Genomic DNA, 57,268 nt, shown 5'->3' with positions numbered 1-57,268 from the left:
GCCGACCGGCCGGAAGGCGCGGGCAGGGTTCTCCAGATGGAGGTCCCACTTCTTGCTGGCGAGTGCCGTGAAACGCTCGGACACATCGGTGTCGAGGTGTCGCAACAGCCGCCCGCTCCGCCCGATCACCGACACCTTGGTGCCGAGCGCGGAGAAGACGTGAGCGAACTCCATTGCGATGAAGCCGGTTCCGAGGATGACCATCGACTCGGGGAGCTTGGGGAGACGCATGATGTTGTTGCTCGTGTAGTAGGTCACCCCGCCGTCGAGCACTTCCTGCGGGATCTCGGCGCGCGCGCCGGCCGCGACCACGATCTGATCCGCGGTGATCGTCTCGCCCGTCCCGGTGTCGAGTGTGCGCTCACCGACGAAACGCGCACGACCGCGGTACACCGTGACGTTCGGGCAGTCCTCGCGCCGGTACTTCTCGCCGCCCTCGGAGATCGGATCGATGCGGCCGAAGACCCGGTCGACGATCTCGTTCCACCGCACTCCGTCGATCGTGGCGTCGATTCCGTACTTGGATGCCGATCGGATGGTGCTCGCGACGTCGGCCGCGTACACGTACATCTTGGTGGGGATGCAGCCCACGTTCAGGCAGGTGCCGCCGAAGGTGCCCTCCTCCAGCAAGGCGACGCGCATGCCGTCGTAGCGCTCGTCGATGATCGAGTTACCCGATCCGGTGCCGATGATCGCGAGGTCGTAGTGGGTCACGCGTGTTCTCCCGTGGGTCGTGGCGGTGCGGAAACATCCCCGGTGCCGGCGGGCTCACCCGCGGCACCGGTTCCGTTCAACCATCCCAGCCACAGGTCCAATTCCCGGAATGCCGTGGCAAGAGGGCCGGGTGTGGAGAGAAACACATCGTGGCGTGCACCGGTGATGGGCACGATCGTGGTGCGGTTTCCGAGGCATCCCGCCCACCGGGCGATCTGATGCACGTCGAGGACCGCGTCGACGGTGTCGATGGTCGCGTCGTACCTGGGGGAGAAGCGCGAGGCTCCGGACCGCAGGATCAGCGACGGGACCCCGACGTCGAGACCGCGGTGCAGACGCGCCTGCCCGATTCGCACGGCGCGCAGCCAACCGAATCTGACGGGGAAGCCGGTCAGCGGCTTCAGATCGAGATCGTAGGACCAGCCACCGTGTTGCAGGCTCACGCCGTAGGTGTCGAATTTCCGGCCGGGCACGGCAGCCCGGGGACGGAGACGTCCGAGGACGTCGATCGCGGCTGTACCGACGTTGCGCAGGTACGACGGTCCTTGCAGGTCGAACCATGGACTGTTGAGGACGAGCCCCCGTACCCCGGCGGCGCCCGACCCTCCGGGGCGGCGGTTGAGGCGGTCCAGCCACAGCGGGAGCACGAGGCCACCCGTCGAGTGCGCGGCGAGCACCACGTCCCCGCCGGATACCTCGGCGACGACGATCCGCAGGGCTTCCTCGAGTTCCTGGTCGTAGTCCTCGAGGTCGGTGACGAAGTGAGGAGTCTGACCCGGTGCCCGCGAGCGCCCGCACTTCCGCAGGTCGAGCGCGAAGAACCGGTAACCCTGCGCTGCGACATGCTCGGCGATGTGCTGCTGGAAGAAGTAGTCGGTGAAGCCGTGGACGTACAGAACGGCACGGTCGGGCAGGTCCCTCGCTCCCTCGGGCGCGCCGGTGGCCGGCTGATACCGCACCAGGGTCGCCGTGATCTCGCCCTCGCCGTCGGGGTCGTCGCCCAGCGGCAGTACGAGCTGCTCGTATCCGTCGCCCAGGATGTCTGGCTGCCAAGTAGTCACTATCACACTCTAGGAGGCTTCGAGGCGAGGTGACGGGGGTACACAATTAGGTGAAATGAAGGGGCGGTAAACGCGCGGGTAACCTGTGCGTCGCAGTCGCGCGACTGTGGACGAATCCTGAACTCGAGGATTGTGTGCGGGCGCGTTCGGGACACTCACGTGAGCGGTGCGCGATAGCGCGGCGGCGCGTGCGAACAGACAAGGAAGTCGATTTCCCCGTGTCAGAGAACGTGGTAGAGGCGAAAACCGATGTAGTGCTCGTTGGTGCGGGCATCATGAGCGCGACTCTCGGTGCGCTGATGCGTCAGCTTCAGCCCGACTGGTCGATCACCGCCTTCGAGAGGCTCGACGCCGTCGCAGCGGAGAGCAGCGACCCGTGGAACAACGCGGGCACGGGCCATTCGGCGCTGTGTGAGTTGAATTACACCCCGGGCAATCCCGACGGCTCGGTGGAGATCGCCAAGGCGGTCAACGTCAACGAGCAGTTCCAGGTTTCCCGCCAGTTCTGGTCCTACGCGGTCGACAACGGTCTCCTCTCCGACCCCAAGGACTTCATCAACCCGATCCCGCACGTGAGCTTCGTGCACGGCGCCGACGACGTGAAGTACCTGCGGGCGCGGTACGACGCGCTGGCGGGCCACCCCCTGTTCGCGGGCATGGAGTACTCCGAGAGCCCCGAATTCTTCGCCGAGCGACTGCCGCTCATGGCCGCGGGTCGCGACTTCTCCGATCCGGTCGCACTGAACTGGACCGACACCGGTACCGACGTCGACTTCGGTGCCCTCACCAAGCAGCTCATCAACAACGTCGCCGAGTCGGGCGGCACGGTGTTCTTCGGCCACGAGGTCACGAACATCAGCAAGCAGTCCGACGGCAGCTGGATCGTCAAGGTGCGCAACCGCCGCACGGGCGAGTCGCGGAAGGTGCACGCCAAGTTCGTCTTCGTCGGCGCCGGTGGTGGAGCGCTCCATCTGCTGCAGAAGTCCGGTATCGCCGAGGCGAAGGGGTTCGGCGGTTTCCCCGTGTCGGGCGCGTTCCTTCGGTGCACGAACCCCGACGTGATCGCCCGGCACAGTGCCAAGGTCTACGGCAAGGCCGCGGTGGGAGCGCCTCCGATGTCGGTGCCTCACCTCGACACCCGCGTGATCGGCGGCAAGCAGGGTCTGCTGTTCGGCCCGTACGCCGGCTGGTCGCCCAAGTTCCTCAAGCAGGGCGGCGTCATGGACCTGCCCAAGTCGATCAAGCCGAACAACCTCATGTCCATGCTCGGTGTCGGTGTGACCGAACTCGGCCTGGTCAAGTACCTCGTCGGTGAGCTCACCCAGTCGCCCGCCGACCGCATCGGCACCCTTGCCGAGTTCGCACCCGAAGCGCGTCTCGAGGATTGGGAGCTGATCGTCGCCGGTCAGCGCGTGCAGGTGATCCGCCGGAAGGGTGCGGGCGGAGTGCTCGAGTTCGGTACCGCTGTCGTCAGCGCCGCCGACGGGTCCATCGCAGGTCTGCTCGGCGCGTCGCCGGGTGCGTCCACCGCCGTTCCCGCCATGCTCGACGTCCTCGAGCGCTGCTTCCCGCAGCAATGGGATGCTTGGCAGCCCAAGCTGCGCGAAATGGTGCCTTCCCTCGGCGTGAAGCTCTCCGAGAACCCGGATCTGTTCCGTCAGGTGTGGGACCACAGCACCAAGACGCTTCAGCTCGACGTCGTCCCCGGTCGTGGACAGGTCGCCCCCATGGAGGCCGCCGCGGTCTGACACGCGGAATGAGTATCGCGGCCCGGCGGTTCGCCGTCGGGCCGCAGTCGTCCGCGACCGGCGGACGATACGAGGAACGCTCCCGGAGGTGATCTGCCCAGGGCGCGGCTCCGACGAAGTAGATGGGGAGTACCGGTGCCGGTAGCCGATGACGAGACCAATTACCTGGTGGGGCTCGATCTCCACGGACGACGCGTAGTCGTCGTGGGCGGCGGCAGCGTCGCTCAACGGCGTCTGGGCCTGCTGGTGACATCGGGCGCCGATGTGCATGTCGTGGCCCGCGCCGCGACCCCGGCGGTGGAAAGCCTGGCGACCAAGGGGCGGATCTCGCTCGAGGTCCGCGACTACCGCGACGGCGACCTCGACGGCGCCTGGTACGCGATGGCCTGCACCGACGAGCCCGCCACCAACGCCGCGATCGTCGCCGAGGCGGAACGACGCAGAATCTTCTGCGTGCGCGCCGACAGCGCGCGCCAGGGCAGCGCTGTCACACCCGCGACCACCCGGTACGACGGTCTGTCCGTAGGTGTCCTCGCCGGCGGCGACCACCGCAGGTCGGCGTCGGTGCGCACCGCGATCCGGGACGCTCTGGCCGGTGCCGCGTTGTCCGGCGTCACCGATGACGCCGCCCCGAAGCCGACCGGTGTGGCACTGGTCGGTGGTGGACCCGGCGACCCGGACCTCATCACCGTCCGGGGGCGTCGTCTGCTCGCCCGCGCGGACGTGGTGGTCGCGGATCACCTCGCCCCTCAGGAACTGCTCGCCGAACTGGACCCGCACGTCGAGGTGATCGACGCGGCCAAGCTGCCGTACGGCCGGGCGATGGCGCAACAGGTCATCAACGACACCCTGATCGACCGGGCGAAGGCCGGAAAGTTCGTCGTCCGGCTCAAAGGCGGCGACCCGTACGTGTTCGGGCGGGGCTACGAGGAGCTCGAGGCCTGCACGGCGGCCGGCATACCGGTGACCGTCGTCCCGGGCATCACCAGCGCTATCTCGGTGCCGTCGGCCGCGGGTATCCCCGTGACCCACCGTGGGGTCACTCACGAATTCGTGGTGGTGAGTGGGCACGTCGCGCCCGACCATCCCGACTCGCTCACCGACTGGGACGCGCTGGCGAAGTTGCGCGGGACTCTCGTCCTGCTGATGGCCGTCGAGCGCATCGGCGCGTTCGCCGATGTCCTGGTCGCCGGCGGCCGGCCCGCCGACAGCCCGGTGGTCGTCGTCCAGGAAGGCACTCTGGCGACCCAGAAGGTGCTCCGGACCGATCTCCGCCACGTCGCCGACCGGGTGCGGGAGGAAGGCACCCGCCCGCCCGCCATCATCGTCATCGGTCCGGTCGCCGGATTCGGTTCGGAGGGTCGGTAACGTTGGAACCCGTGCCCTACACCTCCGAAACCGCCCACGCCTCCGGCGCCGCGCGCCCCATGACGGCCCGCGCACTCGCGCTGGCCACCCTGGTCCTCAGCGGATTGCAGCTGATGGTGGTGCTCGACGGCACTGTCGCCAATCTCGCGCTCGCGCCGTTGCAGTCCGAACTCGCGTTGTCCGACGCCGGCCGGAATTGGGTCCTGACCTCGTACGCGCTCGCCTTCGGTGGGCTGATGTTGCTCGGCGGTCGCCTCGGCGACAGCTTCGGACGCAAACGCATGTTCATCGCGGGCGTCGGCCTGTTCACGTTCGCGTCGCTGCTGTGCGGGCTTGCCACCAACGAAGTGATGCTCATCGGTGCGCGCGCACTGCAGGGCGTCGGAGCGGCGATCGCCTCCCCGACCGCCCTTGCGCTCGTGGCGACGACCTTCGCCGCCGGCCCGGCCCGCAACCGGGCCATCGCGGTCTTCGCGGCGATGACCGGCGTCGGATCGATCGCAGGGCTCATTCTGGGCGGCGCGCTGACACAGGTGTCGTGGCGATGGATCTTCCTCATCAACGTCCCGATCGGCCTCGTGATCGTCGTGCTGGCCCTCGGCGCACTGCGTGAGACCTCGTCGGAGCGACTCGCCCTGGACGTTCCGGGTGCCATCCTCGCGACCCTCGGATGTACCGGAATCGTCTTCGGCCTCACCGAAGGTCCCGAACTGGGCTGGGGAAGCCCGGCCGTGATCGGTGCGCTCGTCGCCGGCGTCGTGCTGCTCGGGATCTTCCTGCTGGTCGAACGCCGCGCCGAGAACCCCCTGCTGCCCTTCGTGCTCTTCCGCAACAAGAACCGGGTCGCGACTTTCGTGGCGATCTTCTTCGCCGGTGCCGTGATGTTCAGCCTCGCGGCGTTCGTCGCCCTGTTCGTGCAGGATGTTCTCGGCTACACACCGCTGCAGGCGGGTCTCGCGTTCGTGCCGTTCGCGTTCGGTCTCGGAGGAGCCGCAGCAGCGTCGTCCAAGCTCGCCGCGCGGGTACAGCCCCGCTGGCTCGTGGTCACCGGCTCCGTCATCATGACCGCGAGCCTGCTCTACGGGTCGACGATGGACGAGACGGTGCAATACTTCCCGACCCTGTTCGTCCTGGTGCTCGTCGTCGGGTTCGGAGTGGGCCTGGCCGTTGTCCCGCTCCCGCTGTGTGCCGTTGCGGGCGTCGGTGCTCACGAGATCGGGCCGCTGTCCGCAATTGCACAGGTCGCGCAGACGCTCGGCGGACCCATCGGTCTCGCCGTCATCGGCGCGCTGGCCACCTCGAGGACGATGTCGCTCGGAGGCACCCCCGGTCCGGTCGCAGACATGACCGCCGCGCAGCTCACCGCACAGGGCGAGGGGTACATGTTCGCCCTCGTCGGGTGTGCCATCTGCGCGGCGATCGCCGGCATCGCCGCGCTGTTCATCCGGTTCACCTCCGAAGAGGTGGCCCAGGCTCAGGAAGCGGAGAAATCTGCCCAGACGCGGTGACGTCGCCGAGCCGGGATCCGGACGGCGCGCACCGCTGCGGCGGTCAGGTGAGGACGATCAGTTCCGTGGCCGAGGCGATCTCCACCCGCAGGCCGGCCTTCGACGCCACGCGCGCCAGACCCCGCACATCCGCCGGTTCGGCGCGAGTCTGCACCAGTGCGCGCGCGAGCAGCCCCTTGTGGTGCTTGTTGAAATGGCTCACGACCGTCCGGGTGCCGTCCGGCTTCTCGGTGAGGACTGTCGCGGTGACGGCCCCGGGAACCGGACCGAGTTGCTGATAGGCGCCCGAGCGTAGATCGACGACGAGATCGTCCCCGGCTTCGGCGACGAGAGCGGCGGTCAGTTCGGGTCGCCACAACGCCGCGAGAGTGCCGAATCCGGGCAGCTTCGAACCCGCCGAGAGGCGATAGGCCGGAATCGGGTCGCTCGCCCGCACCGCACCGAACAGCGCCGAGCCGACGGCGAGTCGCCGGTACGCCTTCTCCCGCTGCACCTTCGTGAAAGTAGCGGCGTCGAGGGCGTCGAACAGCACGCCGGTGTACCGCTCGAGCGCGGGGCGGGTGGGGGAGACCCACAGTTTCGCGTTGCGTTCGATTTCGTCGGCACCGTTGGCGCCCAGGCCGAGCGCACGACTCGACGCGTCGAAGTCCGCAGCGAGCCCGAGCAGCGTCTGGGCCAGCAGCTCCCGGGTCTCGGTCAACTGCGGCATGGAGAGGTCGCCGAGATCGAGCGGCGCGCCGTCGCCGCCGGCGGATTTTGTTTCGGAAGGGGGGAGAAGCACCAGCACAACAGCCCACCGTACCGAGGAGCCGGATCGGGTGGGCGGTAGGCTCCTCTACCGTGATCACTCGCATGTCGCACCTGTTCCTCCGCACTCTCCGTGACGATCCGGCCGATGCCGAGGTCCCCAGCCACAAACTGCTCGTCCGCGCCGGATACGTGCGGCGCATCGCGCCGGGTATCTACTCGTGGCTGCCGCTGGGTCTGAAGGTGCTGCGGCAGGTGGAGCGGGTGGTCCGCGAGGAGATGAACAACATCGGAGCGCAGGAGATCTCCCTTCCCGCATTGCTGCCGCGCGAGCCGTACGAGACCTCGAACCGGTGGACCGAGTACGGCGCCGGTCTGTTCCGTCTCCAGGACCGCAAGGGCAACGACCTCCTTCTCGGCCCGACGCACGAGGAACTGTTCGCGCTCACCGTCAAGGGTGAGTACAACTCGTACAAGGACTTCCCGGTCACCCTCTACCAGGTGCAGACCAAGTACCGCGACGAGGAGCGCCCGCGTGCCGGCATCCTGCGCGGCCGTGAGTTCGTGATGAAGGACTCCTACAGCTTCGACCTCACCGACGAGGGCCTCACCCAGTCGTACAAGGCACACCGCGACGCATACGAGCGGATCTTCGCTCGCCTCGGCGTGAAGTACGTGATCGTGTCCGCGACCTCGGGTGCGATGGGTGGCAGTGCGTCCGAAGAGTTCCTGGCCGAGAGCGAGGTCGGCGAGGACACGTACGTCCGCTGTGTCGAATCCGGCTACGCCGCCAACGTCGAGGCCGTCAAGACGCTCGCCCCTGCACCGATTCCGTTCGACGGACTGCCCGAGGCAGTCGTGCACGACACGCCGGACACCCCGACGATCGATTCGCTCGTCGAGGCTTCGCGACAGATCCTCGGCCGCGACGTCGACGCGTCCGAAACCCTCAAGAACATCCTCGTCAAGGTCAGGCAGCCCGGCGGGGAGTGGGAACTGGTCGGAATCGGCATCCCCGGCGACCGCGAGGTGGACGACAAGCGTCTCGAGGCGTCCTTCGAGCCGGCAGAGGTCGCGCTTCTCGACGAGACGGATTTCGCGGCCAACCCGTTCCTCGTCAAGGGGTACATCGGTCCGAAGGCACTGCTCGCCAACGGTGTGCGCTACCTCGTCGACCCCCGGGTGGTGGACGGAACGTCGTGGATCACCGGCGCGGACGAGAACGGAAAGCACGTCTTCGGGCTCGTCGCAGGACGTGACTTCGTCGCCGACGGCACTGTCGAGGCAGCCGAGGTCCGCGACGGCGACCCGTCACCCGACGGCGCCGGCCCGCTGGTGTCGGCCCGCGGCATCGAGATCGGTCACGTTTTCCAGCTCGGCCGCAAGTACACCGACGCCTTCGCCGTCGACGTGCTCAACGAGAACGGCAAGCCGGTGCGCCCCACGATGGGGTCGTACGGCGTCGGCGTGTCGAGGCTGGTGGCCGTGATCGCCGAGCAGCAGCACGACGAGAAGGGTCTGCGCTGGCCCGCCGAGGTCGCACCCTTCGATGTGCACGTGGTGATCGCGAACAAGGACGAGCAGGCTCGGACCGGTGCGGAGAACCTCGTCGAGGAGCTGTCGAACGCCGGCCTGGACGTGCTCTTCGACGATCGCAAAGCGTCTCCCGGCGTGAAGTTCAAGGATTCGGAGTTGCTCGGTATGCCCCTCGTGGTCGTGGTCGGACGCGGATTCGCCGACGGCAACGTCGAACTGCGGAACCGCATCACCGGGGAGTCGAACGAGGTGCCGGTGGGCGAAGCCGTGCGGGTCATCCTCGGACGCTGACCGCATCCCCGGTTCCGGTGCCGGTACGCCAGAATGGAACCCATGTCAGAGAACTGGAGTGCCACCGACACCTACCTCGCCGATTTCCTCGTAGGGGATGATCCCGCCCTGGACGACGCTCTCGCAGCGAACGCGGCGGCCGGGCTCCGTCCCATCGACGTGGCTCCGGTCCAGGGCAAGTTCCTTCACCTGCTCGCACGGATCCGGGGAGCTCGCCGGGTGCTCGAAATCGGGACGCTCGGCGGCTACTCCACCATCTGGCTGGCGCGTGCGGTCGGGGAATCGGGACATGTGACGACCCTCGAATACGAGCCCCGGCACGCCGAGGTCGCGCGCGGGAATCTCGACCGCGCGGGCGTCGGGGACCGCGTCGACATCCGGGTGGGCGCGGCGCTCGACACTCTGCCGGAACTCGAAGGACCGTTCGACCTGGTGTTCATCGACGCCGACAAGGAGAACAACAGCAACTACGTGCGCGAGGCGCTGCGGTTGTCGCGGCCGGGAACGGTGATCGTCGTCGACAACGTGGTCCGTGCCGGTGCGATCAGCGACCTGGACGACGACGACCCGAATGCCCGCGCTTCGCGGGAACTGGTTGCCGTGCTGGCAGCTGAGCCGCGCCTCGACGCCACGGCGTTGCAGACCGTCGGCGTCAAGGGCTGGGACGGCTTCGCGTTGGCGCTCGTCGTCGAGTAGCGCCCATCGGCGGGCAAGTGCCGCGACCTCCTCTGGGACGATCTCGCCGCCGACCGGTCGGATCCGGGTACCTGGACAGAGCCGGTCGTGCGGATCGGCGACAGTGGGATCCGCCTTTTCTCAGAGCCTCCACCATGCCGATGCTTCTGAGCGTGTACACGACCGGCCACGGCGCCGCCGCATCCCGGGAGAAGGTCAGGGCAGGCCGGGAAACGCGACCGTCGGGGGGACCCCTTCGACGACACGCCAGCGGGCAGCGCGCAGCGCGGCTTCGGTGAGCGCGTCGACAGCGTTTCCGCGGGTCGCCTCGCTGCGTGCCCGCTCGACGACCGACCGCCACGCGATCGCGGTGTCGCTTTCGATCTGCACGGCCAGACGCGCGGCTTCGATCGGCCCGGTCACCGGGAACGGAACGGTGTATCCGGGTGCGGCGACCGGCGGTGTCACACCCGCCGCCCGGAGAGCATCGATCGTGGCGTCGCGACGGGCGCGGTGCGAGGCCGCGTCGGCTGCCACCTCGTCCGACCGCGAGGAATCTGCGAACGCCGCGACGAGTCCGTACCCGAAGACGGCGGAATGTTCCGCCTCGAGAGCGTCGACGAGGGCTTGCTGCTCGGGGCCGAGCTCCGGGGAAGTCACAGCAGAACCTCCGTCTGCACGCCGCAGGCCGCGCTGATCGACGCGAGAAGCCCGGCCCGGTATCCGGTGAGGGTGCGGGCCAGGCCCGCCGAAGTGCGCTGGGACCGGACCAGGCTCTCCCGTAGCTGTTCGACCGTCGGCGGGGCACCACCGGCCGGTGCCGTGGTCGTCGAGGTACCCGATGCGGTCGGATCCGTAGTGATTCCCGCCATGCGTGCGACCTCCGAGTCCAGGGCGTCGGCGTGCGCGGTGCGCTCGTCCGCGATCACGCCGAGGGCGCCTGCGAGGCCGGGATCGAGCGCCGTGAGTGCACGGGCGGTGGCGGCGTCCTGTCGCGCGCTCGCTGCCTGCGCCAACAGCGGATCGGGCTCGGTTTCGGTGTCGTCGTCGGAGAGGCCGCATCCGGCGACTCCCAGAACACCTACCCCGCCGATCGTCGCCGAGGACCATCGCAACAGGGCTCGTCGGGACAGGGTGACACGGGTAACTGGCATCGGCACCGCACCATCGTGCCAGCAAACCCCGGAGGCGGACGACGGCGGCCTGGTCACGGCACCGCGATTTGCGCGTTACGCTTGAAGACAGCCGGTCCGGACCGTATCGGCCGGCTGTCCGCTGCGACCACAACTGAACGAGGAGCCTGCCTGCAATGCCTGTGCCGCCCCCGGAACGGATCGTCGAACTCGTATCCGATCTTCTCGCCGAAGAGGGATACGACCTCGAAGACGTGGTGGTGACCGCGGCCGGAAAACACAGCACGGTCCGACTGCTCGTCGACAGTGATTCGGGTCTCAGCCTGGACGAGGCTGCGCGCCTGAGCCGGCTCGTCTCCGAGACTTTCGACGCGGTATCGGACTTCGGGGAATCGCCCTACATGCTCGAAGTCACCAGTCCCGGCGTGGGCCGACCGCTCACCAAGGATCGGCACTGGCGGCGGGCGCAAGGACGCAAGGCGAAGCTCCAACTCGCCGAGGAGACGATCGTCGCGCGAGTCGGAGAATTGGTCGGCGACGAGATCCGTGTGGTGCTGCCAGACCGTTCCGGGCCGATAGTGCGCGCCATTCCCTTGAGCGAGATCCGCCACGCGGTGGTGGAGGTGGAGTTCTCCAAGCCGAATGCGCGAGAACTCGAACTGGCCGGGGGCCTGCCGGACGGCAGGGCTGCAGCGGGTGAGATCGCCGAGGTCACCGGCGACGGAGAAGACGAAGAAGACGAAGACGTGAACGAAACGAGGCTGGACAAGTGAATATCGAGATCGCGGCTCTGCGAATGCTGGAGTCCGAGAAGAACATCCCGTTCGAGGAGCTCATCGAGACGCTCGAGACCGCTCTGCTGACGGCGTACCGCCATGTCGACGGTCATCAGCCGCACGCCAGGGTTGCCGTCGACACCAAGACGGGTGCGATCCAGGTGCTGGCCGAGGAGCGCGACGAAGACGGCAACGTCGTCGCCGAATGGGACGACACGCCGGAGGACTTCGGCCGTATCGCGGCGACCACCGCGCGCCAGGTCATCATGCAGCGCATCCGTGACGCCGAGCACGAGCAGCGGTTCGGTGAATTCGCCACCCACGAAGGTGAGATCGTCAGCGGCGTCGTCCAGCGGGATTCCCGCGCGAACGCCCGCGGCATGGTCGTGGTCAAGATCGGCGGCGAAACTACGAGCACCGAGGGTCTGATCCCGCCCGCCGAGCAGGTCCCGGGCGAGACGTACGAGCACGGCGACCGGATCAAGTGCTACGTCGTGGGGGTTTCCCGCGGCCAGCGCGGGCCGCAGATCACGTTGTCCCGTACGCACCCGAATCTGGTCCGCAAACTGTTCGCCCTCGAGGTGCCGGAGATCGCCGACGGATCGGTGGAGATCGTGGCGGTCGCCCGCGAGTCCGGACACCGGTCGAAGATCGCCGTGCACTCGCTCGTTCCGGGCCTCAACGCCAAGGGCGCGTGCATCGGACCCATGGGGCAGCGCGTGCGCAACGTGATGCGCGAACTGGGCGAAGAAAAGATCGACATCATCGACTACGACGAGGACCCCGCGAAGTTCGTCGGGAATGCCCTGTCGCCGTCGAAGGTGGTGTCGGTCACCGTCGTCGATCCCGAGGCACGCGCCGCGCGGGTCGTCGTGCCCGATTTCCAGTTGTCTCTGGCCATCGGCAAAGAGGGGCAGAATGCGCGCCTTGCTGCGCGCCTGACCGGCTGGCGAATCGACATTCGCAGCGATGCCGCACCCGCCACAGACGAGGCCTCCGGTAACGCGCCGACAGGCAGGTAGACGTGGAATGCGGGATTCTTCGCAAAACAGCGGTAGAGTGGTCGATGGTTCAGCATGAACTGCCATCGGCCCATGGGTCGCGCACCGGACCGGTGCGTACCTGTATCGGTTGTCGGCAGCGAACGCTGGCTGCCGAGCTGCTGAGGGTCGTGGCAGACGAACACGGATCGAAAATGTTCGTCGTGGTTCCCGATCCTGGGCGCAGGCTCCCCGGTCGCGGTGCATGGCTGCATCCGACCCCGGAGTGCCTGAGTCAAGCGGTGCGGCGCCGAGCATTCGGCAGAGCACTGAAAGTATCCGGAAACCCGGATACAGCGGCGCTGGATCAGCTGGTCGGGTCCGCGGCGGCGAAATCGCAGAACGTGGCGGAGTCCGGAGATCGTCACCGGACTGCGTGACAGCGAGATCGCCGACGAGGCACCAACAGTGACATCGAACTCTGAGAAGAACAGGTACGAACACTCATGAGCACACCGTGAAGCACCAGCGATGAACGTCCATCGGAGATAACCCGAGGTCGTGCGGGCATTGGCCGGCTCGACCTCATCAGTGAGGAGAGCAGTGGCAGGCAAGGCCCGCGTGCACGAGTTGGCTAAAGAACTCGGTGTCACCAGTAAGGAACTACTCGCACGGCTCAAGGAGCAGGGCGAGTTCGTGAAATCGGCGTCTTCTACCGTCGAGCCCCCGGTTGCGCGCCGTCTGCGCGAATCGTTCGGTGGCGCGAAGGAAGACGGCGCAGCGGCCGGTAAGGCCGCTCCGACCCCCGGACCCCGCCCCGGCGGTGGACCCCGCCCGGGCCCGCGCCCGGCGGCACCTTCGCCCGCGGCTGCGGCCCCGGCACCCGAGACATCACCGGCAGAAGCCGCACCGGCAGCAGCATCGACGGCAGAGGCCACCTCGGCTCCGAGCCCGGCCGCCGCGTCGCGTCCGAAGCCCGGTGCACCCAAGCCGGCAGCCCCCAAGCCGGCTCCGGCGGCTCCGGCCCCGGCTGCAGAGGCACCCGCCGCTCCCGCTGCCCAGGCACCGGCCGCGGCGGCTCCCGAAGCGTCGGCTCCGGCCGCCGCATCGGCGCCCCAGGCACCTTCGGTCAAGCCCGGCCCCAAGCCGGCAGGCCCGCGTCCCGGCCCCAAGGCCCCGCGTGTCGGTAACAACCCCTATTCGTCCGCTCCCGCAGAGCGTCCGGCTCCGCGTCCCGGCGGCCCCCGTCCGGGTGCAGGCGGTCCTCGCCCCGCTCCCGGTCAGGGCGGTCCCCGCCCGACGCCGGGTCAGGGTCGTCCCCCCGCCGGTCAGGGCGGTCCCCGCCCGGCTCCCGGCCAGGGTGGACCCCGTCCCGCTCCCGGTCAGGGCGGTCCCCGCCCGACGCCGGGCTCTATGCCTCCTCGCCCGAACCCGGGTGCCATGCCGCAGCGTGCTGCACGTCCGGCCCCGGCCGGTCGGCCGGGTCGTCCCGGCGGTGCTCCGGGCGGTCGTCCCGGTGGCGGCGCCGGTGGTGGCGGCGGCTACCGCGGTGGTGGCGCCGGTGGCGGCGCACCCGCAGGAGCAGGTGCTCCCGGTGGCTTCCGCGGTCGTCCCGGCGGCGGTGGCGCCGGTGGTCGTGGTCGTGGCGGCGCAGCCGGTGCGTTCGGTCGTCCCGGTGGTGCTCCCCGTCGTGGCCGCAAGTCGAAGCGGCAGAAGCGGCAGGAATACGACTCGATGCAGGCGCCGTCGGTCGGCGGCGTGCGGCTGCCCCGCGGCAACGGCGAGACCATCCGTCTCGCCCGTGGCGCATCGCTCTCGGACTTCGCCGAGAAGATCGACGCGAACCCGGCAGCACTCGTGCAGGCTCTGTTCAACCTCGGTGAGATGGTCACGGCCACTCAGTCGGTGAACGACGAGACCCTCGAGCTGCTCGGCTCGGAGATGAACTACGTCGTCCAGGTCGTCTCGCCCGAGGACGAGGACCGCGAACTGCTCGAGTCGTTCGATATCCAGTACGGCGAGAACGAAGGCGGCGAGGAAGACCTCCAGCAGCGTCCGCCGGTGGTCACCGTCATGGGTCACGTCGACCACGGCAAGACCCGCCTGCTCGACACGATCCGTAAGGAGAACGTCGGCGAGGGCGAGGCCGGTGGCATCACGCAGCACATCGGTGCCTACCAGGTCATGACGCACCTCAACGGTGAAGATCGCCTCATCACCTTCATCGACACCCCGGGTCACGAGGCGTTCACCGCCATGCGTGCCCGTGGTGCGAAGTCCACCGACATCGCGATCCTCGTGGTCGCGGCGGACGACGGCGTCATGCCGCAGACGGTGGAAGCGATCAACCACGCCCAGGCGGCCGACGTGCCGATCGTGGTCGCGGTGAACAAGATCGACAAGGAGGGCGCGAACCCGGACAAGATCCGGCAGCAGCTCACCGAGTACGGCCTCGTCACCGAGGAGTACGGCGGCGACACCATGTTCGTCGACATCTCCGCGAAGCAGGGGCTGCACATCGACGAACTGCTCGAAGCGGTCCTGCTCACGGCAGATGCGTCGCTCGACCTGCGGGCGAACCCCGACATGGAGGCGCAGGGCGTCGCCATCGAGGCACACCTCGACCGCGGTCGCGGTCCGGTGGCCACGGTGCTCGTCCAGCGCGGCACCCTGCGGGTCGGCGATTCCATCGTCGCCGGCGACGCCTACGGTCGTGTCCGCCGCATGGTCGACGAGCACGGCGAGGATGTCCTCGAGGCACTCCCGTCCCGGCCCGTGCAGGTCATCGGCTTCACGTCGGTGCCCGGCGCCGGCGACAACCTGGTTGTCGTCGACGAGGACCGGATCGCCCGGCAGATCGCCGACCGGCGCAACGCCCGCAAGCGCAACGCGCTGGCAGCGAAGAGCCGCAAGCGGATCAGCCTGGAAGATCTCGATGCCGCTCTCAAGGAGCACAACGAGCTCAACCTCATCCTCAAGGGCGACAACTCCGGTACCGTCGAGGCCCTCGAAGAGGCCCTCATGGGTATCGAGATCGACGACGAGGTTCGGCTGCGGGTCATCGACCGCGGTGTCGGTGGCATCACCGAGACCAACGTCAACCTGGCAGCGGCTTCCAACGCGGTGATCATCGGCTTCAACGTTCGCGCCGAAGGCAAGGCGACGGAGCTGGCGAACCGCGAGGGCGTCGACATCCGCTACTACTCGGTCATCTACCAGGCGATCGACGAGGTGGAGAAGGCTCTCAAGGGCATGCTCAAGCCGATCTACGAGGAGGTCGAGCTCGGCCGCGCCGAGATCCGTGCGATCTTCAAGTCGTCGAAGGTCGGCAACATCGCGGGTTGCCTCGTGCAGTCCGGCATCGTCAAGCGCAACGCGAAGGCTCGTCTGCTCCGCGACAACAACGTTGTCGCCGAGACGGTCACCATCTCGTCGCTGCGACGCGAGAAGGACGATGTCACCGAGGTCCGCGAGGGCTACGAGTGTGGTTTGACGGTCACCTACTCCGACATCAAGGTCGGTGACGTGATCGAGGCGTACGAGCTTCGCGAGAAGCCGCGCGACTGACACCCCTGACGCCTGTGGCGGTGGACGATTCGTCGTTCGCCGCCACGGGCGTGTCGGGACGGCACCACCGACACCGAGGATGCGGATGTATCTGGGAGCACTCGAGCTGGACATCCTGCTCGGCGACGTGCATTCACTCAAAGAGAAGCGGTCGCACATCCGGCCGGTCCTCGCAGAGCTGCGGCGCTTCGGTGTCTCGGTGGCCGAAACCGGCGAGCACGACCTGTACCGTCGCTCGACCCTCGCTGTGGCGGTGGTCGCACCCGACTTCGAGCACGTGCGCGACATACTGGATACCTGCGAGCGACTGGTCGCACAGCGCCCCGAACTCGACCTGCTGTCCACCAGACGAAGACTGTTCGGCCCGGAGGATTGACCCGGCCGAAGGAGATCGCGGCCGCCCACCCCGGCGGCCGAGGAGAGGAACGAACGACATGGCCGATCCAGCACGGGCGCGCCGACTTGCCAAGCGCATCGCCACCATCGTGGCCACGGCGATCGATACCGAGATCAAGGATCCGCGACTCGAGTTCGTGACGATCACCGATGCGAGGGTCACCGCCGATCTGCACGACGCGACCGTCTACTACACGGTGCGAGGCGCGGACCTGGACACCGAACCGGACGTCGAGGCAGCCGCAGCCGGGCTCGAGAAGGCCAAGGGCGTCCTGCGCACCATGGTCGGCGCGGGCACAGGTGTACGTTTCACCCCGAGTCTGACCTTCGTCACCGACACCGTGCCGGACACCGCACGGCAGATGGAGGAGCTGCTTGCGCGGGCACGCGCAGCCGACGAGGACGTGGCCCGCGCCCGCGAGGGTGCAGTCCCCGCCGGCGATCCCGATCCGTACAAGGAGCCCCGTGAGCGTGACGCCGGTGACGACGCCGAGTAACGATTCGCCGAGCAACGGGCCGACGGTCCGTGCTTCCCACCCGGACGCCGCCGCGCCGGGCGCGCCCGTGGACCTGCCCGGTGCAGTGGCGCTGCTCGACGCCGCGTCGACGGTGACGGTGCTCTGCCACGTCCAGCCCGACGCCGACACTCTCGGCAGCGGGCTGGCACTCGGGCTCGCGCTCGAGCGCCGGGGTGTCGCGGTGCAGGTCGCATTCGCCGCGCCAGCCGCGGTTCCCGAGTCGATGCGTTCACTGCCGGGCGGGCATCTCGTCACGCCCGTCGAGTCGGTGCGCCGGGAGGTGGATCTCGTGGTGAGCGTCGACTGCGGCACGGTGGGGCGTCTCGGCACCCTGCGCGACCGCCTGGCCGGTGCCACGCGCACTCTCGTCATCGACCATCACGTGTCCAACACGAGATTCGGCACCGACAACCTCATCGATCCCGAGGCGGAGGCCACCGCCGTGGTGCTCACCGACCTGTTCGACGAATGGGGCGTCGCTGTCGACGCGGACCTCGCTCACTGCCTGTACGCGGGACTCGTGACGGACACCGGGTCGTTCCGCTGGGGCCGCCCGGCGTCGCATCGGATCGCCGAGCGTCTCCTCGCGACCGGTATCGACGGGGCCGCCATCACGCGTGAACTCCTCGACACCCATCCCTTCGGGTGGCTGCCGATGCTCTCGTCGGTGCTGGCTTCCGCGACCCTCGTGCCCGACGCGGTGCACGGCCGCGGCCTCGTCTACGCATTCGTTCGTCGCGCCGATTCGGCACACCTCGGTTCCGAGGAGGTCGAGAGCGTGATCGACATCGTGCGCACCACCGCGGAAGCGGAAGTCGCCGCGGTGTTCAAGGAGGTCGGGCACGAGACGTGGACGGTGTCGCTCCGGTCGAAGACCGCCGTCGATGTCGCCGCCGCCGCAACCGATCTCGGTGGCGGCGGTCACGCTTTCGCGGCCGGTTACACCGCGCACGGCACACCGGACTCGGTGGTGGCCGCCCTGCGCGGCGTTCTCGAGTGACGCCGGAACCCGCCGAGCGGGCTGTCACGCCGGAACCCGTCGAGCAGGTGGCGCCGGCGGAGATCTCCGGCCGCCGCATCCTCGGCCTCGCGTTGCCCGCGCTCGGCGTACTCGCCGCCGAGCCGTTGTATCTGCTGTTCGACATCGCAGTCGTGGGGCGTCTCGGCGCGTTGCCGCTGGCGGGCCTGGCTATCGGCGGTCTGGTGCTGGCCACGGTGAGCACTCAGCTGACATTCCTCTCGTACGGCACTACCGCGCGTTCCGCCCGCCTCCACGGTGCGGACCGGCACCACGACGCGGTCGGCGAGGGCGTTCAGGCCACCTGGCTGGCCGTCGGCGTCGGGTTGCTCATCCTGATCGCAGGGCAAGCGGCCGCCGGTCCGGTTGCGAACCTGATCGCCGGCGACGCCGAAATCGCAGCCGGGGCCGTCTCGTGGCTGCGAGTGGCCCTGTTCGGGGTGCCGCTGATCCTCATCGGTATGGCCGGCAACGGCTGGATGCGCGGCGTGCAGGACAATCTGCGGCCGCTGCGGTACGTGATCGCGGGTCTCGCCCTGTCGGCGTTGCTGTGTCCCGTGCTGGTCCACGGACTGCTCGGCGCGCCGCGCTGGGAACTCGTCGGCTCCGCGGTCGCCAACGTGATCGGGCAATCGGTCTCCGCAACGCTGTTCCTCGTTGCGTTGCTGCGGTCGGGTGTACCGCTGCGCCCCCGGACCGACGTGATCGGCGCCCAGTTACGGCTCGGCCGCGACCTCATCGCCCGCAGCCTGGCGTTCCAGGCATGCTTCCTGTCCGCCGCGGCGGTGGCAGCCCGCTTCGGTGCCGCGGCGGTCGCCGGTCACCAGGTCGTACTCCAGTTGTGGAACTTCGTCACGCTTGCGCTGGATTCGCTGGCCATCGCAGCGCAGGCGCTGGTCGGTGCCGCCCTGGGAGGTTCGGATCGCCGCGGTGCCACCCGGCTCGCGTGGCGCGTGACCACGTGGTCCGCGTTGTTCGCCGCGGGTCTCGCCGTCGTGTTCCTGCTCGGCCGTACCGTGCTGCCGGCACTGTTCACCTCGGACGCCGCGGTCATCGAGCAGATCGGCGTGGCATGGTGGTTCTTCGTGGCGATCATGCCGTTCGCCGGTGTGGTGTTCGCTCTCGACGGGGTCCTTCTCGGCGCGGGCGACGCGGCCTTCCTGCGCACGGCGACCCTGGCGTCGGCGCTGTTCGGATTCCTGCCGCTCATCTGGTGCTCTCTCGTTTTCGACTGGGGTCTGGCGGGCATCTGGACGGGGCTTACGGTGTTCATCGTGTTCCGGATGATCGCCGTGGTGGTACGCACCGTGTCGGGACGGTGGGCGGTGACGGGCGCGGACCGGCAGGTCCACGCGCACAACGAGTCGGGAGGTTAGTGCCGGTGGCAGCGAAGCTGTGGGCGATCAGCGATATCCATGTAGGCCATCGGGGCAACCGGCCGGTCACCGAGGACCTGTATCCGGAGTCGCCCGACGACTGGTTGATCGTCGCCGGCGACGTATCGGAGAAGACCGACGACATCCGCTGGGCGCTGTCGCTGTTGCGGAGCCGATTCGCCCAGGTGATCTGGGTGCCCGGCAACCACGAACTGTGGACGACGGCGAAGGACCCCGTGCAGATGCACGGCGTGGCGCGTTACGACTACCTCGTCACGATGTGCCGGGAACTCGGCGTACTCACCCCGGAGGATCCCTATCCCGTCTGGGAGGGAGAGGGAGGACCGGTCGTACTCGTCCCGATGTTCCTTCTCTACGACTACTCGTTCCTGCCCGACGGCACGACGACGAAGGCCGACGGACTTGCGCTCGCCCGCGAACGCAACGTTGTCGCGACGGACGAGTTCCTGTTGCGTCCCGACCCGTACGTCACCCGCGACACGTGGTGCAAGGCGCGGATCGATCGGACACGCGAACGGCTCGACGCTCTCGATCCCGAACTGCCGACGGTCCTGATCAATCACTTCCCGCTGGTGCGCGAACCCACCAGGATGCTGTTCTATCCGGAGTTCGCGCTGTGGTGCGGCACCACGGAGACGGCCGACTGGCACCTGCGGTACCGCGCGCTGTGCAGCGTCTACGGGCACCTGCACATCCCGCGCACGACCTATTACGACGGCGTCCGATTCGAGGAGGTGTCCGTCGGCTACCCGCGCGAATGGCAACGGCGCGGCCTGCCCGACCGGCTCCTCCGGCAGATCCTGCCGGTGCCCGAGTATCCGCCGGGAACCCTGAACAAGTGGGGCGGACACTTCACCGTGACGCCCGAGATGGAAGCCGAAGCCGAGAAGATGCGAGCAGAACGACAGAGGGAGTTGCGGTGACGGAACCGTCCGCCGGAGAACAGGTCGAGACCCATGAAGCGCTGATCTCGCGCATCGTGCCGGAGGGTGTCGCCGCCGCGGAACTCTTCTCCGACCCGCCGGGGCTGCAACCGCACCCCCAGGAGGAAGCCCTCGTCGCACGCGCAGTCGACAAGCGGCGCCGGGAGTTCGCCGGAGCCCGGCACTGCGCCCGGCTTGCGATGGCGCGCCTGGGCGTCGAACCCGGTCCCGTCATGCGCGGCGAACGGGGAGCGCCGGTGTGGCCGCGCGGACTCGTCGGCAGCCTCACCCACTGCGACGGCTACCGGGGTGCGGTGCTCGGGTACTCGCTGCAGGTGCGGTCGCTGGGGATCGACGCCGAACCGCACGACGTGCTGCCCGACGGCGTGCTGCCCGCGGTCAGTCTCGAGCCGGAGCGGGAATGGCTCGCGTCGACCGACGGTGACGTGCACTGGGACCGGGTGCTGTTCTGCGCGAAGGAAGCCACCTACAAGGCATGGTTTCCCCTCACCGGCCGCTGGCTCGGATTCGAGGATGCCCACATCACGTTCGAGCGCGAGACCACGTCCGACGCCGTGACCGGCACGTTCCATTCCCGGATCCTGGTACCCGGCGACACGCACGACGGACCGCCGGTGACCGGATTCGACGGCCGCTGGCTCGTCGCGGACGGCCTCGTTCTCACTGCGATCGCGGTGCGCTGACGATGACCGACCGCAATCACGATTCGACCGAGAACCCCGCGGTGGCACGCGCCGGCCTGCTTGTCGTCGACAAGCCCGCGGGCATGACCAGCCATGACGTGGTGGCGCGGTGCCGCCGCCTGCTCGGCACCCGGAAGGTGGGGCATGCCGGCACGCTCGACCCCATGGCTACCGGCGTCCTCGTGCTCGGTGTCGAGCGAGCCACCAAGCTACTGGGCCTGTTGTCGCTGACCACGAAGTCCTACACCGCGACCATCCGTCTAGGCCAGAGCACCGTCACCGACGACGCCGAGGGCGACGTGGTGGAGACCTCGGACGCGTCGGCCGTCACCGACGAGCAGATCGCCGCGGTGGTGGAGACGCTCACCGGCGACATCGAGCAGATCCCCGCCAGCGTGAGTGCCATCAAGATCGACGGCAAACGCGCGTATGCGCGCATGCGTGAGGGCGAGACCGTCGACATCCCCGCACGGCCGGTGACGGTGTCCCGGTTCGACGTGCTCGCACGCCGCGACGTAGGTTCCTTCGTCGACCTGGACGTGGAGGTGGACTGTTCGTCGGGAACCTACATTCGCGCGCTCGCCCGCGACCTGGGAGCCGCGCTCGGCGTCGGGGGACACCTGACTGCGTTGCGACGCACCAGGGTGGGCCCGTTCGGGCTCGAGCATGCGCGCACCCTCGAGGAACTCGCCGACGATCCGGTGCCGAGTCTCGACATCGACGAGGCGATCCGCACAGCGTTCGAGTGCAGGACGGTGACCGACGCCGAGGCCGCGGTCCTCGCGAACGGACGGTGGCTCGAACCGGCGGGAATCGAAGGCGTCTACGCCGCGATCGACGAGCGCGGCCGCGCGGCCGCGCTGGTCCAGGAGAAGGGACGGCGCGCGGCGTCGGTGTTCGTGGTGCGGCCGGCGAACATGTGATCGCTCAGACGAGCCAGATCGCCCCGGCCGCGAGGGTGCCCAGTTCCACCGTGTCACCGTCCGTGCCGATCCGGATCGACATCGTCCCGGCGAAGTCGCGGCGTTCGACGACGCGGATGTCGGTGTCGAGGGAGATACCGACTTCGTCGAAGTAGCGCAGCATCGCGGGGTCGGCGTCGGAGATCCGGGCGACCCGCCCGTGCTCGCCGTCTGCGAATGCGGTGAGGGGTCGGGCCGGTGGCGCGTCGACCCGGCCGTCGTGCGACGGGATGGGGTCACCGTGCGGGTCGCGTTCCGGGTAACCGAGTTTGGCGTCCATCGCGGCGACCATCCGTTCGGACACCGCGTGCTCGAGCACCTCGGCTTCGTCGTGCACCTCGTCCCAGCCGTAACCGAGTTCCCGGACGAGGAACGTCTCGATGAGCCGATGCCGCCGCACCATCGACACGGCGGCCGTGCGGCCGGCGTCGGTCAGGGAGATCGACCCGTAACGAGCATGGTCGAGCAGACCTTGATCGGCCAGGCGCCGGACCGCTTCCGACACGGTCGACGCCGAGACACCGAGCTTCTCGGCGAGCAGTTTGGTGGAGATCTTCTCCCCGGACCACTCCTGGACCGTCCAGATGATCTTCAGATAGTCCTGGGCGACCGATGACAGTGTCTCGGTCGCCGTGGTCTCGCTCGTGTCCGTCACGTCGTTCAGTTTAGGTAACCGTCAGCACGGATTCACCCGCGTCGGTCGCCGCGGCGCGGCGGCGCACCGCTTTGGTGACCACGCCGTGCCGCGGCGAGAACAGGTACACCGCCGCGAACACCACCGATTGCGCCAGGACGACGACCCCGCCGGTCGCGGCGTCGGTGTAGTAGCTCGTGTACACCCCGACGACCGACGCGGCGACCGCGAGCACCGGTGCGATGACGAGCATCCGCGCGAGGCGGTCGGTGAGCAGGTAGGCGGTAGCTCCGGGGATGATCAGCATCGCGACCACCAGAATCACCCCGACCGCCTGGATCGCGCTGACGATGGTGACGGCGAGCAGCGCGAGCAGGAGCGCCGACAACCGGCCGGGTGAGATACCCAGGGCGTGTGCCTGCACCCGATCGAACGCGAACAGCGTCAGGTCACGACGCTTGACCACCAGCACGACGAGCACCGCTGCCGCGAGCGCCGAGACCTGCCAGACGTCACCGGAGGCAAGGCCCAGCAGGTTGCCGAACAGCACGTGGTTGAGGTCGATCTGGCTGGGGTTCTTGGAGATCAGCACGACACCGAGCGCGAAAAGCGTGGTGAAAACGATGCCGATCGCGGCGTCTTCCTTGACACGGCTGGTGTTGCGGACCAGCCCGATCAGGGCGACCGCGATCCCCGCGAACAACAGGGCACCCAGCGCGAAGGGCGCTCCGGCGAGATACGCGAGCACGACGCCCGGCAACACCGCATGCGAGACGGCGTCACCCATGAGCGACCACCCGATCAGGACGAGCCAGCAGCTGAGCAGGGCGCACACCACCGTCGCGGCGACCGCCACGATCAGCGCGCGCTGCATGAAGCCGTACTGCAGGGGGTCGAGCAGTAGATCGAGCATCACTGCACCTCTCGGACGGTGGGCGGGCCGGCAGGCGAGTCGGCCGGGGAGGCGCCGAACGCGAGCGCCAGGTTCTCGGGACGCAGCACTTCGTCGGGTGAACCGTGAACGAGGAGACGTCGTTGCAGCAGAACGGCCTCGTCGCAGAGGAGCGGCAGGCCGGTCAGGTCGTGTGTCGCGACGAGGACGGCGTGCCCCGATGCCGCGAGGTCGCGGATCACCGTTGTCAGCGCCTGCTGCGTCTTCGTGTCGACACCTGCGAAGGGTTCGTCGAGCAGGAGCAGGGGAGCTTCCTGCGCGATCGCCCGCGCCACGAACACGCGTTTGCGCTGGCCGCCGGACAGCTGGCCGATCTGCCGTGTCGCGAAGTCGGTCATGCCGACGCGGTCGAGGGCGGCTTCGACGGCAGCACGGTCCGCAGGTCGTGGCCTGCGTATGAAACCCTGGCGCCCGAACCGGCCGGTCATGACCACGTCCCGTACGCCGATCGGGAAATCCCAGTCGACGGCCTCCGACTGCGGCACGTACGCCACCGCACCCTTCCGGCGTGCGGCCGCGGTGGATCCGCCGGTGATCGAGACGCGCCCCGACACCGGCCGGACCAGACCCATGATCGTCTTGAACAGGGTGGATTTGCCGGAGCCGTTGGTTCCGACGAGTCCGCACACCCTGCCGGGCGCCAAGGCCAGCGACACCCGGTCCAGCGCGGTGACGGAGTCGTAGCGCACGGTCACGGTATCGATGTCCAGGGCGGGTGTGGTCATCGTGTCAGTCCTGCCGTGATGGTCGAGATGTCGTGCCGCAGCAGATCCAGGTAGGTGGGGACCGGACCGTCCGGGCCGGACAACGAGTCGACGTAGAGCGTCCCGCCGAATCGCGCACCGGTGTCGGCGGCCACCTGCTGCTGCGCCTTGTCCGAGACGGTCGATTCGCAGAAGACTGCGGGTACCCGGTTGTCGCGCACGAAGTCGACGGTCTGCGCGATCTGCTGGGGTGTGCCCTGCTGGTCGGCGTTGACCGGCCACAGGTACGCCTCCTTCAGGCCCGCGTCGCGTGCGAGATAGCTGAACGCGCCCTCGCACGTCACCAGGGCGCGCTGGGCTTCGGGGAGTGCCGAGACGCCGGCGACGAGGTCCTCGTGGAGAGCGGCGAGTTCCGCCTTGTAGGCGGCAGCGTTCGCGGCGAACTCCGCCGCGTGTTCCGGCGCGAGATCGGTCAGGGCCGCAGTGATGTTGTCCACGTAGATCTGGGCGTTGAGCGGAGACATCCAGGCGTGCGGATTGTTCTGCCCGGCGTAGCTGTCGCCGGTGATGAACTCGGGTTCGATGCCCTCGCTGAGTACCACGTGCGACGCGTCGGCGTCTTCGAGGAACTGCTCGAACCAGCGCTCGAGTCCGAGGCCGTTGTCCAGGACGAGGTCGGCGTCGGCGGCGTTCCGGAGGTCGCTGGGGGTCGGCTCGTAACCGTGGACCTCGGCGCCGGGCTTGGTGATGGACTCGACCCGGACGTGCTCGCCCGCGACCGCGCGGGTCATGTCGGCGATGACCGTGAACGTGGTCAGAGCGAAGGGGCGCTCGTCGGCTTCCGTCGGGGAGGCGCAGGCAGCGAGGGTCGCTGCGGCGATCGCCACCACCGCGGTTTTGACCCATCCAATCGAAATGTTCGGCACACCGAAATTATGCATTCGGGTCGCAGATGCTGTCCATGCGGGCTGCGCGACCGGGCGAGGATGACCGGCCGGCGCGTGCGCCGTAGGCTGCCGATGTGCAGAGATGGCGAGGTCTGGACGAGATACCTGCGGACTGGGGTCGTTGTGTGGTGACGATCGGGGTGTTCGACGGCGTACACCGGGGACACCAGCAGTTGATATCGAGCGCTGTGAAAGCCGCGACGGAGCGGGGTGTGCCGAGCGTGCTCATGACGTTCGACCCGCACCCCATGGAAGTGGTGCGGCCGGGCAGTCACCCCGCGCAGCTGACCACCCTGGCGCGGCGCGCCGAGTTGGCGGAGGAACTCGGAATCGACGTGTTCTGCGTCGTGCCGTTCACCCCCGAATTCATGAAGCTCTCACCCGAGAGGTACGCCCACGAGATCCTCGTCGAGCGACTCCATGTCGCCGAGGTGGTGGTGGGGGAGAACTTCACGTTCGGCAAGAAGGCCGCCGGGACGGTCGACCTGCTGCGTTCGATCGGCGCGCGCTCGGGCTTCGCGGTGCAGGGACTGACCCTCGTCGCCGAGCACGCGGTGACCTTCTCGTCGACCTACATCCGGTCCTGTGTGGACGCCGGCGACGTCGCTGCGGCGGCAGATGCGCTCGGCCGTCCGCACCGGGTGGAAGGGGTCGTCGTGCACGGCGACGGTCGCGGTCGTGGACTCGGGTTCCCGACCGCCAACGTCGCCCCGCCCATGTACGCGGCGATTCCGGCCGACGGGGTCTACGCCGCCTGGTTCACCGTCCTCGGCTCGGGATCACCCGTCGAAGGGGTCTCGGTCGGGGAGCGGTACATGGCCGCCGTGTCGGTCGGAACCAATCCGACCTTCTCGGGACGCAAGCGCACCGTCGAGGCCTACGTTCTCGACGAGGAAGCCGACCTGTACGGCCAGCACGTGGCCGTGGACTTCGTCGAGCGGCTGCGGGGAATGGAGAAGTTCGATTCCGTGGAAGCCCTGATCTCGGCGATGCACCGCGATGCGGAGCGTGCGCGCGAGATTCTCGCCGGCTGACGCCCACCCCCGACGGGGTGCAGCGATGCACGCGAGGGCCGGGCAACCGGCTCTGGTAATATCGTCTGCTGGTGTGTGCTGCGGTTCGCGGCGGCCGCACCGGCGGACCCGGTCCGCTTTCTGTCACGCGGACGTCAGTTGTTCAGGAGTAATACCAGTGGCATTGACCACCGAACAGAAGAAGCAGATCCTCGGCGAGTACGGCCTCCACGAGACCGACACCGGGTCGCCCGAGGCTCAGGTCGCGATGCTCACCAAGCGCATCGTCGATCTCACCGAGCACCTCAAGCAGCACAAGCACGACCACCACTCCCGCCGCGGCCTGCTGCTGCTGGTCGGTCGTCGTCGCCGCCTGCTGAAGTACGTCGAGAAGGTCGACGTCGAGCGTTACCGCTCGCTCATCCAGCGTCTGGGCCTGCGTCGCTGACGCAGCCGGGAAGCGACACGATCTGCATCCGCTGATCTTTTCCGACAGCCAACGGGGTACCCACTACACTGGGCCCCGTTGGCTATCGGTGTTTGTGCCGCGATAGCCGGCACACCACACCGCCGACGGCGGTGAACCGTATGCACCGATGGTGTCGGTCCTCGGTAGTGACTTTCCGGTCCAGGCACGGTGTCCGTGTGCGATACCCCGGCCGGAAAGTTTCGATCGACGACCGCCTCCGTGAATCGGTGCGCAACCACGGCCAAGGGGGCCGTGGAGCCCGCGCGGGTACGGCGAAGACGAAGAGGGAAGAGAAGATACAAAGATGACAAGCAATTCCGCAGTCGAGACCGACGAAGGCGTCTACGAAGCCGTCGCGACACTCGACAACGGTGCCTTCGGCACCCGCACGATCCGTTTCGAGACCGGCCGCCTTGCCCAGCAGGCCGCCGGAGCCGTCGTCGCCTACCTCGACGACGAGACCATGCTGCTCTCGGCCACCAGTGCGTCGAAGCACCCCAAGGACCATTTCGACTTCTTCCCGCTGACGGTGGATGTCGAAGAGCGCATGTACGCAGCCGGCCGCATCCCGGGCTCGTTCTTCCGTCGTGAAGGCCGCCCCTCCACCGATGCGATCCTCACCTGCCGCCTGATCGACCGGCCGCTGCGCCCGTCGTTCGTCGACGGTCTCCGCAACGAGATCCAGGTCGTCGTCACGGTTCTGAGCCTGAACCCGAACGACCTGTACGACGTCGTCGCGATCAACGCGGCGTCGGCCTCCACGCAGCTCGCCGGCCTGCCGTTCTCCGGCCCCGTCGGTGGCGTGCGCGTCGCGCTCATCACGTCCGACGACAACAAGGCCGGGCAGTGGGTCGCCTTCCCGACGGTCGAGCAGCTCGAGAACGCCGTGTTCGACATGGTGGTCGCGGGCCGCATCGTCGGTGGCGGCGACAACCCGGACACCGCTGACGTCGCGATCATGATGGTCGAGGCAGAGGCGACCGAGAACGTCATCTCGCTCATCGAGGGCGGCGCACAGGCGCCGACCGAGGCGATCGTCGCCCAGGGGCTCGAAGCCGCCAAGCCCTTCATCGCCCGTCTCTGCGTGGCCCAGCAACAGCTCGCAGCCGCCGCTGCGAAGCCGACCGGCGACTTCCCGCTGTTCCCGCCCTACGCGGAGGACGTCTACGCCGAGGTCGAGGCCGCTGCGTCGACCAAGCTGGCCGAGGCGCTGACCATCGCGGGCAAGCAGGAGCGCGACGACCGCACCGACGAGATCAAGGTCGAGGTGCTCGAGCAGATCGCCCCGAAGTTCGAGGGTCGCGAGAAGGAGATCGGAGCGGCCTTCCGTTCGCTCACCAAGAAGCTGGTCCGCCAGCGCATCCTGCGCGACCAGTTCCGCATCGACGGGCGCGGGATCACCGACATCCGTGCACTCTCCGCCGAGGTCGCGGTGGTTCCCCGCGCACACGGTTCGGCACTGTTCGAGCGTGGCGAGACGCAGATCATGGGTATCACCACCCTCGACATGGTCAAGATGGCTCAGCAGGTCGACTCGCTCGGCCCGGAGACCAGCAAGCGCTACATGCACCACTACAACTTCCCGCCGTACTCGACCGGTGAGACCGGCCGCGTCGGTTCGCCGAAGCGTCGCGAGATCGGCCACGGCGCTCTCGCCGAGCGGGCCATCGCGCCGGTGCTTCCGAGCCAGGAAGAGTTCCCGTACGCGATCCGTCAGGTGTCCGAGGCACTGAGCTCGAACGGCTCGACGTCGATGGGCTCCGTCTGTGCCTCGACGCTGTCGCTGCTCAACGCCGGTGTGCCGCTGAAGGCGCCGGTCGCCGGCATCGCGATGGGCCTCGTCTCCGACGAGGTCGACGGTGAGATCCGCTACGTGGCGCTGACCGACATCCTCGGAGCCGAGGACGCCTTCGGCGACATGGACTTCAAGGTCGCCGGCACGAAGGACTTCGTCACGGCCCTGCAGCTCGACACCAAGCTCGACGGCATCCCGTCGCAGGTGCTCGCGGGTGCGTTGTCGCAGGCTCACGACGCTCGCGCCACGATCCTCGAGGTCATGGCCGAGGCGATCGACAGCCCGGACGAGATGAGCCCGTTCGCGCCGCGCATCACCACGATCAAGGTTCCGGTCGACAAGATCGGCGAGGTCATCGGGCCCAAGGGCAAGATGATCAACTCGATCACCGAGGAGACCGGCGCCAACATCTCCATCGAGGACGACGGCACCGTCTACGTCGGTGCCGCGGACGGCCCGTCCGCGCAGGCCGCGATCGACAAGATCAACGCCATCGCCAACCCGCAGCTGCCCAAGGTCGGCGAGCGATTCCTCGGCACCGTGGTCAAGACCACGGCGTTCGGCGCATTCGTCTCGCTGCTGCCCGGTCGCGACGGTCTGGTCCACATCAGCAAGCTGGGCAACGGCAAGCGCATCGCCAAGGTCGAGGATGTCGTGAGCGTCGGATCGAAGCTCCGCGTCGAGATCGCCGACATCGACAACCGGGGCAAGATCAGCCTCGTGCCCGTCGAGGACGACTCCGCCGAGGCCGCTCCGGCCGAAGCGACCACCGAGTCCTGATCGGTCCCTCCCGGTAGGCCTTCGGCTCCGGGCGGACATCACCGCGCGCTGTTCTTCCCTTCGGGGAGGGACAGCGCGCGGTGTCGTTGTACGGCAGAAGCCGGAGAGAGGCGCCGGACCGCTGCTTTCGCACGAAACTCGTACGCCTTCCCACGTATACCTTTCGGCAAAGCCGCCCGGGGATCCCGTACGCGGGTGTTCCCTGGTAGATGTGAGCACGATTGCACCCACGGGAATCGGGGCACGGCCGGGCGTCAACCTCGCGTTGGCGACCTGGGTATCGTCGATGAACTTCTGGGCCTGGAACTTGATCGGGCCGCTGTCGACCACCTACGCGGGCGATATGTCTCTCAGCAGTTCCGAGACGTCGATGCTCGTGGCGACACCGATCCTCGTCGGCTCCCTGGGCCGCATCGTGGTGGGTGCACTCACGGACCGCTACGGCGGCCGGATCATGTTCATCGCCATCACCCTCGCGTCGATCCTGCCGGTCCTCGCCGTCGGCTTCGCGGGGAATGCGGGCTCGTATCCGCTGCTTCTGCTGTCCGGGTTCTTCCTGGGTATCGCGGGCACGATCTTCGCCGTCGGAATCCCGTTCGCCAACAACTGGTACGACCCGTCGCGGCGCGGTTTCGCCACGGGTGTCTTCGGCGCGGGCATGGTCGGCACGGCCCTGTCGGCATTCTTCACGCCGCGTTTCGTCGGCTGGTTCGGGCTGGTCGCCACCCACGTGATCATCGCCGTGGTGCTGGCGCTGACCGCGGTGCTGTGTGTGACCGTCATGAGGAACGCACCCGCATTCGTACCCAACACCCAGCCGGTCGTGCCCAAATTCCTTGCGGCATGCAAGCTCCGTGTCACCTGGGAAATGTCGTTCCTCTACGCGATCGTCTTCGGTGGTTTCGTCGCGTTCAGCAGCTACCTGCCCACCTACATCAGGACGGTGTACGAGTTCTCGGCGGTCGATGCAGGCACCCGCACCGCGGGCTTCGCCGTCGCCGCGGTGATCGCCCGCCCCATCGGCGGAACGCTCTCCGACCGGATCCCACCGAAGTACGTGGTGATCGCATCGTTCGCCGGCACCGCGGCGACCGCATTCATCGCTACGTTCAAGCCACCGCCGGACTTCTGGTCGGCCGTTGTCTTCATCACCATGGCGATCTTCCTCGGCATCGGCACCGGAGGCGTGTTCGCCTGGGTGGCGCGGCGTTCGCCCGCGCAGTCCGTCGGCAGCATCACCGGCATCGTCGCCGCAGCAGGTGGCCTCGGCGGATACTTCCCGCCGCTCGTGATGGGCGCAACCTACGACCCGGTCGGCAACGACTACACGGTCGGGCTGCTGCTCCTGGTCGCGGCTGCCCTCGCCGCGCTGGCCTACACCGCGATATGGCTGAAGGCACGTGAACCGGCCGCGTCGGGCCAGGCTCCGCATCGGCAACAAGAGGAGAACACGTGACTACGGAAAAGGCCGCTGTCGGTGGATCGCTCGAGGAGCTGATGGTCCGCAGCGGCCGGTTCTTCTCCCGCGGAGAAGAGTCGGCCGACACCCGCACCATCCTCCACCAGGGCGGTAGGCAAGGCGACATCTTCTACCGCGACAGATGGAGCCACGACAAAGTGGTGCGATCCACCCACGGCGTGAACTGCACCGGGTCGTGTTCGTGGAAGATCTACGTCAAGGACGGGATCATCACCTGGGAAACCCAGGAGACGGACTATCCGACTGTGGGGGCGGACCGCCCGGAGTACGAGCCGCGCGGTTGTCCTCGAGGTGCGGCCTTCTCCTGGTACACCTATTCGCCGACCCGGGTCCGGTACCCGTACGCGCGCGGCGTGCTGGTGGAGATGTATCGCGAAGCGCGCGCACGCCTCGGCGATCCGGTGCTCGCCTGGGCGGAGATCCAGAACGATCCGGAACGCCGTCGGCGGTACCAGCGCGCGCGGGGCAAGGGCGGGCTGGTGCGGGTCACCTGGGCGGAAGCCACAGAGATGGTCGCGGCGGCGCACGTCCACACCATCAAGGAGTACGGACCCGACCGGATCGCGGGTTTCTCCCCGATCCCGGCGATGTCGATGGTGTCGCATGCAGCAGGCTCCCGGTTCATCGAGTTGGTCGGCGGCGTCATGACCTCCTTCTACGACTGGTACGCCGATCTCCCGGTGGCGTCCCCGCAGGTGTTCGGCGACCAGACGGATGTTCCCGAATCGGGGGACTGGTGGGATGCGGCATACCTGTTGATGTGGGGTTCGAACGTCCCGGTGACACGCACCCCCGACGCGCACTGGATGACAGAGGTCCGGTACCGCGGAACCAAGGTCGTCGCGATCAGCCCGGACTACGCCGACAACACCAAGTTCGCCGACGAGTGGATGCCGTGTGCCGCGGGCACCGACGGCGCCCTGGCGATGGCGATGGGTCACGTGCTGCTCCGGGAGTGTTACGTCGAGAAGCGCGTGCCGTTCTTCGCCGACTTCTCCGCGCAGTACACCGACCTGCCATTCCTCGTGAGACTCGAAGAGCGAGAAGGAAAGTGGGTTCCGGGCAAGAACCTCACCGCCGCCGACCTCGGTCGGAACGTGGAGAACGCCGTGTTCAAGCCGGTACTGCTCGACAGCGTGACCGACGGGGTGACGGTGCCGAACGGTTCACTCGGATTCCGCTACGGCGAGGACGGGATGGGCAAGTGGAATCTCGACCTGGGCGACCTGAAACCCGCCCTGACGGTGGCGCCGGCGGCCGGTGGCACGGCAGAGGTCCTCGCCGTTCATATGCCCAGCTTCGACACGATCGACGGGCGCGGTGAGAGCCTCGAACGCGGCGTGCCGATTCGCCGAGTGGGCGACCACGTGGTCTGCACCGTCTTCGACCTGATGCTCGCGCAATACGGGGTGCGACGGCCGGAACTGAACCTCCCCGGGCAGTGGCCCGCCGGATACGAAGACCCCACCTCGCCGTACACACCCGCCTGGCAGGAAGCGATCACCGGAGTGTCGGCGGCACAAACGATCCGGATCGCCCGGGAACTCGCTCGCAACGCCGAGGAGTCGGGCGGCCGGTCGATGATCATCATGGGCGCCGGGATCTGCCAGTGGTTCCACGGCGACGCGACCTACCGGGCGGTGCTGTCGCTGCTGCTGCTCACCGGTTCCATGGGGCGCAACGGAGGCGGCTGGGCGCACTACGTCGGGCAGGAGAAGTGCAGGACTGCGACCGGGTGGGCCACGATGGCGATGGCCACCGACTGGAGCAGACCGCCTCGCCAGATGGCCGGAACCTCCTACTGGTACGTGCACACCGACCAGTGGAAGTACGACGGGTACCGGGCGGACGCTCTGTCGAATCCCCTCTCGCGCGGGCGCTTCCGGGACAAGCACACCATGGATGTGATGGCTTCGGCGGTGGCGATGGGGTGGTCGCCGTTCTACCCGCAGTTCGATCGCAACACGCACGAACTGGCCGACGAAGCGCGAGCGGCCGGTCGTGAGATCCCCGAGTACATCGCCGAACAGCTTGCCCGGGGAACGGTGAAACTCGCTGTCACCGACCCGGATTCACCACGCAACTGGCCGCGTGTGCTCAGTCTGTGGCGGTCGAATCTCCTGGGCTCGTCCAGCAAGGGCAACGAGTACTTCCTGCAGTATCTTCTGGGCACCGACTCGAATATCCAGGGTGCGCAGGCCGCACCGGACCTGCGGCCGAACGACGTCGCCTGGGGGGACGACACCCCAGAGGGCAAGCTCGACATGCTGATGTCGATCGACTTCCGGATGACGTCGACGACCCTGTTCTCGGATGTCGTTCTGCCCGCGGCGACCTGGTACGAGAAGGGGGATCTGTCGAGTACCGACATGCATCCGTACGTGCACGCGTTCAGTGCCGCGATCGATCCCCCCTGGGAGGCACGGTCGGACTACGAGGCGTTCGGTGCTGTCGCGAAGGCGTTCAGCGCCCTGGCGCGCACTCACCTCGGGACGCGGACCGACGTGGTGATGGGGACACATCAGCACGACACCCCCGGTGAGATGTCCTTTGCCGGTGGAAGCGAGAACGACTGGACGAAGACCGGTGAGGTACCGGTGCCCGGCAAGACCATGGGTCCGCTCGTCGTCGTCGAACGGGACTACACCGCGATCGCCGACAAGTGGTCCACACTGGGCCCGCTCGTCGAATCGGCGGGGCTGACCACCAAAGGTGTCACCACCCACCCCGATCGAGAAGTCGGGGAACTGGCCGTCAAGTTCGGCGTCCTGGATTCCGGACCGGCGGCCGGGCGCCCGGCGATCACCAGCGCGGAGCGGATGGCCGACGTGATCCTGGCACTCTCGGGGGCATCCAACGGACGGCTGGCGGTACAGGGCTACCGCGAACTCGAGAAACGGACCGGCCGCAGGCTGGTACATCTCGCCGAGGGCAGCGAGGAACGCCGGATCACCTACGCCGACACCCAGGCGCGTCCCGTGCCGGTCATCACGAGTCCCGAGTGGTCGGGCAGCGAGACCGGCGGACGCCGCTACGCCCCGTTCACCACGAACATCGAAGAACTCAAACCGTTCCACACCCTCACCGGCCGGATGCATTTCTACCTCGACCACGACTGGATCGAGGAGATGGGCGAACAACTACCGACCTACCGGCCTCCGCTGGACATGAGCCGCTTGTTCGGCGAGACCTCGATCGGCTCCGGTGACGGGGTGGGGCTGACGGTGAGATACCTGACGCCGCACTCGAAATGGTCGATCCACTCGGAGTACCAGGACAACCTCTTCATGCTGTCGCTCTCACGCGGCGGGCCGACGATGTGGATGAGCCCGGCGGACGCCGCAAAGATCTCGGTGCGTGACAACGACTGGGTCGAGGCGGTCAACCGGAACGGTGTCGTGGTGTGCCGCGCCATCGTCTCGCAGCGCATCCCCGAAGGAGTGGTGTTCGTCCACCACGCGCAGGAACGCGTCATCGATGTTCCCCTCACCGAAACCACGGGAACGCGAGGAGGGATTCACAATTCGATCACCAGGATCCTGATCAAGCCCAGCCATCTCGCGGGCGGTTATGCGCAGACCTCGTACGCGTTCAACTATCTCGGACCGACCGGCAATCAACGCGACGAAGTGACTGTCGTGCGCCGCCGGTCACAGGAGGTGACGTACTGATGTCCACCGTCGTACTCCAGAGGCAGGGGCGATCATGAAGGTCATGGCACAGATGGCGATGGTGATGAACCTCGACAAGTGCATCGGCTGCCACACGTGCTCGGTCACCTGCAAACAGACCTGGACCAATCGGTCCGGCACCGAATACGTGTGGTTCAACAACGTCGAGACCCGTCCCGGGCAGGGCTATCCCCGCACCTACGAAGATCAGGACAAGTGGCGCGGCGGATGGTACCGGGACAAGAAGGGCAGGGTTCGCCTTCGCGACGGGGGCCGGCTGCACAAGCTCAGCCGGATCTTCTCCAATCCCAAGATGCCGGCGATCGACGACTATTACGAACCCTGGACCTACGACTACGAGACACTCACCAATGCTCCTGCGGGCGAGAACATTCCGGTGGCGCGGCCCCGGAGTCTGCTCAGCGGCGAACCGATGAAGGTGGAGTGGTCGGCCAACTGGGACGACAACCTCGCCGGTTCACCCGAGATCGTCCCGGACGACCCGATCCTGGTGAAGATCAACGAGCAGGTCAAGACGTCGCTCGAAGAGACGTTCATGTTCTACCTTCCCCGGATCTGCGAGCACTGCCTCAACCCTTCGTGCGTCGCGTCCTGCCCCTCCGGGGCGATCTACAAGCGTGCGGAGGACGGCATCGTCCTGGTGGACCAGGACCGGTGCCGCGGCTGGCGGATGTGCATCTCCGGATGTCCTTACAAAAAGGTCTATTTCAATCACAAGACCGGTAAGGCCGAGAAGTGCACGTTCTGTTATCCCCGCGTGGAGGTCGGCCTGCCGACGGTGTGCGCCGAGACCTGCGTCGGACGGCTGCGCTACATCGGCCTGGTGTTCTACGACGCGGACCGGGTGCTCGAAGCGGCCGCGGTGGAGAACGATCAGGATCTGTACGAGGCGCAGCGCGGGATTCTCCTCGACCCGAACGATCCGGAAGTGATCGCCGGTGCCCGGGCGGAAGGGATCTCCGACGAGTGGATCGCCGGTGCACAACGTTCGCCGATCTACTCACTGATCAACGTCTACAAGGTCGCGTTGCCTCTCCACCCGGAATACCGCACCATGCCGATGGTCTGGTACGTGCCGCCGCTCTCACCGGTGGTCGATGCGGTCAGCCGCGACGGTCACGACGGTGAAGAACTCGGAAATCTCTTCGGGGCACTCGAGGCGTTGCGGATTCCCATCCGCTACCTCGCGGAACTGTTCACCGCGGGCGACGTCGCAGCCGTCGAAGCGGTGCTCCGGCGACTCGCGGCGATGCGGTCCTACATGCGCGATATCAATCTCGGTCGCGACACTCAGCCGCACATCCCGCAGTCGGTGGGGATGACGGAGGAACAGATCTACGAGATGTACCGGTTGCTCGCGCTCGCCAAGTACGAGGAGCGGTATGTGATTCCCACCGCGTACGCCACCGAAGGTCACCAACTCGAAGAATCCGCGACGGACTGCTCGCTCTCGTTCGCCGGTGGCCCGGGGATGTACGAGTCGGGCCCGTTCGGTGAGTCCAGCGGGGGACCGGTGCCGGTCGCGGTCGAGACGTTCCATGCGCTGGCGGAGCGTCAGACCACAGAGGGTCTCGCCGTCAACGAGCGTGAGCCGTCACGGGTCAATCTCCTCAACTGGGACGGCAAGGGCGCGCCCACGGGACTGTTCCCGAACGCCTGGCCGGACGACGGCGAGGAGCGGCGGTGACACTGTTCCGGCGGGCGTCACGCCGAGAGGATCCCGCGCGCCGGCTGCAGACGCGACTCGTCCACCAGGCAGCCTCGTTGCTGCTGGCCTATCCGGACGAGCAGATGGCGGACCGTCTCGGGACCGTCGAGGCACTGGTCGGCCACATCGACGAGCCCGCGCGAGGCCGGCTCGCCCGGACGGCGTCCTACCTGCGGGGCAGCAGCCTGCTCGACGCGGCGCAGGCATATGTCGACACATTCGATCTACGTCGCCGCTCGACGATGTACCTCACCTACTGGACCGCTGGAGACACCCGCAACCGCGGATCGGAGATCCACGCATTCGTGCAGACCTACCGGGAGGCCGGCGCCGAACCCCCGGTCGACGAGGCCCCCGACCACCTGCCTGTGGTGCTCGAGTTCGCGGCCACCGTCGCGCCCGAGGCGGGTGAACGGTTGCTGGTCGCGCACCGGGTTCCGATCGATGTGCTGCACCGGGCGCTGGTCGGTGACGATTCGCCATACGCGGACACCATCGCGGCGGTGTGTGCCACGTTGCCTCCGGTCGACGAGGCGCAGGAGCAGCGGGCCCGGCAACTGATGCATGCGGGACCGCCGGCCGAAGCGATCGGGCTGCAACCGTTCACGCTGACCGTTCCGCCTCGCCGGGACTCCCACCAACGACGAGAAGGGCGGTAGACGATGAGCGCGGGTGCAATCTTCTGGAACGTCGTGCCGTACGTGACACTCGCGGTTCTGATCGTCGGCACGTGGTGGCGCTACCGGTACGACAAGTTCGGCTGGACCACACGCTCGTCGCAGCTGTACGAGAGCCGGCTGTTGCGTATCGGCAGTCCGCTCTTCCACTTCGGCATCCTCGTCGTGATCATCGGCCACATCATCGGACTGCTGATCCCGAAGTCGTGGACGTACTCGCTGGGGATCAGCCAGCACGCGTACCACGTCCAGGCTCTCGTACTCGGCACGATCGCGGGCCTCTGCACCCTGGTGGGGGTGGGCCTGCTGGTCTATCGCCGACGGACCAACGGTCCGGTGTACTCCGCCACGACGCTCAACGACAAGGTGATGTACGTGGTTCTGGTGGCCGCGATCGTCGCGGGCCTGGCGACCACCTTGATGGGGGCGGGCGTGGTCGGCGAACACAACTACCGCGACACCGTCTCGCCGTGGTTCCGGTCCATCTGGATCCTGCAACCGAAGGGAGAACTCCTCGCCGAGGCACCCGTCTCGTTCCAGATCCATACCCTCATCGGTCTGCTGCTGTTCGCGATCTGGCCGTTCACCAGACTCGTCCATGCGTTCAGCGCACCCCTGGGATATCTGTTCCGCCCTTACATCGTCTACCGGAGCAGGGACGAGGCGCGAGACGGCGACCTCGTCGGTGCACGTCCCCGGCGCCGCGGTTGGTGACCGACGCTTCATCCGGGCGCGCATGTATCGTGTGATGTTCCGTTCCGGGACGTACGTGCCCGAACCCGACCGCAGGACCGCTGAACACACACATGGCTCGCACCCAGCACACTTCTCCCTTCGATCCGGCTCCCGCAGTGGAGTCCGGTGTCCGCCGTACCGTGCTGCCCGGAGGGGTGCGTGTGGTCACCGAGCACGTGCCCGGAGTGCGCTCGGCGGCAGTGGGCGTCTGGGTGGGAATCGGGTCGCGTGACGAACAGCCGTCGGTCGCGGGTGCGGCGCACTTCCTCGAGCATCTGCTGTTCAAATCCACCCCGACGCGCACGGCCCTCGACATCGCCGAGCTCGTCGACGGGGTGGGCGGCGAACTCAACGCCTTCACCAGCAAGGAACACACCTGCTTCTACGCGCACGTGCTCGACGACGATCTGCCGCTCGCGGTCGACGTCGTCGCCGACGTGGTACTGCGCGGCCGCTGCCGCAGCGCGGACGTGGACGTCGAACGGCAGGTCGTGCTCGAGGAGATCTCGATGCGCGACGACGACCCCGAAGACCTCCTCGGCGATGCCTTCCTCACCGCGTTGTACGGCGACCATCCCATCGGGCGCCCGATCATCGGTTCGGTCGACTCGATCGAGGCGATGACCCGAAACCAGCTGCACTCCTTCCATGTGCGCAGGTACACCCCGCAGCGGATGGTGGTCGCGGTCGCCGGGAACGTCGATCACGAGCACACCGTCGAACTTGTGCGTCGCGCGTTCGCCGGCCACCTCGACGACGGTGCCCGGCCCGTGCCCCGCCGTGAAGGCCGGCTGGAACTGCGTACGCCGCCCAGGCTGAGCATCACCGAGCACGACGGGGAACAGGCGCATCTCTCGCTCGGGGTCCGGTCCTTCGGCCGGCAGGACGACCGCCGCTGGGCGCTGTCGGTGCTCAACGCCGCAATCGGTGGCGGTCTGAGCTCCCGCCTGTTCCAGGAAGTGCGGGAGAAGCGGGGACTGGCGTACTCGGTGTATTCGGGGACCGACACGTTCGCCGACACCGGCGCGTTCTCCGTCTATGCCGGATGTCAGCCCGACAACCTCGCCGAAGTCGCGACGGTGATCCGCGAAGTGCTCGCCTCCGTCGCCAAGGACGGCATCACCGACGCCGAATGCGCTCGGGCGAAGGGGTCGTTGCGCGGCGGCCTGGTCCTCGGGCTCGAGGACACCGGGGCACGGATGCACCGAATCGGCCGCAGTGAGCTGAACTACGGCCGGCACTGGAGCCTGACCGAGACTCTCGAGCGTATTGCGGCGGTCTCGTCGGAACAGGTACGAGAAGTCGCGGCAGATCTGCTGCACAGGCCGTTCGCGGCCGCTGTGGTGGGCCCGTACCGCCGTCCACGGGACCTTCCCGCCGCGGTGCGCGGGATCGTGGGCTGATCTCCGGCCTTCCGGCCCTCTGGCCCAGGACCCGACCGCCGGCACAGTCCCGGTGGCCGCCCGTGCGGGCCACCGCGACGATTGCGTACGCTTTCCTCGGAAAGACGTGACGGGAAGGTCGTGGACGGAACAGTGAACGCAGCAGCAGTTCGGGTAGGTGTGCTCGGCGCCAAGGGCAAGGTCGGCCAGGCCATCTGCGCAGCAGTCGAGGCGGCCGCGGACCTCGAACTCGTCGCAGAGGTGGACCGGGGCGACAGCCTCGAAGACTTCGTGACGTCCCGCGCCGAGGTCGTCGTCGATTTCACGCACCCCGACGTGGTGATGGGCAACCTCGAGTTCCTGATCGACCACGGCATCCACGCCGTCGTGGGCACCACCGGCTTCGACGAGGCCCGGCTCGACCGGGTGCGCGACCTCCTCGCCGGTAAGCCCGAGGTGGGCGTGCTCATCGCCCCCAACTTCGCGATCGGCGCGGTGCTGTCGATGCGCTTCGCACAGGCTGCTGCCCGGTTCTTCGAGTCCGTCGAGGTCATCGAACTGCACCACCCCAACAAAGCCGACGCGCCGTCCGGCACCGCCTACCGCACGGCCGAACTCATCGCCGAGGCTCGCGCTGCCGCAGGCGTCGGGCCGAGCCCGGACGCCACGAGCACCGAACTCGAGGGGGCACGCGGCGCGAATGTCGATGGTGTGCGGGTACATTCGGTCCGCCTCGCCGGTTTGGTGGCGCACCAGGAGGTGCTGCTCGGAACGCAGGGGGAGACCCTCACGATCCGCCACGATTCGATCGACCGGTCCTCCTTCGCTCCGGGTGTCCTGCTCGGCGTCCGCGAGATCGGCTCGCGCCCCGGGCTGACACTCGGCATCGACCCCCTCCTCGACCTGTGAAGAAAGATCTGCTCAAGGTCCTCCTGCCGATCGCGTTCGTCGTGGTCGCGCTGGCGTTCTATTTCGTGTTGCTGGGAAGCCGCGGAATCGACCTGATCCGTTCGGGCGGCGTCGCGGCAGTCGGTCTCGGCATCGGCGTGCTGCTCCTGCCCTTCATCGGGGTGTGGATCGTGTACGCGAGTCTCCATGCCGGATGGCAGCATCAGCAGCTCGCGCGCCGCATCCACGAAGAGGGACTCGAACTCGACGTCACCGACCTGCCGCGCCGGCCTTCTGGACGGATCGACCGCGATGCCGCGGACGCCCTGTTCGAGACCGTCAAACGGGAATGGGAGGCCGACCCCGACAACTGGCGGAACTCCTACCGGCTGGCGAGGGCGTACGACTACGCCGGCGACCGGGGCCGCGCACGCGACACCATGCGGCGCGCGGTGGCGCTCGAGCGGGCGGAACGCGAGGGCAAGAACTGACCCACGCGGTCGGGCGGGTCGCGCCGGGGCCCCGTCGTAGTCTTCGGGTGTGATCGAACAACGCGAAGCCGCAGACCGGACGCTGCTCGTCGTCCACCACACCCCGTCCCCGGCGACACGGGAATTGCTCGAAGCGGTGCTGGGCGGGGCGAACGACCCCGACATCGACGGGGTGACGGTGCGCGCGGTGCCTGCCCTCGGCGCGACCGTCCCGGATGTCCTCGCCGCCGACGGCTATCTGTTCGGTACTCCCGCGAACTTCGGATACATGTCGGGCGCACTCAAGCACTTCTTCGACACCGTGTACTACCCGTGCCTCGACACGGTCGCAGGCCGTCCCTACGGAATGTGGGTCCACGGCAACGACGACACGGCGGGTGCGGTGTCGTCGGTGCGCCGTCTCGTGACGGGGATGGGACTCACGCAGGTCGCGGCCGACCTCGAAATCACCGGGCCGGTGGACGCGCAGGTCCGAGAACGCTGCTACGAACTCGGTGGGACTGTCGCGGTGACCGTCGCCGAGCAGATGTGACGCCAGGTTCCCGGCGGGACCGTCAGCGGAAGTTCTCCTCGACGAACTTGGTCAGGCCCTTGCCCGCTGTTTCGATCGCGGTCTTCTCCGCTCGCCGGACGAGGAATCCGGGAAGCGGAATCTTGGGGTCGATCGTCAGACTGAAATCGACCGTGGTCGCCCCACCCGAGGGCGTGAGTGTGTAGGCGCCGTCCTGCTGATTCTGCTGGGTGCTTTCGACGAGTGTCCAGGACATCGACCGGTCGCCGTCCCACGTGTAGTCGACGACCTGCTCGTCGGTGAGGCCGATGACCGAGACGGTCATGCGCACGCGATGCGGCCGCCCGTCGGGGTAGGTGGACTCTATGACGACCTTCTTGTGCGTCGACGACCAGTCGGGCAATCGGTCCACCGCCGCGATAGCCGCCATCACCTGCTCCGGGGTCGCCTTGATCTCGAAGCTCTTGGTGCTGCTCACGGCCATCAGTTGGTGTCCTCTCGGGTCCCGTGCACGGTGCGTCGGGAATCTACCGCACAGGAGGCCGATTCAGGCCGTATCGCCGTCCTTGCGGTCCTCGCCGGCCTCGCCGTTGTCGGGCTCCTTCGGGGCGGGTGCGGGGGGAGAGGCGGGCGTGGTGTTCTGCCGTCGCCACTCTTCGGCGCGCTGCTGGTACCGCTTCTGATCCTTCAGTGCACCCTGCACAGCCTGCGCCACCCAGGAGTTGAGCGACACGCCGCTCTGTGCGGCGGCTTCCTCCGCGCGGGACTTGATCTGTTCGACGAGACGCAGGGTGACCCGGCTGATGTCCCCGGTCATCTCCTCGAAGGTCGGCGTCGGGGGATCGGTGTGGGGCGTCGCATCACTGCGCACGTCGACGACGGCCTCGGTCCCGTCGAGTCGGACGGTGACGCTGTGATCGTCCAGTCGATCGCTGATCTCACTCGCCATGTCCGACAGCGCGCTGAGAACGGCGAGACGCGCCGGTGCGGCGAGGGCGGCGGAGAGCGCGGCCGCAGTGCGACGGGTCTGCTCGTCACCGAGTTCGGCGGCGTTGAGGACGGCGTCGGTGATGGCCGCGGTGTAGGTGTCGATGTTCATGACGCCAGTGTGACGCCATTGATGACATCAGTCAACGGCATGGTGCTGTCGTCAGTGCTGTCGCTGTGATGTCACCTCGGGTCCTACCCACCGAGCGTCACTCGGAGTCGCTAGGGTGCGATCACGCACGGGAGGAGACGCGCATGGTTCCCGAACCCGCCACCCTGAAGGTCAGGCTCATCGCCAAGACCGAGTTCCTGCCGCCCGACGACGTCCCGTGGGAGACCGACGCCGACGGCGGGGAAGCGCTCGCCGAGTTCGCCGGACGTGCGTGCTATCAGAGCTGGTCGAAGCCGAACCCGCGGACGGCGACCAACACCGGATATCTGCGGCACCTGCTGACCGTGGGCCACCTGTCCGTACTCGAGCACGCCTCCGTCACCTTCTACATCACCGGAATCTCCCGTTCGTGTACTCACGAGCTGATCCGTCACAGGCACTTCTCCTTCTCGCAGCTGTCCCAGCGTTTCGTCGCAGACGGCGATGCTCCGGTTGTCGTTCCTCCCGCGATCGCGGGTGACCCGGACCTCGAGGAACTGTTCTTCGCCGCCACCCGGCGCAGCCGTGACGCGTACGTGGAACTGCTCGAGGCCCTCGACGAAAAGATGGCGCACCTGCCACCCGGGCCGTTGCGGGCCAAGCAGGTGCGCGAAGCCGCGCGAGCGGTCCTCCCCAACGCCACCGAGACCCGCATCGTCGTCACCGGCAACTACCGATCCTGGCGGCACTTCATCGCCATGCGCGCCACCGAGCACGCCGACGTCGAAATCCGGCGGCTCGCGGTCGAGTGCCTGCGACAACTCATCGACGCCGCGCCGAATGCGTTTTCGGACTTCACCATCGATGCGCTGCGCGACGGCAGCGAAATCGCCGCTCCCACCTTTGCCGTAGAACACTGAGTTACCCGGCGGGGGCGGGCGTGTGTCGGGCGCCTGCCCTCACGCGGTAGCCTTCTGACCATGACCAACGGTGAATCCGCAACTGCCGTCGAGCTCCCGTTCGGCACTGTCGCCACTGCGATGGTGACCCCGTTCACTGCCGACGGCAAGCTCGACGTGGACGCGGGTGTGCGTCTTGCGAACTACCTCGTCGAGGGTGGCTGCGACGCGCTGGTACTCGCGGGTACCACCGGCGAGTCGCCCACCACCAGCGAGACCGAGAAGCTGGAGCTGATGCGCGCCGTGCTCGCCTCGGTCGGCGACCGCGCGAAGATCATCGCCGGGGCCGGCAGCAACGACACCGCACACAGCGCCGAACTGGCACGCGACGCCGCGCGCGCCGGCGCGCACGGCTTGCTGGTCGTCACGCCGTACTACTCCCGGCCGCCCCAGGCGGGGCTCTACGCACACTTCGTCGCGGTCGCCGACGCCACCGACCTTCCGGTGATGCTCTACGACATTCCGCCGCGCTCGGTGGTCCCCATCGAGACCGACACGCTGCGCCTGCTCGCCGAGCATCCGCGGATCGTCGCGGTCAAGGACGCGAAGGGTGATCTCAACGCCGGAGCCGAGCTCATCGGCACGACCGACCTGAAGTTCTACTCCGGCGACGACCCCCTCAACCTCCCGTGGTTGTCGGTGGGTGCTGTCGGATTCGTCAGTGTCATCGGTCATCTCGTGCCCGGCCGGTTGCGCGAACTGCACACCGCGTTCGAAGCAGGCGACCTCGACCTGGCACGCAGAATCAATCTTTCCATGGTGCCGATCTATCGTGCGGTCGCTCGGCTCGGCGGCGTCAGCGCCTCCAAAGCCGGGTTGAGGCTGCTCGGCATCGACGTCGGCGAACCGCGGCTACCTCAGGTCGCACCGGTATCGGCCCAGATCGACGCCCTCGCGGCCGATCTTCAAGCAGCAGGGGTTCTGTAAATGAGTCGTCCTTCCAACAGCCGTGGCCGCGCCACCCGCAATGCCGGACCGCCGGCCTCGCGTCCGCCGCGTCGCGTCGTCCAGAACTCGGCCGCGGCGCAGCGTCCCGACCCGCGTCCGCCCGTCGACCCGACCGCACGGCTCGGTACCCCGCCCAAGGCGCCCAAGCACGGCCTGCGGGTCGTCGCGCTCGGCGGAATCGGTGAGATCGGCCGCAACATGACGGTGTTCGAGCACCAGGGCCGCCTCCTGATCGTGGACTGCGGCGTTCTCTTCCCGGAAGACCAGCAGCCGGGTGTCGACCTGATCCTTCCGGACTTCCGGCACATCGAGAACCGGATGGACGACGTCGAGGCGATCGTTCTCACCCACGGCCACGAGGACCACATCGGTGCCGTCCCGTTCCTGTTGCGACTGCGCCCCGACATCCCGGTCGTCGGTTCGAAGTTCACGCTCGCGCTCGTCGCCGCGAAGTGCCGCGAGCACCGGCAGCGGCCCAAGCTCGTCGAGGTAACCGAAGGCGAACGCACCGAGCACGGTCCGTTCGAGTGCGAGTACTTCGCGGTGAACCACTCGATTCCCGATGCCCTCGCTGTCGCCATCCGCACGTCGGCGGGCCTGGTGTTGCACACCGGCGACATCAAGCTCGACCAGTTGCCGCTCGACAACCGTCTCACCGACCTCGCAGGCTTCTCCCGGCTCGGTGACGAAGGCGTCGACCTGTTCCTCGTCGACTCCACCAACGCCGAAGTGCCCGGGTTCGTCACGCCCGAACGCGAGATCGGCGGCGTGCTCGACAACGTCATCGGCAAGGCGAAGAACCGGGTGATCGTCGCCTCGTTCGCCAGCCACGTCCACCGGATCCAGCAGGTCGTCGACGTCGCCCACCGGTACAACCGCCGGGTCGCCTTCGTCGGCCGGTCCATGGTGCGCAACATGCAGATCGCGCAGGACCTGGGATACCTCCACGTGCCCGACGGCGTCGAGGTCGACCTCAACGCTGCTGCGTCCTTGCCCGACGACCGTGTCGTGCTCGTATCCACCGGCTCGCAGGGCGAGCCGCTGTCGGCGCTGTCGCGGATGGCGCGTGGGGAGCACCGGCAGATCAACATCCGCGCCGACGACCTCGTCGTGCTTGCGTCGTCGCTCATCCCCGGCAACGAGAACTCGGTGTTCGCGGTGGTCAACGGCCTCGCCAAGCGCGGCGCGACCGTCGTGACGCAGCAGAACGCGAAGGTGCACGTGTCCGGGCACGCCTCTGCCGGCGAACTGCTGTACCTGTACAACGCGGTGCGGCCCACCAACGCGATGCCCGTCCACGGCGAATGGCGCCATCTGCGGGCGAACGCCGCACTGGCCGAGGCCACCGGGGTGCCCAAGGAACGAATCGTGCTGGCCGAGGACGGTGTCGTCGTCGACATGGTCGACGGTCTGGCCGAGATCGTAGGCCGGGTCCCCGTCGGCTACGTGTACGTCGACGGACTGTCGGTCGGTGACGTCGGCGAATCCACTCTGTCGGATCGCCTGGTTCTCGGCGAGGGCGGATTCATCTCCATCTCGGTCGCGGTGGACGCGACCACCGGACGGGCTGTGAGCACCCCGGAGGTGTCCGGCCGTGGGTTCTCCGACGATCCGGCGGCGCTCACGGAAGCCGCGCAACTCGTCGACAAGACCCTCAGCGAGCTCGCCGCCGAAGGCGTCACCGAAACCCACCGCATCGCGCAGGGAATCCGCCGGGTCGTGGGCAGATGGGTCGCCGACACGTATCGTCGCCGCCCCATGATCGTGCCCACGGTCATCGCGGTCTCCTGAGAGCTGGGGTTGCGGCGCGCGGTCCCGGAGGACCGTCGGGTCGCGGCCCCGCCCCCCAGGGTCGGGCAGGTCGCACGGCGCGGGGTACTTCCGTGCCGCGCGGCGATGCCGTCGTTAGAGTGGCCGAATGAGCCTTGCCCGCAGCGAACGACATGCCCTCGTCCATACGATGTCCGAAGTCGGTCCGGATGCGCCCACCTTGTGTGGCGACTGGACGACTCGCGATCTCGCCGCTCATCTGCTCGTGCGGGAGCGCCGGATCGACTCCATGCCCGGAATCATGATCCCTGCGTTCGCCGGTCACACGGAGAAGGTGCGCCGCGCCGCGACGGACAAGCAGTGGGCGCACCTGCTGTCCGAGATCGAGTCAGGGCCGCCGAAGTGGTCTCCGCTCTTCCTTCTCGATTCCGTCGCCAACGCCGGGGAGATGTTCGTCCATCACGAGGACGTCCGCCGGGCCTCGCCCGGCTGGGAACCGCGAGACCTCCCGGTCGAGGTGCAGGACCAACTCTGGCGGATCGCGCGCATGGTCGGACGCAACAGTTACGGCGGATGTGACGTCACCGTGGTGTTCGAGCGCCCCGGCGGCGAGCGCGCCACCGTGCGCAAACGAGGACCCAGGACCGTCGTCCTGCGTGGCGAGCCCGCAGAACTGCTGTTCCACGCCTTCGGGCGCGACGCGGTGCGCCTCGAGAAGGAAGGCGACCCGGGCGCCGTCGCCGACATCGAAGGATCCAAGCGCGGGGTGTGAGCCGGGCGGCGCCGCAGCGGACCTTCCGGACCCCCGAGATCTCGACAGCTGTGACCAGGGCTGTCGCGCGTTGCCTGTGTTGCAAATGGTTCAGCAGAGGTCCGGGCGGTTACCCTGGCGGTTATGGCAGGAAAGTCGGGCAGTCGCGCTTCGTCCTCAACGACCTCGCGGTCGCGGACGGGGGCACGCGGCTCGTCGGGCGGTGCCAACCGGTCCCGCGGGACGTCGGCCAAAGCCGGAAACGCGAAGACCGGTACCGGCAGGGGAGCAGGCCGGAACGCCACGGCGAAGTCCTCCGGTAACTCGCGGAAGCCGCGCGCGGCGGGTTCGTCCGCGGCCAGGCGGGCACCGGCTTCGCGGTCCCGGTCCTCCACATCCCGAAAGCCCGCAGGGCGACGGCCGCACAATTCCGGCGGGGTCCTCGGAGCCCTCGGCAAGGGCGTCGCTGCGGGCTGGTTCATGACCGCTCGTGCTCTCGGCGCCACCACGCGGACGATGGGCATGGCCACCGACATCGAACACGGCCACCGTCGCGACGGCATCGCGCTGGGTCTCGTCGCTGTCGGCGTGGTCGTGGCGGGGTCGTTGTGGTTCGGCGTCGGCGGTCCGGTCGGCGACTGGGTCGAGACGGCGGTCCGGGCGACCGTGGGCGGCGCGGGCGCCGTGCTTCCACTCGTCGCCATCGGTATCGCCGTGACCCTGATGCGTACCGAACCGTTCCCCGAGATCCGGCCGCGACTCGTCCTCGGTGGGCTTCTCGTCGCACTCCCGGCGTTCGGGCTGTGGCACGTCGCGTCCGGTCTTCCGGGCGACGCCACCGGTCGGTCCGAGGGTGCGGGCTTCGTCGGTGCCGCAGTGGGCGGACCCCTGACCTCGGGGCTGACGGCGTGGCTGTCCGTCCCGCTGATGCTGCTCGCCGTCGGTTTCGGGATCCTGCTGCTGACCGGTACCACCATCCGCGAACTGCCCGACCTGTTCCGTGAGTACTTCGGCCTCGGATACCCGGCGGACGACGAATACGGGTACGAGTACGACGAGTACGGGGACTACGACGACGACCCGGGCGTGTACGACGACGGGTATCGCAGGGAGAAGCCGCGGTCGCGTCGTCGCGGGACTCCTGCCGAGAACTACCCGCCCGACGAGTTCGCCGAGGCCGACACCGAGATACTGCCGCTGTGGTCGGACGAGCCCACTCCGGACGCGGCCGCCCCACCCGAACCGGAACCCGCCGCCGCACCGCCGAAAACCCGCGCGAAACGCGCGGTGCCGGTCGCGGTGCCCGAACCGGAACCCGTGCCCGAGCCCGCCGACCCGGATGCTCTCGTCGTACCGGATCGTCAGGTCGACGGCGACTACGTCCTGCCCTCGCTGAGCCTGCTCACCAAGGGGGATCCGCCGAAGAAGCGATCCCCGGCGAACGACGAGATGATCGAGTCGATCACCGAGGTCCTCGAACAGTTCAAGATCGACGCCGCCGTCACCGGGTTCACCCGAGGGCCCACCGTCACCCGCTACGAGGTCGAACTCGGGCCAGGTGTGAAGGTCGAGAAGATCACCGCACTGGCCCGCAACATCGCTTACGCGGTCGCGACGGACAACGTCCGGTTGCTCGCACCGATCCCCGGGAAATCGGCGGTCGGTATCGAGGTGCCGAACTCGGACCGGGAACTGGTCAGGCTTTCGGATGTGCTTGCCGCCCCGTCGACCCGCCGCGACCACCATCCGCTCGTCATCGGTCTCGGCAAGGACATCGAGGGAGACTTCGTCTCCGCGAACCTCGCGAAGATGCCCCACCTGCTGGTCGCGGGTTCGACCGGGTCGGGCAAGTCGAGCTTCGTGAACTCGATGCTGGTCTCGTTGCTCATCCGGGCGACGCCGGAAGAAGTGCGGCTGATCCTGATCGACCCGAAGATGGTCGAACTGACTCCGTACGAAGGCATTCCGCATCTGATCACGCCCATCATCACGCAGCCGAAGAAGGCTGCGGCGGCTCTGGCCTGGCTGGTCGAGGAAATGGAACAGCGTTACCAGGACATGCAGGCCAACCGTGTGCGTCACATCGACGACTTCAACGCGAAGGTGAAGTCGGGCGAGATCACCGCACCGCTCGGTAGCGAACGCGTCTACCGGCCCTACCCGTACATCCTCGCCATCGTCGACGAGCTCGCCGACCTGATGATGACGGCACCACGCGACGTCGAAGAAGCGATCGTCCGGATCACCCAGAAGGCCCGCGCCGCCGGCATCCACCTCGTCCTGGCCACTCAGCGTCCCTCGGTGGACGTGGTCACCGGTCTGATCAAGACCAACGTCCCATCGCGCCTCGCCTTCGCGACGAGTTCGCTCACCGACTCGCGCGTCATCCTCGACCAGCCCGGTGCGGAGAAGCTCATCGGCATGGGCGACGGGTTGTTCCTTCCGATGGGCGCCGGCAAACCGGTTCGTATGCAGGGTGCCTTCATCACCGACGAGGAGATCTCCGCGGTGGTCGACGCCGCGAAGAACCAGGCCGAGCCCGAGTACACCGAGGGCGTCACCGCTCCCAAGGCAGGGGAGAAGAAGGACGTCGACGCCGACATCGGAGACGACCTGGATGTCTTCTTGCAGGCTGTCGAACTCGTGGTGACGAGCCAGTTCGGTTCCACCTCGATGCTGCAGCGGAAACTGCGCGTGGGGTTCGCGAAGGCAGGCAGGTTGATGGACCTGATGGAGACCCGCGGAGTGGTGGGTCCGAGCGAGGGCAGCAAGGCGCGCGAGGTGCTCGTCAAGCCGGACGAACTCGACGGGTTGCTGTACTCGATCCGCGGTGGCGGCGATCCGGACGACGTCGCATCCGGGGCCGGGGACGTCTGACACACCTGTGGCACAATCGTGTCAGCTGTGGAGGGGAGTATCCCCTAATTCGCGGCGGTCTCGTCAACACGTACGGCGCCGATGCCGTTCCGGGGCCGTCGGTCCGGCATTCATGCAGGGCGGGAGAGACCTCCGGCAGGTACACACCTACCGGAAGGCCGAGGTATGCACGTAACCCTGACGACCTGGTTGATCACAATCGCAGTGATTGTCGGGCTTTTCGTCTTCGATTTCTACGCCCACGTACGCAAACCGCACGCGCCGACGTTGCGCGAATCGGGTTTCTGGTCCGTGGTCTTCATCACGATCGCCATCCTCTTCGGCGTGGTCGTCTTCGTGGTGTGGGGGCCGACATACGGCGGGGAGTACTTCGCCGGTTACGTGACCGAAAAGGCACTGTCCGTCGACAACCTCTTCGTGTTCGTGATCCTGATGGCGACGTTCGCGGTTCCCCGGGAATACCAGCAGAAGGTGCTGACGATCGGCATTGTTCTCGCTCTCGTCATGCGCGGCCTGTTCATCGCGGTCGGCGCCGCCGCGATCAACGCGTACAGCTGGGTGTTCTACCTGTTCGGGATCTTCCTGATCTACACCGCCGTCAAGCTCATCCGTGACCACGGTGAGGACCCGGGAAGCATCTCCGAGAACAAGATGGTCGTTCTCGCGCGCAAGTTTCTGCCGGTCCACGACGAATACGACGGCGACAAGCTCGTCACCCGCATCGACGGCAAGAAGATGGTCACGCCGATGCTGCTGGCCCTCATCGCCATCGGCTTCACCGACATCCTGTTCGCGCTCGACTCGATTCCCGCGATCTACGGTCTGACCGAAGAGCCCTACCTGGTGTTCACTGCCAACGCCTTCGCCCTCATGGGCCTGCGGCAGCTCTTCTTCCTGATCGGCGGTCTGCTCGAGCGCCTGGTCTACCTGTCGTACGGGCTCTCGGTGATCCTCGCCTTCATCGGCGTCAAGCTCGTGCTGCACGCGCTGCACGAGAACACGCTCAGCTGGATCAACGGCGGCGAACATGTGGCGGTCCCCGAGATCTCCACCGGGCTGTCGCTGGCGGTGATCGTCGGGGTCCTCGTCATCACGACTGTCGCGAGCTTGCTGCGAACGCGGCAGGTCGACTCCGCTAAGCGCTGAAGACGCCCATCACCGGATTCCAGCCGGTGATACGCACTGCATCGATGAGGTCGCGTTGCGCGAACGGATCCTGAGCCATCAGGTCCCGCGCCGCGGCCTCATCGGCTACGTCGAGAAGGATCAGCGCACCGGACCCGTCGGTCCACGGACCCGTCGCCCGTACCCGTCCGTCGTCGACGAGACCGCTGAGCCACGCCCGGTGCTTCGGGCGGTGCTCGTCGCGGGCCGCGGCGGTGGAGTCGGAGTACGTATATTCGACTGCGAACAGTGCCATGGGGTCCTCGATTTCGTGGGATACGGGCGTCGCGCGCTCAGAGTGTGAGCAACATCCGGGTATTCCCGAGCGTGTTCGGCTTCACGTAGCTCAGGTCCAGGAATTCGGCGACACCGGTATCGTACGACCGGCACATCTCGGCGTAGACCTCGGCGGTGACGGGGGTGCCCTCGATCTCGGTGAACCCGTGGCGGGCGAAGAAGTCCACTTCGAAGGTCAGCACGAACAGCCGCTCGAGTTCGAGTTCCCGAGCTACCTCGATCAGCCGGCCGACCAGCAGATGGCCGGCTCCGCGGCCCTTGACCTGCGGATCCACGGCCACGGTGCGCACCTCCCCGAGGTCGGACCACAGCACGTGAAGGGCACCGCAACCGACGACACGCCCGTCCGATTCGGCCACCCAGAACTCCTGGACGGCTTCGTACAGGGTCACCAAGTTCTTCTCGAGAAGGATCCTGCCCGAGTAGATGTCGATGAGTCGCTTGATTTCCGGCACGTCGGACGTTCGGGCCCGACGCACGACCATACGATCGGTTGTGCTGGATTCCGGCGCCGCTGAAGTCATGCGGTGAACAGTAGCGCGTGCAGCTAGCGATATTGTGGGGCCCATGAGCACGCCCCGCCAGCACGTCGCCGCATCGGGCGGGAGTGGCGCCGCCCCGGGACCGAACGCCGGTTCCCCGCACGATCCCGTGCCCTTGTGGAACATCGCGAACATCCTGACGGTAGTGCGAATCGCGCTGGTTCCGGTCTTCCTGGTGTTGCTGTTCGTCGGCGACGGTCACGACACCGGATGGCGGCTCGCAGCCACAGCCGTCTTCGCGATCGCGGCGGTCACCGACCGCATCGACGGACAGTTGGCGCGCCGGTACGGCCTGGTCACGGACTTCGGCAAAATGGCCGATCCCATCGCCGACAAGGCACTCATCGGCGCCGCGCTCGTCGGACTCTCACTCCTCGGGGACCTCACGTGGTGGGTCACCGCAATCATCGCAGCCCGCGAACTCGGCATCACCGCGATGCGATTCGCTGTGCTGCGGCACGGCGTCATCCCGGCGAGTCGGGGCGGCAAGGCCAAGACCTTCGTCCAGACCCTCGCCATCGGGATCTACCTGCTTCCGCTGCCGGACGCGATCGCGCCCGTAGCGGTGGCCCTCATGGTCCTCGCGGTCGCGCTGACCGTCGTCACCGGACTCGACTACGTCGTCCAGGCGGTCCGGTTGCGCACGGCCGTGAAGGCCGGCGAACCCTCCCACGACGACACCGGTGACCGGGCTTCGTCGTGACCACGCCCGACCCGCTCGTTTCCGCGACCTCGGCCGGGGACCTCGTCGCGGAGTTGTCGGCGCGCGGCCAGACCGTCGCGACCGCGGAGTCGCTCACCGCCGGCCTGCTCGCCGCCACCATCGCGGGTGTTCCGGGAGCGAGCGCGGTGCTACGCGGCGGCCTGATCGTGTACGCCACCGACCTGAAGGCAACTCTGGCCGGCGTCGACGACGAGAACCTCGCGCACGACGGTCCCGTCTCGGAGCCCACCGCGGCAGCGCTGGCGGAGGGCGCGCGTACCCGATGCGGCGCCACCTGGGGGCTGGGGTTGACCGGAGTCGCCGGGCCGGACGACCAGGACGGACGGCCACCGGGCACGGTGTATCTGGGCATCAGCGGTCCCGGGGGCACCGTCGTGAGCCGGCCGGAAGTGCGTGGAAACCGGTGGGACATCCGCCTCGGATCGGTCGATGCCGCCGTGTCGGGGCTACTCGCCCGCCTACACGCGACCTCGGCGTTGTAATGTCTGGACACCGCGTTCTCGAGGTTCGATCGGGGAGCGGGAACCTGGCAGCTCTCCGGGACGTTGTCGGGGTATAGGTACGAAGGACGAAGGAGGATGCGATGGCGCTGTTGCTACGCGAAGCACTAGGGGACAGCCTTCGGCGTACCCGTGTGTCGCAGAGCCGCACCCTGCGCGAAGTCTCCAGCAGCGCCAGGGTCAGCCTTGGGTATCTCTCCGAGATCGAACGTGGGCGCAAAGAAGCGTCGAGCGAGCTTCTCGCAGCGATCTGTGACGCGCTCGCCGTCCCGCTCTCCGATGTCCTTTCAGACGTGAGCGAGTCGCTGGCGGACGCAGTTCCCAGGCGCAATGGTATGAACGACCGGGTTGCCGAGGTCGGGATCTCCGAACTCGCGGGATCCGACGGGGTGGCGAGGGATTCTGCGCTGATTGCGCAAGAGACCAGAGTTGTGATCCCCGCACCGGCGGCGCGGGCGCTGGCTGCCGCCTAACATGGACTGAAGTGAAGATCGCTCCGGGGTATCCGGCGCGGATGAGTGGACATATCCGGCTCGCCTCCAGCGGTGATCCGGGCTCGGCAGGTTGGGACCGCCGGGATGTGACCGGCAGGGCGGTCCGGAATCGGTGCGCGAGGGCCGCGCATCGGGTCGCGTTCGGCGCGGCGTACCAGATGGAGGCGGGATCACACCCATGGCTAATCCGTTCGTCAAGGGTTGGAAGTACCTGATGGCGCTGTTCAACTCCAAGATCGATGAGAAGGCCGATCCGAAGGTCCAGATTCAGCAGGCCATCGAGGACGCTCAGCGTCAGCACCAGGCCCTCTCGCAGCAGGCCGCGTCCGTCATCGGAAACCAGCGGCAGCTCGAGATGAAGCTCAATCGTCAGCTGGACGAAGTGGAGAAGCTCAACGCCAGTGCCCGGCAGGCCGTGATGATGGCCGATCAAGCTAATGCTGCGGGCGACACCGAGAAGGCCATCCAGTACACCAACGCCGCCGAAGCTTTCGCCGCGCAACTCGTCACCGCCGAGCAGTCCGTCGAGGATCTGAAGGTGCTGCACGACCAGTCTCTGCAGGCTGCCGCGCAGGCCAAGAAGGCCGTGGAGCAGAACGCGATGGCGCTGCAGCAGAAGGTCGCCGAGCGCACCAAGCTGCTCAGCCAGCTCGAGCAGGCCAAGATGCAGGAGCGGGTCAGCGAGTCTCTGCGGTCGATGGATTCGACGCTGTCGGCTCCGGGCACCACGCCGAGCCTCGATGCGGTCCGCGAGAAGATCGAGCGTCGCTACGCCAATGCGCTCGGTTCGGCCGAACTCGCCCAGAACACGGTGCAGGGACGGATGCTCGAGGTGCAGCAGGCGACCGTCCAGATGGCCGGCCACAGCCGTCTCGAGCAGATCCGCGCCTCGATGAAGGGCGACGCCCTTCCCGGTGCCCCTGCGACGCCGGCCGTCGACATCGGCAAGGAGCCGCCTGCCGCCGCAGGCAGTGCCGGCAGCCAGTAACGCTCGCGAACCCGCCAGGAGCGTGACATCGCAATGAACGAACTCGGAAGCGGCCGGGCCGGAAGCATTTCCGGCCCGGCCGCTGCCGCACTCAGAGACGCCACGGGCGCGGCGGTGGATGCCGCGCGCCGCTGGCGCGACCCTGCCGCGAAACTCCGGCGCAAGAAGCGCCGTGCCCGGCGCCGTGCCCGGTTGTTCGGGGTGGCCGGGGGCACCTGGGGTATCGGCACCGCAACGCTCGCGGCGGCATCGGCGCCGGACTGGACGATCGTCGCCACGGGTGGTGTGACCGCGGCGTGTGTGGTGCCTGCGGTGATGGCGGTGCGGACGTTCCGCCGGCTCGACGCAGTGCCGTTGCCGCCCCCGGGACCGGGCCTGCGCAAGTTGCCGCCCGCCGGATCGGTGGCGCGCGCACCCATGGAAAGACTGTCGGCCGACGAACAGAGCCTGGCCCGGTTGCTCGGCGTCCTCGCGCGGTCGGGTGCGGTTGCTGCGGACGATCTCGAGGAGATCGGCGACGCGGCACGCGCGGCCTCGTCGGCGCTCGATGCAGTGGTCGAAGACGTCGTCGCTCTCGAAGCGGCCTCGCGGGGGAGCGCTGCCGCAGGTGCGCATCTCGACACCGCGATCACCGCGGCGGGACAACGACTCGAATCGGGTGTCGATCAGTTCGAAGAACTCGTCGCGGCGGCGGCACGCCTGGCTGCCGCACCCGAGAGCAGTCGCTCGATGGCCCTGCTCGAACAGCATCGTGCCGAACTGATCACCACCTCGGACAAGCTCGAAAGCTGGGCATTGTCGTGGCAGGAGGTCGCCAGGATCGAACGGCCGTACCGGGACCGCTCCTAGCCGGGTGCCTCCGGTCCGGTGCCTCGGCGCGGACTCGGCCGGGCGTCCTCAGTCGTCGACGCCGCGGGCGGCGAGAGCTTCCCCCATGGCCTCGGCGGTCATGAGCGCGCCGACCACGACCGGCACGACCAGCGCGCGCAGCGAGAATCCCAGACCCCGCGCCTTCCGTGCTTCGGTGACCCGGGCGACGACCGTGCCCAGCAACGGAATCGCCCGGATGGTCATCACGAGGACGAGGCCCACCCGGTCCGGATCGACGCCGACACGGCGGAGCGGGCGCGCGGCGGCGACGATCGCGTCGAGCATGTCCGTCATACGAGTCGTCAAGGTGACCAGAGCGGCGAGCGCTACGGCCACTAGCAGCGAACCGCAGATAACGACGGCGCGTTCCCAGCCCGCGACGGCCCACTGGAACGCGCCGACGAACGCCAGCATCCACACGATCGGGCGCAACTGAACCACGGTGAGCCGCAACGGGATCCGAGCTGTCGAATAGGCGATCACCGCGACCGATGCGGCCGGTACCACCTGCCAGGGTTGCCGGACCCACAGGCTCAGGAACACGATGATCGACGCGGTGACGACGAGTTTCGGGCCGGCGGGAAGCCGATGCAGTACCGACGTCCCGGGGTGGTAGAGACCGAAGGTGTTCACCCGATCAGCTGCCGGTAGAAGGCGAGGGCGGGCCGGGGCTCGTCGTCGGCGACGATGTGCGCCGAATCCACGACGATCACCCGGTCGAAGTCGGTGAGCAGATCCAGGTTGTGGGTCACGACCACCAGTTGCTGACGGAGCGCGGAGAACGTGCGTGCGATCAGTTTGGTGTTGCGCAGGTCCAGCAAGGTGGTGGGTTCGTCGGCGACCAGCACCTCCGGATCGGTGACCATGATCGCTGCCAGCGCGAGAAGCTGCTTCTGGCCTCCCGAGAGCAGATGGCTGGGGTGATCGTGGTGGCCCGCGAGACCGAATTCGTCGAGCACCTCCCGGACCCGCTCGGCGCGCTCCGCCTTTCCGAGTGCGCTGCGTCGCAGGGAGAAGGCCACGTCTTCGGCGACCGTCGGCATCACGATCTGGTGGTCGGGGTCGGTGAAGACGAACCCGACACGTTTGCGGACTTCCCGGCCTTTTCTCGCGGTGTCGAAGCCGTCGACCGTCACGGAACCGGCGGTCGGCACCACAAGGCCGTTGATCATCCGCGCGAGGGTCGACTTGCCGCTGCCGTTCGCCCCCACGATCCCGATCCGCTGCTGGGTCAACGTCAGGTCGATGCCGTCGAGGACGGTCCGGTCACCGTAGGAGTGACGGACCTGCCGGAAGCAGATTTCGCTCATCGACCGGGATGCCCGTCTGTCAGTGCGTCGGGTCGGGCGCGGGCTGCCGGGGGATCCGCGCGGAGAGGAGGGCCGGATAAGCGCGATGCACCTGCGCGGCGACTGCCGCTGCGACGACCGCTTTGCCGAGGTCTCCCGGCAGGAAGGCGACGTTCGCGGCGAGCGCGGCCCACACCGTCAGGTCCGTGCGGAGCACCATCCCGGCGATCCCGAAGGTGTACAGCACGACGATGCCGCCCAGTACGTTCACGCCTATGCCCAGGACTGTCCTGTACCGGGGGAGCATCCGCATGCTCAGCCAGCCGATCACCGCGACGGCGGGAATCCAGCCGATCAGGAAGCCGGCGGTGGGTCCGGCCAGCGACGTGAGGGTCGTACGGCCACCGGCGAGCACGGGCAGGGCGAGACCGAGCACGATCACCGTCATGACCGACAGGACGCCCTTGCGGGCGCCGAGCAGCGCACCGGTCAACATCACACCGAGGGATTGGAGCGTGATGGGCACACCGGACGACCCGATGCTGATCTGGCCGGGCAGACCCAGCGCGATGATGAGCGCGGCGAACACAGCGATCTGCGCGAGATCGCGAGCGGGGATACGACGGGTCGAGGACACGTTCTCTCAGCCTTCTGCCAGCGGATCGGGGGGCGACGGGGTCGGACGTGTAGAGCGTAAGGGTCCGGGGCGTTCCCCACGCCACCACCCCTGCTCGGGGTGCACCCCCGAGACCGCGCACCGGTGCGCTGCGGGTATCCCCTGATCTTTTCCTGAACTACGCGATGACGTGGTGTTTTTCCGTCGCGACGGTGTGAGGATCGGATGTGTACGACAGCGACGGTGCCTCAGGTGCCAGGTGGGAGAAACCCGATGTTCTGGAAGATCGTAGGAATGGTCGCGCTCGTGTGGGTCGGCCTCGCGGTGATCGGCGCCCTGTTCGACCACCTGTTCGGCATTCTCGTGCTCAGCGCGATCATCTTCGGCGGATACCTGCTGTACAAGGCGATGTCGGGCAGCGACAAGCACGACGACGTCACTCGTTTCTGAACCGCTCGGCGGAGAACGAACGGCTGCGACCCCGGCGGTACGGTCCGCCGGGTCGTCCTCGTGGTGTCCCC

Annotated in this window: 56 protein-coding genes (1 of these 56 cut by a window edge); 40 read left to right on the top strand and 16 right to left on the bottom strand. The window is 67.8% G+C overall.

The window, feature by feature from the left end:
* Positions 1–714, bottom strand: the 5' portion of a protein-coding gene (mtr, locus tag RDCOP1_RS03135) for a mycothione reductase (RefSeq protein ID WP_072698569.1). It extends 660 nt beyond the left edge of the window; the window shows 714 of its 1,374 coding nt (coding positions 1–714); the start codon lies at positions 712–714; the stop codon falls past the left edge of the window.
* Entirely contained in the window at positions 711–1,775 is a 1,065-nt protein-coding gene (locus tag RDCOP1_RS03130; protein ID WP_072698568.1) for an alpha/beta hydrolase, read from the bottom strand. Before RDCOP1_RS03130 ends, mtr begins: the two co-directional genes overlap by 4 nt.
* Positions 1,776–1,993: 218 nt before the next feature.
* Here RDCOP1_RS03130 and mqo point away from each other — a divergent pair, with 218 nt between their 5' ends.
* The 3 genes from mqo to RDCOP1_RS03115 all read left to right on the top strand — a co-directional run bounded on the left by mqo (position 1,994) and on the right by RDCOP1_RS03115 (position 6,399).
* Positions 1,994–3,523: a malate dehydrogenase (quinone) gene (mqo, locus tag RDCOP1_RS03125; RefSeq protein WP_072698876.1), complete on the top strand. Its 1,530-nt coding sequence runs from the start codon at positions 1,994–1,996 to the stop codon at positions 3,521–3,523.
* Positions 3,524–3,658: 135 nt separating this feature from the next.
* On the top strand, positions 3,659–4,891 hold the full coding sequence (gene cobA / locus RDCOP1_RS03120) for a uroporphyrinogen-III C-methyltransferase (protein ID WP_072698567.1): 1,233 nt from the start codon (positions 3,659–3,661) through the stop codon (positions 4,889–4,891).
* Positions 4,892–4,950: 59 nt separating this feature from the next.
* A complete protein-coding gene (locus tag RDCOP1_RS03115) occupies positions 4,951–6,399 on the top strand; it encodes an MFS transporter (protein WP_072698875.1) in 1,449 nt (482 codons plus the stop codon).
* Positions 6,400–6,442: 43 nt separating this feature from the next.
* Here RDCOP1_RS03115 and yaaA read toward each other — a convergent pair whose 3' ends face one another.
* Positions 6,443–7,186 (bottom strand): peroxide stress protein YaaA, encoded by a 744-nt coding sequence (yaaA, locus tag RDCOP1_RS03110; RefSeq protein ID WP_072698566.1) that lies wholly within the window; start codon positions 7,184–7,186, stop codon positions 6,443–6,445.
* 53 nt (positions 7,187–7,239) lie between these two features.
* On the opposite strand from yaaA, the gene RDCOP1_RS03105 reads away from it, so the two are divergent.
* Both RDCOP1_RS03105 and RDCOP1_RS03100 read left to right on the top strand, forming a co-directional pair.
* Complete coding sequence (locus tag RDCOP1_RS03105; RefSeq protein ID WP_072698565.1) at positions 7,240–8,973, top strand: proline--tRNA ligase; 1,734 nt, start codon at positions 7,240–7,242, stop codon at positions 8,971–8,973.
* 42 nt (positions 8,974–9,015) lie between these two features.
* Positions 9,016–9,669 (top strand): O-methyltransferase, encoded by a 654-nt coding sequence (locus tag RDCOP1_RS03100; protein WP_072698564.1) that lies wholly within the window; start codon positions 9,016–9,018, stop codon positions 9,667–9,669.
* Positions 9,670–9,864: 195 nt separating this feature from the next.
* On the opposite strand, the gene RDCOP1_RS03095 is transcribed toward RDCOP1_RS03100, so the two are convergent.
* Together RDCOP1_RS03095 and RDCOP1_RS03090 are read right to left on the bottom strand one after the other, a co-directional pair.
* Positions 9,865–10,308: a ferritin-like domain-containing protein gene (locus RDCOP1_RS03095; protein ID WP_072698563.1), complete on the bottom strand. Its 444-nt coding sequence runs from the start codon at positions 10,306–10,308 to the stop codon at positions 9,865–9,867.
* The gene (locus RDCOP1_RS03090) at positions 10,305–10,802 is read right to left on the bottom strand and encodes a hypothetical protein (protein WP_111731658.1); all 498 of its coding nucleotides are present in this window, start codon (positions 10,800–10,802) and stop codon (positions 10,305–10,307) included. The genes RDCOP1_RS03095 and RDCOP1_RS03090 overlap by 4 nt, the downstream gene beginning before the upstream one ends.
* A 155-nt stretch (positions 10,803–10,957) precedes the next feature.
* Here RDCOP1_RS03090 and rimP point away from each other — a divergent pair, with 155 nt between their 5' ends.
* From rimP to truB, 11 genes are all read left to right on the top strand, one after another.
* On the top strand, positions 10,958–11,554 hold the full coding sequence (rimP, locus tag RDCOP1_RS03085; RefSeq protein ID WP_072698561.1) for a ribosome maturation factor RimP: 597 nt from the start codon (positions 10,958–10,960) through the stop codon (positions 11,552–11,554).
* A complete protein-coding gene (gene nusA, locus RDCOP1_RS03080; RefSeq protein ID WP_072698560.1) occupies positions 11,551–12,579 on the top strand; it encodes a transcription termination factor NusA in 1,029 nt (342 codons plus the stop codon). The genes rimP and nusA overlap by 4 nt, the downstream gene beginning before the upstream one ends.
* Positions 12,580–12,623: 44 nt before the next feature.
* The gene (locus RDCOP1_RS03075; protein WP_072698874.1) at positions 12,624–12,977 is read left to right on the top strand and encodes a YlxR family protein; all 354 of its coding nucleotides are present in this window, start codon (positions 12,624–12,626) and stop codon (positions 12,975–12,977) included.
* A 163-nt stretch (positions 12,978–13,140) separates the two neighbouring features.
* Positions 13,141–16,104, top strand: coding sequence for a translation initiation factor IF-2 (gene infB / locus RDCOP1_RS03070; RefSeq protein ID WP_072698559.1), 2,964 nt, complete (start codon positions 13,141–13,143; stop codon positions 16,102–16,104).
* Between the two features lie 85 nt (positions 16,105–16,189).
* On the top strand, positions 16,190–16,480 hold the full coding sequence (locus tag RDCOP1_RS03065) for a DUF503 domain-containing protein (RefSeq protein ID WP_072698873.1): 291 nt from the start codon (positions 16,190–16,192) through the stop codon (positions 16,478–16,480).
* Positions 16,481–16,538: 58 nt separating this feature from the next.
* Positions 16,539–16,997 carry a 30S ribosome-binding factor RbfA gene (gene rbfA / locus RDCOP1_RS03060; protein WP_072698558.1) on the top strand — a complete coding sequence of 153 codons (459 nt, stop codon included), beginning with the start codon at positions 16,539–16,541 and terminating at the stop codon, positions 16,995–16,997.
* Positions 16,998–17,064: 67 nt separating this feature from the next.
* Positions 17,065–18,018 (top strand): DHH family phosphoesterase, encoded by a 954-nt coding sequence (locus RDCOP1_RS03055; protein WP_072698872.1) that lies wholly within the window; start codon positions 17,065–17,067, stop codon positions 18,016–18,018.
* Between the two features lie 47 nt (positions 18,019–18,065).
* The gene (locus RDCOP1_RS03050; RefSeq protein ID WP_072698869.1) at positions 18,066–19,412 is read left to right on the top strand and encodes an MATE family efflux transporter; all 1,347 of its coding nucleotides are present in this window, start codon (positions 18,066–18,068) and stop codon (positions 19,410–19,412) included.
* Positions 19,413–19,417: 5 nt separating this feature from the next.
* Positions 19,418–20,356 carry a metallophosphoesterase family protein gene (locus RDCOP1_RS03045; protein ID WP_072698871.1) on the top strand — a complete coding sequence of 313 codons (939 nt, stop codon included), beginning with the start codon at positions 19,418–19,420 and terminating at the stop codon, positions 20,354–20,356.
* A 41-nt stretch (positions 20,357–20,397) separates the two neighbouring features.
* On the top strand, positions 20,398–21,060 hold the full coding sequence (npt, locus tag RDCOP1_RS03040) for a 4'-phosphopantetheinyl transferase Npt (protein WP_072698870.1): 663 nt from the start codon (positions 20,398–20,400) through the stop codon (positions 21,058–21,060).
* 2 nt (positions 21,061–21,062) lie between these two features.
* Positions 21,063–21,983: a tRNA pseudouridine(55) synthase TruB gene (truB, locus tag RDCOP1_RS03035; protein ID WP_072698557.1), complete on the top strand. Its 921-nt coding sequence runs from the start codon at positions 21,063–21,065 to the stop codon at positions 21,981–21,983.
* A 4-nt stretch (positions 21,984–21,987) separates the two neighbouring features.
* On the opposite strand, the gene RDCOP1_RS03030 is transcribed toward truB, so the two are convergent.
* The 4 genes from RDCOP1_RS03030 to RDCOP1_RS03015 are packed head-to-tail and all read right to left on the bottom strand — an operon-like array spanning position 21,988 to position 25,253.
* The gene (locus RDCOP1_RS03030; protein ID WP_072698556.1) at positions 21,988–22,677 is read right to left on the bottom strand and encodes a metal-dependent transcriptional regulator; all 690 of its coding nucleotides are present in this window, start codon (positions 22,675–22,677) and stop codon (positions 21,988–21,990) included.
* Positions 22,678–22,687: 10 nt separating this feature from the next.
* Positions 22,688–23,569, bottom strand: coding sequence for a metal ABC transporter permease (locus tag RDCOP1_RS03025; RefSeq protein ID WP_072698555.1), 882 nt, complete (start codon positions 23,567–23,569; stop codon positions 22,688–22,690).
* A complete protein-coding gene (locus tag RDCOP1_RS03020; protein ID WP_072698554.1) occupies positions 23,569–24,333 on the bottom strand; it encodes a metal ABC transporter ATP-binding protein in 765 nt (254 codons plus the stop codon). Before RDCOP1_RS03020 ends, RDCOP1_RS03025 begins: the two co-directional genes overlap by 1 nt.
* Positions 24,330–25,253, bottom strand: coding sequence for a metal ABC transporter substrate-binding protein (locus RDCOP1_RS03015; protein ID WP_084722319.1), 924 nt, complete (start codon positions 25,251–25,253; stop codon positions 24,330–24,332). The genes RDCOP1_RS03020 and RDCOP1_RS03015 overlap by 4 nt, the downstream gene beginning before the upstream one ends.
* Before the next feature lie 80 nt (positions 25,254–25,333).
* Between RDCOP1_RS03015 and RDCOP1_RS03010 the strand changes: the two genes are divergently transcribed.
* From RDCOP1_RS03010 to RDCOP1_RS02955, 12 genes are all read left to right on the top strand, one after another.
* Positions 25,334–26,293, top strand: coding sequence for a bifunctional riboflavin kinase/FAD synthetase (locus RDCOP1_RS03010; RefSeq protein ID WP_072698553.1), 960 nt, complete (start codon positions 25,334–25,336; stop codon positions 26,291–26,293).
* 157 nt (positions 26,294–26,450) lie between these two features.
* A complete protein-coding gene (gene rpsO, locus RDCOP1_RS03005) occupies positions 26,451–26,720 on the top strand; it encodes a 30S ribosomal protein S15 (protein WP_072698552.1) in 270 nt (89 codons plus the stop codon).
* 325 nt (positions 26,721–27,045) lie between these two features.
* Positions 27,046–29,316: a polyribonucleotide nucleotidyltransferase gene (locus RDCOP1_RS03000; RefSeq protein WP_072698551.1), complete on the top strand. Its 2,271-nt coding sequence runs from the start codon at positions 27,046–27,048 to the stop codon at positions 29,314–29,316.
* A gap of 286 nt (positions 29,317–29,602) precedes the next feature.
* Positions 29,603–30,772, top strand: coding sequence for a nitrate/nitrite transporter (locus tag RDCOP1_RS02995; RefSeq protein ID WP_084722387.1), 1,170 nt, complete (start codon positions 29,603–29,605; stop codon positions 30,770–30,772).
* Between the two features lie 41 nt (positions 30,773–30,813).
* On the top strand, positions 30,814–34,467 hold the full coding sequence (locus tag RDCOP1_RS02990; RefSeq protein WP_072698867.1) for a nitrate reductase subunit alpha: 3,654 nt from the start codon (positions 30,814–30,816) through the stop codon (positions 34,465–34,467).
* 34 nt (positions 34,468–34,501) lie between these two features.
* Entirely contained in the window at positions 34,502–36,175 is a 1,674-nt protein-coding gene (narH, locus tag RDCOP1_RS02985) for a nitrate reductase subunit beta (protein WP_072698549.1), read from the top strand.
* On the top strand, positions 36,172–36,855 hold the full coding sequence (narJ, locus tag RDCOP1_RS02980; protein WP_084722317.1) for a nitrate reductase molybdenum cofactor assembly chaperone: 684 nt from the start codon (positions 36,172–36,174) through the stop codon (positions 36,853–36,855). The genes narH and narJ overlap by 4 nt, the downstream gene beginning before the upstream one ends.
* Positions 36,856–36,858: 3 nt before the next feature.
* Positions 36,859–37,587 carry a respiratory nitrate reductase subunit gamma gene (gene narI / locus RDCOP1_RS02975; RefSeq protein WP_072698548.1) on the top strand — a complete coding sequence of 243 codons (729 nt, stop codon included), beginning with the start codon at positions 36,859–36,861 and terminating at the stop codon, positions 37,585–37,587.
* A gap of 92 nt (positions 37,588–37,679) precedes the next feature.
* Positions 37,680–39,011, top strand: a complete 1,332-nt coding sequence (locus tag RDCOP1_RS02970) for a M16 family metallopeptidase (RefSeq protein ID WP_072698547.1) — start codon at positions 37,680–37,682, stop codon at positions 39,009–39,011.
* A 132-nt stretch (positions 39,012–39,143) separates the two neighbouring features.
* The gene (gene dapB / locus RDCOP1_RS02965; RefSeq protein WP_072698865.1) at positions 39,144–39,899 is read left to right on the top strand and encodes a 4-hydroxy-tetrahydrodipicolinate reductase; all 756 of its coding nucleotides are present in this window, start codon (positions 39,144–39,146) and stop codon (positions 39,897–39,899) included.
* Positions 39,896–40,369, top strand: a complete 474-nt coding sequence (locus RDCOP1_RS02960) for a hypothetical protein (protein ID WP_072698546.1) — start codon at positions 39,896–39,898, stop codon at positions 40,367–40,369. The genes dapB and RDCOP1_RS02960 overlap by 4 nt, the downstream gene beginning before the upstream one ends.
* A 49-nt stretch (positions 40,370–40,418) precedes the next feature.
* Complete coding sequence (locus RDCOP1_RS02955) at positions 40,419–40,901, top strand: flavodoxin family protein (RefSeq protein WP_084722315.1); 483 nt, start codon at positions 40,419–40,421, stop codon at positions 40,899–40,901.
* 22 nt (positions 40,902–40,923) lie between these two features.
* On the opposite strand, the gene RDCOP1_RS02950 is transcribed toward RDCOP1_RS02955, so the two are convergent.
* Together RDCOP1_RS02950 and RDCOP1_RS02945 are read right to left on the bottom strand one after the other, a co-directional pair.
* A complete protein-coding gene (locus RDCOP1_RS02950; protein WP_072698545.1) occupies positions 40,924–41,364 on the bottom strand; it encodes an SRPBCC family protein in 441 nt (146 codons plus the stop codon).
* A gap of 63 nt (positions 41,365–41,427) precedes the next feature.
* Complete coding sequence (locus tag RDCOP1_RS02945) at positions 41,428–41,979, bottom strand: toxin-antitoxin system HicB family antitoxin (RefSeq protein WP_072698544.1); 552 nt, start codon at positions 41,977–41,979, stop codon at positions 41,428–41,430.
* A 143-nt stretch (positions 41,980–42,122) separates the two neighbouring features.
* On the opposite strand from RDCOP1_RS02945, the gene thyX reads away from it, so the two are divergent.
* The 6 genes from thyX (at position 42,123) to RDCOP1_RS02910 (ending at position 50,409) form a co-directional block, all read left to right on the top strand.
* Positions 42,123–42,878: an FAD-dependent thymidylate synthase gene (gene thyX / locus RDCOP1_RS02940; RefSeq protein WP_072698543.1), complete on the top strand. Its 756-nt coding sequence runs from the start codon at positions 42,123–42,125 to the stop codon at positions 42,876–42,878.
* A 60-nt stretch (positions 42,879–42,938) separates the two neighbouring features.
* Positions 42,939–43,844: a 4-hydroxy-tetrahydrodipicolinate synthase gene (gene dapA / locus RDCOP1_RS21670; protein WP_072698542.1), complete on the top strand. Its 906-nt coding sequence runs from the start codon at positions 42,939–42,941 to the stop codon at positions 43,842–43,844.
* Positions 43,845–45,656: a ribonuclease J gene (locus RDCOP1_RS02930; RefSeq protein ID WP_072698541.1), complete on the top strand. Its 1,812-nt coding sequence runs from the start codon at positions 43,845–43,847 to the stop codon at positions 45,654–45,656.
* Positions 45,657–45,783: 127 nt separating this feature from the next.
* Positions 45,784–46,407: a TIGR03085 family metal-binding protein gene (locus RDCOP1_RS02925; protein WP_072698540.1), complete on the top strand. Its 624-nt coding sequence runs from the start codon at positions 45,784–45,786 to the stop codon at positions 46,405–46,407.
* A gap of 123 nt (positions 46,408–46,530) precedes the next feature.
* A complete protein-coding gene (locus tag RDCOP1_RS02915; protein ID WP_174555751.1) occupies positions 46,531–49,263 on the top strand; it encodes a DNA translocase FtsK in 2,733 nt (910 codons plus the stop codon).
* A gap of 165 nt (positions 49,264–49,428) precedes the next feature.
* Positions 49,429–50,409 carry a TerC family protein gene (locus RDCOP1_RS02910; RefSeq protein ID WP_072698537.1) on the top strand — a complete coding sequence of 327 codons (981 nt, stop codon included), beginning with the start codon at positions 49,429–49,431 and terminating at the stop codon, positions 50,407–50,409.
* On the opposite strand, the gene RDCOP1_RS02905 is transcribed toward RDCOP1_RS02910, so the two are convergent.
* Positions 50,399–50,683, bottom strand: coding sequence for a YciI family protein (locus tag RDCOP1_RS02905; RefSeq protein ID WP_072698536.1), 285 nt, complete (start codon positions 50,681–50,683; stop codon positions 50,399–50,401). The two genes, RDCOP1_RS02910 and RDCOP1_RS02905, sit on opposite strands and share 11 nt — an antisense overlap.
* Before the next feature lie 37 nt (positions 50,684–50,720).
* Positions 50,721–51,209: an amino-acid N-acetyltransferase gene (locus tag RDCOP1_RS02900; protein WP_072698535.1), complete on the bottom strand. Its 489-nt coding sequence runs from the start codon at positions 51,207–51,209 to the stop codon at positions 50,721–50,723.
* An 82-nt stretch (positions 51,210–51,291) separates the two neighbouring features.
* Between RDCOP1_RS02900 and pgsA the strand changes: the two genes are divergently transcribed.
* From pgsA to pspM, 5 genes are all read left to right on the top strand, one after another.
* On the top strand, positions 51,292–51,969 hold the full coding sequence (gene pgsA, locus RDCOP1_RS02895) for a CDP-diacylglycerol--glycerol-3-phosphate 3-phosphatidyltransferase (RefSeq protein WP_072698534.1): 678 nt from the start codon (positions 51,292–51,294) through the stop codon (positions 51,967–51,969).
* Positions 51,966–52,472 carry a CinA family protein gene (locus RDCOP1_RS02890; RefSeq protein ID WP_072698533.1) on the top strand — a complete coding sequence of 169 codons (507 nt, stop codon included), beginning with the start codon at positions 51,966–51,968 and terminating at the stop codon, positions 52,470–52,472. Before pgsA ends, RDCOP1_RS02890 begins: the two co-directional genes overlap by 4 nt.
* A gap of 101 nt (positions 52,473–52,573) precedes the next feature.
* Complete coding sequence (locus RDCOP1_RS02885; RefSeq protein WP_072698532.1) at positions 52,574–52,963, top strand: helix-turn-helix domain-containing protein; 390 nt, start codon at positions 52,574–52,576, stop codon at positions 52,961–52,963.
* A gap of 199 nt (positions 52,964–53,162) precedes the next feature.
* Entirely contained in the window at positions 53,163–53,972 is an 810-nt protein-coding gene (locus RDCOP1_RS02880; RefSeq protein ID WP_072698531.1) for a PspA/IM30 family protein, read from the top strand.
* Positions 53,973–54,005: 33 nt separating this feature from the next.
* Positions 54,006–54,821 carry a phage shock envelope stress response protein PspM gene (gene pspM, locus RDCOP1_RS02875; RefSeq protein WP_072698530.1) on the top strand — a complete coding sequence of 272 codons (816 nt, stop codon included), beginning with the start codon at positions 54,006–54,008 and terminating at the stop codon, positions 54,819–54,821.
* 48 nt (positions 54,822–54,869) lie between these two features.
* Here the strand turns inward: pspM and RDCOP1_RS02870 are convergent, their stop codons facing one another.
* The 3 genes from RDCOP1_RS02870 to RDCOP1_RS02860 are packed head-to-tail and all read right to left on the bottom strand — an operon-like array spanning position 54,870 to position 56,768.
* Positions 54,870–55,475, bottom strand: coding sequence for an energy-coupling factor transporter transmembrane component T family protein (locus RDCOP1_RS02870; protein WP_072698529.1), 606 nt, complete (start codon positions 55,473–55,475; stop codon positions 54,870–54,872).
* Positions 55,472–56,152, bottom strand: a complete 681-nt coding sequence (locus RDCOP1_RS02865; protein ID WP_072698528.1) for an energy-coupling factor ABC transporter ATP-binding protein — start codon at positions 56,150–56,152, stop codon at positions 55,472–55,474. The genes RDCOP1_RS02870 and RDCOP1_RS02865 overlap by 4 nt, the downstream gene beginning before the upstream one ends.
* 19 nt (positions 56,153–56,171) lie before the next feature.
* Positions 56,172–56,768, bottom strand: coding sequence for a biotin transporter BioY (locus tag RDCOP1_RS02860; protein ID WP_072698527.1), 597 nt, complete (start codon positions 56,766–56,768; stop codon positions 56,172–56,174).
* A 252-nt stretch (positions 56,769–57,020) separates the two neighbouring features.
* Between RDCOP1_RS02860 and RDCOP1_RS21430 the strand changes: the two genes are divergently transcribed.
* Complete coding sequence (locus tag RDCOP1_RS21430; protein WP_169848806.1) at positions 57,021–57,197, top strand: hypothetical protein; 177 nt, start codon at positions 57,021–57,023, stop codon at positions 57,195–57,197.
* Positions 57,198–57,268 lie beyond the last annotated feature (71 nt).

The organism is Rhodococcus coprophilus NBRC 100603 (genome assembly GCF_001895045.1).
GTDB lineage: Bacteria > Actinomycetota > Actinomycetes > Mycobacteriales > Mycobacteriaceae > Rhodococcus > Rhodococcus coprophilus.
The sequence above is the reverse complement of the archived record's forward strand: the minus strand, read 5'-3'. Positions and strand labels throughout refer to the sequence as shown.

What these genes read in the sequence shown, in the direction of transcription:
- RDCOP1_RS03065 (WP_072698873.1), top strand. Translation starts at nt 16,190, where the DNA reads ATGTATCTGGGAGCACTCGAGCTGGACATCCTGCTCGGCGACGTGCAT.
- narH (WP_072698549.1), top strand. Translation starts at nt 34,502, where the DNA reads ATGAAGGTCATGGCACAGATGGCGATGGTGATGAACCTCGACAAGTGC.
- RDCOP1_RS02880 (WP_072698531.1), top strand. Translation starts at nt 53,163, where the DNA reads ATGGCTAATCCGTTCGTCAAGGGTTGGAAGTACCTGATGGCGCTGTTC.
- RDCOP1_RS02950 (WP_072698545.1), bottom strand. Translation starts at nt 41,364, where the DNA reads ATGGCCGTGAGCAGCACCAAGAGCTTCGAGATCAAGGCGACCCCGGAG.
- dapA (WP_072698542.1), top strand. Translation starts at nt 42,939, where the DNA reads ATGACCAACGGTGAATCCGCAACTGCCGTCGAGCTCCCGTTCGGCACT.
- rbfA (WP_072698558.1), top strand. Translation starts at nt 16,539, where the DNA reads ATGGCCGATCCAGCACGGGCGCGCCGACTTGCCAAGCGCATCGCCACC.
- pspM (WP_072698530.1), top strand. Translation starts at nt 54,006, where the DNA reads ATGAACGAACTCGGAAGCGGCCGGGCCGGAAGCATTTCCGGCCCGGCC.
- RDCOP1_RS02885 (WP_072698532.1), top strand. Translation starts at nt 52,574, where the DNA reads ATGGCGCTGTTGCTACGCGAAGCACTAGGGGACAGCCTTCGGCGTACC.
- RDCOP1_RS02995 (WP_084722387.1), top strand. Translation starts at nt 29,603, where the DNA reads ATGAACTTCTGGGCCTGGAACTTGATCGGGCCGCTGTCGACCACCTAC.
- RDCOP1_RS02915 (WP_174555751.1), top strand. Translation starts at nt 46,531, where the DNA reads ATGGCAGGAAAGTCGGGCAGTCGCGCTTCGTCCTCAACGACCTCGCGG.
- RDCOP1_RS02930 (WP_072698541.1), top strand. Translation starts at nt 43,845, where the DNA reads ATGAGTCGTCCTTCCAACAGCCGTGGCCGCGCCACCCGCAATGCCGGA.
- RDCOP1_RS02865 (WP_072698528.1), bottom strand. Translation starts at nt 56,152, where the DNA reads ATGAGCGAAATCTGCTTCCGGCAGGTCCGTCACTCCTACGGTGACCGG.
- RDCOP1_RS03015 (WP_084722319.1), bottom strand. Translation starts at nt 25,253, where the DNA reads ATGCATAATTTCGGTGTGCCGAACATTTCGATTGGATGGGTCAAAACC.
- thyX (WP_072698543.1), top strand. Translation starts at nt 42,123, where the DNA reads ATGGTTCCCGAACCCGCCACCCTGAAGGTCAGGCTCATCGCCAAGACC.
- RDCOP1_RS21430 (WP_169848806.1), top strand. Translation starts at nt 57,021, where the DNA reads ATGTTCTGGAAGATCGTAGGAATGGTCGCGCTCGTGTGGGTCGGCCTC.
- truB (WP_072698557.1), top strand. Translation starts at nt 21,063, where the DNA reads ATGACCGACCGCAATCACGATTCGACCGAGAACCCCGCGGTGGCACGC.
- RDCOP1_RS03075 (WP_072698874.1), top strand. Translation starts at nt 12,624, where the DNA reads ATGGTTCAGCATGAACTGCCATCGGCCCATGGGTCGCGCACCGGACCG.
- RDCOP1_RS02945 (WP_072698544.1), bottom strand. Translation starts at nt 41,979, where the DNA reads ATGAACATCGACACCTACACCGCGGCCATCACCGACGCCGTCCTCAAC.
- RDCOP1_RS03020 (WP_072698554.1), bottom strand. Translation starts at nt 24,333, where the DNA reads ATGACCACACCCGCCCTGGACATCGATACCGTGACCGTGCGCTACGAC.
- RDCOP1_RS02970 (WP_072698547.1), top strand. Translation starts at nt 37,680, where the DNA reads ATGGCTCGCACCCAGCACACTTCTCCCTTCGATCCGGCTCCCGCAGTG.
- RDCOP1_RS02925 (WP_072698540.1), top strand. Translation starts at nt 45,784, where the DNA reads ATGAGCCTTGCCCGCAGCGAACGACATGCCCTCGTCCATACGATGTCC.
- RDCOP1_RS02910 (WP_072698537.1), top strand. Translation starts at nt 49,429, where the DNA reads ATGCACGTAACCCTGACGACCTGGTTGATCACAATCGCAGTGATTGTC.
- RDCOP1_RS03090 (WP_111731658.1), bottom strand. Translation starts at nt 10,802, where the DNA reads ATGCCAGTTACCCGTGTCACCCTGTCCCGACGAGCCCTGTTGCGATGG.
- RDCOP1_RS03100 (WP_072698564.1), top strand. Translation starts at nt 9,016, where the DNA reads ATGTCAGAGAACTGGAGTGCCACCGACACCTACCTCGCCGATTTCCTC.
- RDCOP1_RS03000 (WP_072698551.1), top strand. Translation starts at nt 27,046, where the DNA reads ATGACAAGCAATTCCGCAGTCGAGACCGACGAAGGCGTCTACGAAGCC.
- RDCOP1_RS03115 (WP_072698875.1), top strand. Translation starts at nt 4,951, where the DNA reads ATGACGGCCCGCGCACTCGCGCTGGCCACCCTGGTCCTCAGCGGATTG.
- pgsA (WP_072698534.1), top strand. Translation starts at nt 51,292, where the DNA reads ATGAGCACGCCCCGCCAGCACGTCGCCGCATCGGGCGGGAGTGGCGCC.
- rimP (WP_072698561.1), top strand. Translation starts at nt 10,958, where the DNA reads ATGCCTGTGCCGCCCCCGGAACGGATCGTCGAACTCGTATCCGATCTT.
- RDCOP1_RS02990 (WP_072698867.1), top strand. Translation starts at nt 30,814, where the DNA reads ATGGTCCGCAGCGGCCGGTTCTTCTCCCGCGGAGAAGAGTCGGCCGAC.
- narI (WP_072698548.1), top strand. Translation starts at nt 36,859, where the DNA reads ATGAGCGCGGGTGCAATCTTCTGGAACGTCGTGCCGTACGTGACACTC.
- RDCOP1_RS02900 (WP_072698535.1), bottom strand. Translation starts at nt 51,209, where the DNA reads ATGGTCGTGCGTCGGGCCCGAACGTCCGACGTGCCGGAAATCAAGCGA.
- RDCOP1_RS03025 (WP_072698555.1), bottom strand. Translation starts at nt 23,569, where the DNA reads ATGCTCGATCTACTGCTCGACCCCCTGCAGTACGGCTTCATGCAGCGC.
- RDCOP1_RS02905 (WP_072698536.1), bottom strand. Translation starts at nt 50,683, where the DNA reads ATGGCACTGTTCGCAGTCGAATATACGTACTCCGACTCCACCGCCGCG.